We start from the raw sequence: 42339 nt of genomic DNA, 5'->3' as shown, positions 1-42339 counted from the left end.
CCGCCCCGGAAACCGCCGAGCCGCGTCCGCCGGTGTCGCCTGCCGGGCCGCGTCCGCCGGTGTCGCGTGCCGGGGCGTTTCCGTTGCCCGTCGTTCCGCCGGTGCGACTGGCCGACGGCGTACCGCACCGCGCCTCGCCGTTCGCCGGCTACCCGCCGGTGGCGATCACCACCGGGCAGCTCGCGGCGATCCTCGCCGCCGCTTCTGACGGGTACCCGGGCGACCTGCCCGGTGCCGACGCCGGGCCGGCGACGGTCGAGCTCTGCGCGGTGGTGTTGCGGGTCGACGGCCTGTCCCGGGGCGGCTACCGGTACGACCGGCACCGGCACCGGCTGGTCCCGCTCGGCGGTGAGCCGACGGTGGCGGCGATCGTCGGCGGCCCCCTGCTGCCCAACACCCGCCTCGCGTTGCGCGGGGCGGCGGCCGTCCTGATCCCGGTCGGCGATCCGCTGTCCCCGGTGCGGCGGTACGGAGCCGACTGGTACCGCCTCCAACAGGCCGAGGTCGGCCTCGTCGTCCACCGCGCCACCCTGGCCGCGGCGGTACTGGGGCTGGCCTCCCGGATCCATTCGGAAGGAACCAACGGCGGCACCGACGCCGCCCTGGGACTCGACCCGACGCGTCGGCAGAGCCTGGGCTTCCTGGCTGTGGGCGCCCGCGCCCGGAAGCTCACGCGGCGGGTTCCCGACCTTCCGGCCCTCGAACAACCGCAAGGAGGTGGCCATGTCGCCCTGACCGCCGCGCCGTCCCCGACGGCACACGACCAACCGTCCCGATTCGAAAGGTGACCCAGATGTCTCGTCCAGAGCTCGACCTCGACCTCGATGGCCTCGAGGTCGACACCATCAGCATCCTGTCCGCCGACTCCCTGATGGCCGAGGGCCACGGCACCGTGGAAACCGGTGCCTCCTGCGCCACCTCGTGCACCAGTTGTGCCTACTGCTCCTGCTACACCACCGGCACCAGCTGCTTCGCGCCCGAGTCCCCCGGGGACGAGGACGCGCGGGGCGTCGCGTAGCGACAACCGTTTGACCCGGGGCGTCCGGGAACACCCGGACGCCCCGGCCACCTTGGGCCGCAGGGCGGACACCGTCCCGGCCCCGCCCCCGACGGCCCGCAAGGAGCGTAGCGACATGTCGTACCGCATCTCCCCGAGCTTCGGAGTCCGGGTGACCGGCCTGCCGGCCACGGTCCTGGACGACCTGCGCTTCACCGCCACCTGGGAACTCGTCGACCGGATCGGTACGGTGACACGTTGGCTGTCGGAGGAGGGCGCCCAACTGGCCGACCGGATGTACGAGGTGATCGGCACCGGCGCCACCCCGGAACACAAACCGCTGCTGGTGGCGTTGCGTCGGGCGCTCTTCACCGGCCGGCGGCCCGGGGCGCGGGCCGGCTCCGCCGAGGTGCTGGCGGCGCTCCCCGGTGACCTGGCCGGACGGGTCACCGACTGGCAACTGCGGCTGGACGACGTGGCCGCGATGCGGGCCGAGCTGTCCCGGGTCCTCGCCGCCGAGACGGCGCAGCGGGTGACGGCGCTGCGGACGGCGGTACGCGCCGAGGTGTTCCGCAGGGGCCTGGCGCAGGGCAGCCGGGTGCTCTCCACCCAGTTGGAGGTGTGGCTGGCCGCCGCCGAGGTCGCCGCCCCGCCCCGCCAGGTACTGCTCCGGCTGGCGAAGTACCTGGCCCGTGCCGCCGTCAAACCCAGCCCGTACGCCACGTTCGCCCACAGTGGATTCGGCCGGTGGACGGAGTCCGGGCCGGCGGTGGTGCCCTCGGAGCGGCTCGACTTCCAGGTGCTGATCGAGCTGGACCGGCGCGTCATCGAGTACCTCTGGACGGTGCTGTCCCGCCGGCCCGACGTACGCGGCCGGGCCGCCGTACGGGTGAATCCGAGCGCGACCGACGACGGCAGCCGGATCTGGTTCTGCGGCGCCGGCCTGGACGAGCCGCTCGCCAACCTGGCCGCCACCGATTCGCTGCGCCGGCTGCTGGCGGCGGTCCGGGCCGAGCCCGAGCTGACCATGGGAACCCTGCTCGCCCGGCTGCCGTCCGGGCAGGGCGGTGCGGTCGAGGCGCTGGTCCGGGCGGGCCTGCTGGAGCTGCCGGCGCCCTTCGCCGACCAGTCCACCGACCCGCTCGGCGACCTGGCGGACTGGCTGGCCCGGCCGGGCGACGACGGCACCGGCGACGACGGCACCGGCGACGCCGGGCCGGTCGCGGGAAGTGTCGTCGCCGCGGTACGCGGGCTGCGTGCCGTGGTCCGGCCCGACCGGGGCGTCCTCGGCGCCGACGATCACGGAACCCGGCTCGCCGAGATCCGGCGGAACGTCACCGACACCTTCCTCGCCCTCGACGGCGTCGATCCGAGGCTGCCCGACCTGAACCTCTGTCTCGACAGCGCACTGCTGACCCACCCCCCGGTACAGGCCGGAGCCGGGCAGTGGCGGCCGGCCCTCGACGACCTGGACCTGGTCCGGCGGTTCCTCGCCATCTTCGACCTGGACCTGCCGGTCAAGCTCGCCGCTACCACGTACTTCCTGTCCCGCTACGGCGCGGAGGCGGCGGTGCCGGTGCTGGAGTTCTACCGGCAGGTACACACCGACGGGGTGGCCGGCGACGAGCGGGACGTACTGCTCACCCTGCTGCGTGACCGGCTGGCGCCGCATCTCGGCACGCTGCGCCGCAGTCCGCTGAGCCGGCTGCGCGAACTCGCGGCGCACCGGGCCCAGGCGTGGGAGGCGATCACCGGCCCACCGGACGGGCCGGGCGGGGTCAGCCGGGCCGACCCGGAGCTGGTGGCGAAGTTGATCGACACCTGGCCCCGGTCCGTCGTCGCCCCCGGCTCGGTCTGCGTCTATCTGCAACCCACGGACACCCCGGACGGCCTCGGCGTGGTGATCAACACCGCCACCGCGGGGTACGGGCGCGGCCTGACCCGGCTCTGGCGGCTGATGGACCTCGTCGGCGCCGAGGTGCCGCCCGTCGCCGACCTTCGCGCGCCGGCCGGCGACCAGGTGCTGGCGGAATGCCGGGCGGCGCTGCACAGCAGCGTGAACCTGCGTCCGGCAACCGGCGACGTGGAACTGGAGTACCCGTACGCCACCGGCGGCGGCGAACTGCCCGCGCTGCCGCTGACGGACCTGCGGGTCCGGTACGACCACGAGCGGGACCGGCTGGTCCTGACCGGGCCGGACAGTCGGGCGGTACTGCCGGTGCATCTCGGGTTGCTCGCCGAGTACTACCTGCCGTCGGCACTGCGGTTCCTGGTCCGGGTCTTCGGTGAGCCGGGCACCGCGATGGCGCCGGGCTGGGTGTTCCGGGGCAGCCGGGTGCCGCCGGCCGTGGAATCCCATCCCCGGATGGACATCGGCCGGGTCACCCTCGCCCGCGCCTGCTGGCGACTGCGGTCCGGTGAGTTCCCGATCCCCGCGAAGGGCGAGAGCGACCCGGCCTATCTGCCCCGGCTGGCCGACTGGCTCGCCGGGCACGGAATTCCGCGCAGGTTCTTCGCCCGGGTGGTCAACCCGCAGCGGGAGCCGTTGGTCGACGGCCTGCTCGGCAAGGCCCGGAAGCCGTTCTACGTGGACGTCACGAACGCCTTCCTGCTGACCGGGTTCACCAGGACGATCGCCACCGACCCGGACGCGCTGATGGTGCTGGAGGAGGTGCTGCCCGACCCGGCGGACGCACCGACGTACGGCCGGCACGGCGTACGGGTCACCGAGTACGTCGTGCAGGTCTCGGCGACGGCCAGAGACGGCGGTACGGGCGGGGGCGATGGTGTCGACGCCCGCTGACCGGGGGTGGGTGAGTGCCCATCTGTTCCACCAGGGCGATCTCGACGCCCTTGTCACGGGCGCCGTCGCGCCGGTGGTCGCCGAGGCGACGGATGCCGGACTGACCACCGGCCACTTCTTCCTACGCTACTGGGAGGGCGGGCTGCACATCCGGTTCCGCCTCCGACCGGCCCGACCGGAGTACGCCGAGCCGCTGCGGGAACGGATCCGCGAGCGTGCCGGCGAACACCTCCGGCGCCACCCCTCCACTCCCAGGATCAGCGCGGAGGCGTACCGGGAGTTCGCCGCGGGGCTCGCCCGGGGGGAGCGGCTGGACCGGTACGAGTCGGAGCTGCGCCCCAACGACTCGGTGCAGTTCGTCGCGTACCGGCCGGAGCACCACGCCTACGGCGACGACGAGGCGATGACGGCGGTGGAGCGGCACTTCACCGAGTCCAGCGACCTCGCGCTGCGGGTGCTGGCGGCGGGCGTACCGGCGGACCGCCGGGCAGCCGTCGCGCTCGCCGCCACCATGTCGACACTGGCGGTCTGCGAACCGGACCTGCCCGGGGCGGCGGCCCGGGTCGCGGAGACCCTGCATCGGGAGCCGGCGGGCACCGGGCCGCTCTGGGCGGCCAGTCAGGCGGCCTTCGTCCGGGACCGGGCCGGGCTGCGACGCCAGGCCCGGAGCTGCTGGGCCGAGGCGGCGACGGAGGCCCCGCCGGCCACCCGTGGTACGGCGGCCACCCGGGGGGCGCTGGCGACCTGGAACCGTTCCATCCGGACCCTGCACGACAGCCTGACCACGTTGTGGGCGTCGGGTCGGCACGCCCCGCCCGACCCGGGTTCCCCGATGGGACCGCTGGCCGCCGTGGCCCGCTCCGAGCGGCGCACCCTGGCCCTGATCCTGCTGCGCTGCGCCCATCTGCTGAACAACCGACTGGGACTGGGACTGGAGACCGAGGCCCAGGTCGGTCTGATCGTCGCGCGTACCCTGGCCTCGCTGTCCGAAACGGAGCGTTGAGATGCGTCGGTGGCACACGGTCCACATCGCCTACCACGATGCCGACAAGGACGGGCTGCTGCTCGACGCCGTCCGGCCGGTGCTGGCCGGGTTGGGTGCCGACGCCGCCGAGTCGTACGTCGTCCGGCACTGGCGGCGCGGCCCGCATCTGCGGCTCAACGTCCGTACCGACGAGGAGACCTGGCGGTCGCGGGTGTGGCCCGCAATCGAGACCACGGTCGGCGCCTACCTGCGGTCGCATCCGTCCCGCACCGTGCTGGACCAGGATGCGGCGCTGGAGCGGCACCGGGTGCTCGCCCTCCAGGAGCACGAACGCGGCCCACTCACCCCCTGGTATCCGAACAACTCCATCGTGGCCGAGGAATTCGACTCGCGCCGGCACGTGCTGGGCAGTGACGAGGCGGTCGAACTGCTGACCGACTTCTACCGGGACGCCACCGGGGCACTGTTCGACATGCTCGGGCACGTGCGAGCCGGCCGGGACCGGCGCGACGGCGTGGCGATGCACCTCATGCTGGTCGCGGCGCACACCGCGCCCGGCCCGTTGACCAGTGGGTTCGTCGCGTTCCGCGCACACGCCGAGGGCTTCCTCGGGGTCTGCGCGCACACCGGGGCCGCACACGTCCGTCCCGCCTTCGACGCGGCGTACCGCAGCCGGGCGGGCGAACTGGCCGACCGGGTCAGCGCGGTGGTCCGGGCACTGGACGATCCGGACGCCCCGTCGGTGCCGTTCGTCCGGGAGTGGGCCGCGCTGCTGGACCGGTACGCTCCGCGTTTCACGTCGTTGATCTCGGATGACGGGCTGGTGGGTCCACCGCCGCCGCCCCGCAGTTCGCCCGGCGTCGCGCACAGTGAACTGCACCAACTCATGCTCGGCAACGAGTCGTACCGGGAACGGGTCTTCTCCCGGCCCGAGTTCCTGCACTACCGGGTGGCGCTGAACTACACCTACCTGCACCTGACCCGGCTCGGGCTGGTGCCGATCGAGCGGTTCCGGGCCGGGCACCTGCTGGCCAACGCGGTCGAGGCGGTGTACGGCGTCTCGGCGGTGGACCTCGTCCGGCGCATCGTCACCCCGGCGCCGTAGCCCCGCCGGCGGATCAGGTCAGGGTCGCCCGGACGACCTCGCCGGGTTCCGGGCCCGCCTCGGCCACCACGCTGCCGTCCGGGCTCCAGATCCGCGACCGGCCGGCGGTCTCGGTGAACCCTCCGCCGGTCGGGCCCGCGAAGCTGGCGATCGCCACCCAGATCCCGTGGTCGGCGACGATCCGGCGGGCCCGCTCGTCCTGGATCCCCGAATCCGCGGCCGAGTCCGTCATCCCGGCCAGGTAGGCGTCGATGCCGAGCGCGGCGGTGTCGGCGGCGTGCCGGGGCACACCGGTGTCCTTGCAGACGGCGAGACCGAGCCGCCAGCCGTCCACGTCGAGCGCGACCGGCGTCGTGCCGGGGACGAACCACTCGGGTTCGGCACCGCCCAGCCAGATCTTCCGGTACGCGACGCGCGCTCCGGCGGCGTCGACGGCCAGTACTGCGATGTTCGACCGGCCGGTGTCATCCGGCACCGGGGCCCCGACCAGCGCGACCGAGTCCGATTCGGCGCAGGCCGCCACGAGCGGACCGAGCCGGCGATCCTCGGCGGTGATCGCCGGAGCGTCCAACTCGTACCCGGTCAGCGACAGTTCGGGAAAGACCACCACCCGGGCACCGGCCGACCGGACCGTCGCGGCGTGGGTCAACGCGTTCGCGGCGACGTCGTACGGTACGCAGGATGGCTGGGCGACGGCGACGGTCAGCGGCTGACGCATGCTCGGCGGCTCCCGGTGCTCGGCGGTCGGTCCGCTGCTCAGTATGAACAGTTGACGAGGTTGCACTCCGGGTTGAGCCGGACGTCGAAGCGGGCCTCGACGCCATCGCGGATGTGCGCGGCGAATTTCATCACGTCGGCCGCCGTGGCGCCACCCCGGTTGGTCAGCGCCAGCGTGTGCCGGCTGGACAGGGCGACGGTCCCGTTGCCCCAGTCCGTGCCGTAGCCGCGACGGAAACCGGAGTGCTCGATCAGCCACGCCGCGTGCAGCTTGGTCCCCTTGACGTCCGGCTGGCTGGGGCACTCCCGGGCCCGCTCGGGCACCTCTTCGAGCACCGGGTTGATGAAGAACGAGCCGACGCTCCAGGTGTCGTGGTCGTCGGGGTCCAGCACCATCCGCTTCTCCCGACGCAGTGCGATCACCGTCTCGCGTACGTCCGCCGGGGCCGCCGTGCCACCGACCTCGATGCCCAGCCGCTGCGCGACCGCCGGAAAATTGACCGGATTCGACTGACCGCTCCGGCGCAGCCGCATCGTCACGTCGAGAACGACCCAGCGGTCGCTGTGCTTGAAGACCGACTGCCGGTGGCTGCCGAACCCGCACTGCTCGGGAAGCCAGCGTTCCACCTGGCCGGTTTCCCGGTCGTAGACCGAGAGCGACTCCAGTACGTCGGAGGTCAGCGTGCCGTACGCCCCGACGTTCTGTACCGGTGTGCCCCCCGCCGAGCCCGGAATCCCGGACAGGGTCTCTATCCCGGCGAGTCCCTCCGCCACGGCGGTCTGGACCACCGTGTCCCATTCGACACCGGCGGCGACGGTGAGCCGGTCGCCGACGATCTCGAACTCGGTCGACGCCATCTTGACCACCGTGCCCGGCCAGCCCACGTCGCCGACCACGAGGTTGGAGCCGCCGCCCATCACCAGCAGCGGCTCTTCCGCGCTGTCGGTGCTCCTCAGCAGCTCAACGGCGTCCGGGGTGGTGGTGGCGACGTGCAGCGCCCCGACCGGCCCGCCGATCCGCATGGTGGTCAGGTCAGCAAACGTGATGGTCACGGCTGGGAAGCTTACCGAGCGGGCCGGGCGCGGTGCCGGGCATCGGGGGGACGGCGACGGAACCGGAAGAATCCTCGGCATGGATTTCGCCTTCGCGACCGAGCCGGCGCCGGGCCGACCCAACGAGGACCATCTCGTCGTGTCGGCCGGGTTCGCGATCCTGCTCGACGGGGTCACCGAACTTCCGGGGTCGGACACGGGCTGCCGGCACGGTCCGGGGTGGCTCGTCCGGATGCTCGGCGCGCACCTCGCGGCGGCCCTGTCGGCCGACCGGACGACCGGGCTCGACCAGGTGCTGGCCGGCGCCATCGAGGCGGTCGGACGGCTGCACGCCCACACCTGTGACCTGACGAACCCGAACAGCCCGTCGTCGACCGTGGCGATCGTGCGCGAACGCGGCCAGCGGCTCGACTATCTCGTGTTGTGCGACTCGTCGGTGGTGTTCGAGGACGCCCGGGGCATCGTCGTGGTCAGCGACGACCGTACCGGGGGACTGCCCGGCTACGACCGCGACACCGTCGCCCGGCTCCGTAACCGGCCGGGCGGCTTCTGGGTGGCGTCGACCGAGCCGGCCGCGGCGGCCGAGGCGATCACCGGCAGCGTCGACCGGAACGGGCTGTTCCGGCTGTTGCTGTGCACCGACGGAGTGTCCCGGCTGGTCGACATCTTCGGGCTGGGCTGGGCCGAGGTGTTCCGGCTGGCCGAGGCGGGCGGGCCCCGTGCGGTGATCGAGGCGGTCCGGGCCCGTGAGGTCGAGCACCCCGGGCAGCTCGCCAGCTCCGGGCGTACGGTCAAGCGCCACGACGACGCGACTCTCGCCGTACTCCTCCGGTAGCCGGGCGGACCGGGGGTCGTCAGGCCACGGACCTCTCCCCGGCGAGCGTCTCGGCGGCGTCGACCAGCAGCCGGCGCGCGGACCGGATCGCCGACAGGGTCTCCTGGAGCAGGTACTCGGCGGTCTGCGGCCGGTCGTGCCACTCCGCTCCGTACCCGACGGTGTCGAGGTCGACCCCGAACGGCAGGTAGAGCTGCCGGAGCCCGTCGAACGCCTGGAACGGTACGAACACCTGCGTCGTCACCACGAGTACCCGCTCCCCGAGGCGCGGCCGTGCGCACCGGGCCCACAGCCGCAGGGTGTCGGCCGTGTCCGGTCGCAACGGCGGGCGTCCGGTGTTCGCGGAGAGCACCGAGCCGATCGCCTGCCCGTCGGCGCCGACGAGCGCGGCCCGGCGTTCGTGGGTGAAGGCCGGTGGCGTCTGATTCGCGCGCGGCAGGTTCCGGGCGGGCCAGTTCGGGCACGCGTTGTCGGCCGAGGGACAGCCGCACAGGAAGGTCAGCTCGGCCGGCTCCAGCCCGAACTCCGCCCGGACCGCCCCGACCATCAGGTCGAACTCGTCGCTGGCACCTGGCGCGTACCGCTCGGCGGCCGGGCGCTCGGGTGGCTCGTCGATGAGGGGGCGGGGACTGCCGAGGAAGCTGACCTCGCCGAGGGCGACCCCGGACGCCTGTAGCTGCGCCGCGTACCGGGCACGCAGCAGCGGCGACCGGTAGCCGCCGCCGAGCACGAGGGTCTTCCCGTACTCGCGCGATCGTGGCGGATGCGGGCTCACCAGGCCGAGCGCGTCGGTCAGCCGCAGGACAACGGCTCGGGTCTCCGGGCTGAAGTCCGCGTGTACCGCCTGCGAGCGCTCCCGGTAGCTGGACCCGTCCCGGGTACGGAAGTTGAAGTGCGTGGCGGCCGTCTGCTCGATCGCGAGGGTCCGGCGGAGGACGTCCGTCTGCTCCTCGGACAGACCCTTGACGGCGGGGTCGGCCTGCCGCAGGAGCGAGCCGAGCCATTCCGGCAGGTCCTCGTCCAGATGGAGCCAGTCGCTCCGGTCGGCGTGTCCGTCGAAGATGTCGAGCAGTTCCGTCATCGGTTCGCTGAACAACCAGCTCTCGACCAAGGCGAATGCGTGTGTCGCCCGATCGACCTCCTGCGCTGCCGCTGGAGCTTGAGGTATGGCCGCGTCCGCCGTCACGCCCAGCACAGTACCGGGCGGCAGTTGATCTCCTCAACGATTCGCCGATGCCGTACCGGCAGGTCGTAGGATCGACAGATCTTGGACCGCCGACCGATACTCTGCCGGTGACGACACCACGGTTCGGAGGTCCCGCCGAACTCGCCGCCGCGCTGGACAGCGTCGGATACCTCCCGGACACCGGGCTTGCGGCCGCCGCCTTTCTGGCACTGCGCCTGCGTCGTCCACTCTTCCTCGAAGGCGATCCCGGAGTGGGCAAGACCGCGTTCGCGCAGGCGATGGCGGACGTACTGGACGCGGAGCTGATCCGCCTGCAGTGTTATGGCGGCATCGACGCCAGCCAGGCCCTGTACGACTGGAACTTTCCCCGCCAGATTCTCGAATTGCGCGCTGCCCGCGAGGCGGCCGGCGGAACGCCCGACGTCACGTCTCTCTACACCCGGGAGTTCCTCGTCCGGCGCCCGATCCTGAAGGCCGTCGAGACCAGTCCCTCCGTCCTTCTCGTCGACGAGATAGATCGCGCCGACGACGAATTCGAGGCGTTGCTGCTGGAGGTGTTCGAGAACAATTCGGTGAGCATTCCCGAACTCGGCACCATCGGCGGCGCCGTTCCGCCGCTGGTGGTCCTGACGTCGAACCGGACCCGCGAGGTCCATGACGCGCTCAAGCGGCGGTGCCTGTACCACTGGATCGACCATCCGGATCTTCCGCGCGAGGTCGAGATCCTGCGCCGCCGGGTCGACGGGCTGCCGGACGAGCTGGCGGGACAGGTCGCCGCGGCGATGCGACGCCTCCGCTCCGCGAACCTGGTCAAGCCGCCCGGTGTGGCCGAGGCGATCGACCTGGCCCGCGCGGCAGTGGAACTCGGCGAGCGTTCGCTGACCGACACGCTGGCCGACGCCGCGCTCGGTACGGTCGCGAAGCACCACGACGACCGCGCCGAGGTACGCCGGCTGCTGGCGCCGGCACCGCTCGTGGCATCCGGATCCTCAGCCGGCCCGGACCTGCCGGACCGCGTCGACCTGCCGGACCGCGTCGACCTGCCTGATCTGCCCAACCGCGTCGACCTGCCGGACCGCGTCGACCTGCCGGACCGTCCCCGATCATGACGGGCGCGAAGCCGAGCGGGCCGTGGACGACCGGCGCGGACCTGGCGTCTGAGCTCGCCGGGTTCGCGGCCGAGTTGCGGTTCGCGGGGGTCGCCGTCGATCCGGCCCGGATCGCCGTGGCGGCAGCCGCGCTCACCGAGTTCCCGGCGACCGGGCCGGACGCGATCTACTGGGGAACGAGGCTGACGCTCTGCTCCCGGAAGGCCGACCTGCCGCTGTTCGACGCCGCGTTCGCGGCCCGGTTCGGCCGCCCGGCAGCGGCGCCGGACTCCGGGGTGCCGGACCCGGGGGCGCCGGCCGCGCCGGTAGTGGCGAGCGCGATCACCGTGGCGGAGACCGCCGGCGGGTTCGCGGGAGGACCGGCGGACGAACCCGGCGGCGCCGCGTCCGGCGTGGACCCGCAACGGGTACCGGGGGTCGGGGCGGCCGGTGTGGCCGGTGTGGAACGGCTCGGTTCCCGGGACCTGAGGACGCTGACCGAGACGGAACGCGCCGAGGTCCTCGCCCTGATCGCCCTGCTCGGCGCGACGCACCGATCCCGTCGGTCGATGCGCCGGGTTCCGGGTGGGCGGAACCGGATCGACGTCGGCCGTACGGCCGCGGCGATGGTCCGGGGCGGCGGAGAGCCGGTACGCCTCCACCGTCGACGCCGCACCGAGCAGCCCCGACGGCTCCTCCTCCTGCTCGACGTCAGCGGGTCGATGCGGCTGTACCGCGACGCCCTGCTCCGGTTCGCGCACGCGGCCGTCCGGGCCGATCCCGCTGCGACGGAGGTGTTCACCCTGGGCACCCGGTGTACACGGATCACGTCGGCGCTGCGGGCCCGGAACCCCGACCTGGCCCTCCGTACGGCGGCCCGGCTCGGCGCCGACTGGGGTGGCGGCACCCGCCTCGGCCCCACCCTGCGGGAGTTCCTGCGCGGCTGGGGCGGCACCGGCACGGTCAGGTCCGCGATCGTGGTCATCGCGTCCGACGGTTGCGAGTTCGGCGCTCCCGCGCTGCTGGCCCGCCAGGTGGCGCGGCTCTCCCGGCTCGCACATCTACTGGTCTGGGTCAATCCGCAGCAGGGTTGGCCGGGATTCGAGCCGTCGGCACCCGGACTCGTCGACAGCCTGCCGTACGTCGACCGGCCGCTGCCGGGGCACAGCCTCGACGCGCTCCGGAAGCTGGCGGAGGTGATCTCCCGGTGACCGGGCCGGGGAGCAGTTCGACGACCGGGCCGGGGAGCGGCCCGCCGACCGGTGCCGGCGGGCCGTCCGTACCCGTTCGCCGGGTGCTGGCGCGCGACGCGCTGCTCCTGCTGGCCGCGGACGCCGACCTGGCCGTCGGCATCGTCCGGCAGCGGGAGAGCCTCGCCCGGAAGGCCAGGGACGAGCCGAACCTCTTCGCGGTCGCGCTGCGGCACCACCTGGTCGCGGCGCGGAGCGCCGACTCCTGGGCGGTCCGGGCACAGGCCTGGGCGTACGCGGGGACGATCGTGCACTTCTGCGGCCTCGTCGGCATTCCGATCGACACCGCCCACACCCCGGCGGACCTGTACGGGCGGGCCCTGACGGAGTTGGCGGAGGACACCGACCGGCTCTACCGGGACCTGACGCTCGGGGTGGGCAGCAGATATCTCGCGGCCCGCAGCCTCCGGTTGCATGGCGAGTACGCCGAGGCGCTCCGCCTGGTCGTCTGCCCGGCCACCTTCTTCCACGGGACCGGGGCGGAGCCGCACCGGGGGCACTTCCTCTACGAGCACGGCGCGTCGCTGATCTCGATGGGGCAGGCGATGCAGGTCCGGGACACCCTCGGTGAGCTGGAGGAGGAGTACTGGAACTCCACCCGGGCCGCCGGCTACTCGACCCGGCACCGATACGACCTCGTTCTCGGGCTGGCCGCCTGGGAGCAGGGCGACCACGCCGAGGCGGTCCGGGGGATGCGCGTCGCGCTGGACCGGGTCGGCGGGCCGGTGCCGGTGCCCAGCCAGTCCGGCGGCCCGGCGCCGGATCCCGACGAGGACCGGGGCGTGCTGGAGCTGTCGGCGGCGCTGGCCCTCGCCGAGTGCCTGGCGACCGGCGAGCGGACCGGCGAGGCCGTCGGGCAGGCGGTGGAGCTGGGCCGCCGGGCCCTCGACGCAGCCGAACGGGTCCGGGGGCGCTGGCGGGTGGTCGCCCGGTCCCGGGCGCCGCTGGCGGTCGCCTTCCGGCGGGTCTACGGCGACATCGCCCTGCTGGCCGCCGCGCTGCCGGGTACGGACGCGGCCGAACTCGGACTCCGGGTCGCGCTCTCCGCCAAGCAGACCGGGTTCGCCAGCCGGATGCGCGCGGGCCGGCTGCTGTTGAGTCCACACGTCAGTGGCCTGGTGGACGAGATCGTCCGGGCCGAGGACCAGCCGGCGGAGCCCCTGGTCGGCGACGAGGCGTCCCGGCAGCGGGAGTTGACGGACCTGCACTGGCAGCTCGAGGAGGCGGTGTCGCCGATGCTGGCCGACACGGTGCTGCCGGCGCCGGCGGACCTGGCGCAGCTGGTCGACGTCATCGGCACCCGGTACGCCCTGGACTACGTCGCGCTTCCGGACACGCTCGGCGACGGCACCAACTGGTTCCGCGCGTTGGTCGAGCCACGGCGGTCGGTCGGTTTCGAGCGGTTCACGCCCGGAGCGGCGTACACGGCGTTCTTCCACGGCACGGACGACGCGGAGAAGTGGCTCGGCCGGCTCGCCGACGCCGACGGCGAAGCCGGGCCGGACTGGTACGGCCTGGCCCGCGAACTGCTGCCGGCCCGGTTGCTGGCGGTGTTGGGGGCACACACCCGCGAGGATCCGATCGAGTTGCTGATCTCCGCGCATTCCGCGCTGAGCCTGCTGCCGTGGGCGGCGGTGCGGATCGACGACGCGGGTACCCGGCTGGTCGAACGGGCGGTGACCGCCCAGTGCCCGGTGCTGACCTGCCTGTCGTACGAGGAGCCGCCGCCGGTGACCGGACCGGCGCTGGTCCGGCTCGTGTCCCGGGCCGAGGGAGGCGTCAACATCCGGCAGGAGCGGATGGCCTGGGATCTGGACAACGAGGCGGAGGTCCTGCCGCTGCACCGCTGCGACGTCGGCCCCGACTCGGCCCCGGTCGGGCTCGACGGTCCGCTCGTCGACGCGTTGGCGGACGAGTCGGCCGGTTGGCGGTTCGTGCACATCGCCGCGCACGGCGACGGCGAGGGACTGGGCCAGTGCCTGCGGCTGCCGGAGCCGCTGGCCGCCGGGGCGGCGCTCGGCCTGCGCTGGCCGCCGTCGGTGCTGATGGCCTCCTGCCACGTCGGGCAGTTGGTGAACCCCGCGCACGCCGAGCCGCTGAGCTTCGTCATGGCGCTGCTCACCGGCGGCTCCCGGTGCGTCGTCGCCGGGATCGACGAGATACCGGACCGGCTCACCGGAGCCGCGGCGAGCCGGATCGTGGACGAGATCAGGGACGGTGCCGTCCGGCTCGACGTGGCGCTCCGGCGAGCCCAGTTGGACGCCGTGCGGCATCGGGGCCCGGAACTGGGCTGGGCGCTGCTGAGCGCGTACGTCCGCTGATCAGGGCCGGTCGACGGGTGCCCGGCGGCGGTCGCCGGTGGGTCGGGGCGGCGGGTCCGTACCGGCCGGTCGGTCGAGCTGGCGGGACCGCAGCCGGGCCAGGGCGCACGCGACGAGACCGGCGACGAGGCTGAGCAGCCAGGTCGGCAGCTTGTCGAGCGGATGGCCGTCGATGGCGTACGACACGACCTCGCCGGCGAGCCAGCCCAGACTCGTACCCAGCACGAACGTCGCGAGATAGTCGACGGTACGCAGCGGCATGTCCCGGGAGATGTTGCTCGACCAGCGCATGGCGGCGGTCGGCAGGGCGAGCGCGAGGCTGCCGAGCACCGCGATGAGGGGTGCCTGCAACAGGGCCGGCATGTCGACCTTGGTCTCGAACGCCTGCACGCCGGCCAGGATCATCACGATCGCTCCGACGACCGAGGTCTGGACGAGCAGTAGCTGCTGCTGGAACGCACCGAGGCCGCGCTGGACGGCGGTGGCGGTCAACGCGGAGACCCGGTCGGCCCGCTCCCGCGAGATGTCCAGGTACGCGATGTCGTCCCCGAGCCGTTCGGACAACACCTTCGCCATCGCCTGGTCGGCGGCGAGCGGTCCCCGGGCGGACGGCAGGGCCGGAACCGCCGCGGTCATGTTCGCCTTCGCGACTCCGACGGTCCAGGCGACCTTGCGCAGCCGCGCGAGTGTGGTGATCAGCCCGGTGGCGTCGGTCTGGAGCTGGGTCAGTGCGTCGTCCGCCCGGACCAGGTCGGCCGGGGCCGTCGACGCGGACCGGTGCAGCGCCAGGAGCCGGTCGACGGCGTCGTCGATGTCGAGGCACAGTTGCCGGATCCGGGGGAAGTCCGCGTTGTGCACGGCCATCTCGTAGCGCAGCTTCTCGCTGTCCAGCAGGTAGTAGACGAGCGGGCCGAGCACCCGGCCGCCACTGGTCCAGGCGAACGCGTCCAGCTCGTCCTCTGCGGACTCCGGGCCGATCAGGACCAGCCGTCGCTCGTCGGGGTGGCGTGCCGGTGGCTCCCAGAGGAGGAAGTCCTGTGCGGTCCTCGACCAGTTTCGGATCCAGGCCGAGGCGCCGCCCGGGTCCGGTAGGGCGTCGCCGACCGCCGCCGCGACCCGTCCGACCGTCTCCTCGTCCAGTGGCGAGTCGACATAGGCCACGTAGATCCGCACCGTGCCCAGGTCACCGCCGGCCCCGGTGCCCGGTTCGGCACCGGTCCGCCGTCCCGGCCCGGTGGCCGTCGCATGTTGCCACCGAGCGTCGAGGTCGGCCCAGGTGGACGTCTGGAGGTTGGGCGCCAGCAGGACGGTGAGGCACATCGAGTCGCTGGCGGCGGAGAGCACCGCCTCGTAGACCCGATCGTCTTCGTGGCGGCCCCGACGGGTGGCGAGCACGTCGAACCCCCGGGCGGACGTACCAGGCGGAACCCGGATCGTCGCGACGTCGGCATCCGGCGGTCCGACCTGCTTGTCGAGGAAACTCCGGTGCCACAGTTCCCGGAGCCGGCCGGGTACGCCCGGACCGTCGTCGCCGCTCTGGTCGAGTCTGGCGAACTCGTGGATCAGGAGCGCCGGCCTGAGAAGCATCCGTTACCGCTTCGGCTCGACGCGGGGCTTCGTGGCGGTACGCGCGTGGTCGGCGATCACCGGGACCAGCTCGGCCAGCCGGGCCCGGAACGGCTCCGGCGCGTCGACGTCGCGGGGATCGTCGATCCGGGCCCTGACCCGGCGGGCACCGCTGGCCCCGAGCCGCTGGAGCAGTTCGCCGATCCGGCTCTGGTCCCGCTCGCCGAGCGCCTCGACCAGCTCCTCCAGGTGGCTCATGAAGGGCGCCCACTGCTCCGGTGGGAGCCGCAGCTCACCGGGTTCGCCGAGGTCGTCCTGCAGCGCGGCCAGATCCCGGTCCAGACGGTTCCGCACGTTCGATCCCTTCCGGACGGACCCGCTTCCGTGCGGTGGTACCCCGGGCGGGGTCGGAAGCGGAGTTGTCCATGTTGTCGCCTTGGCGTCGCCAACCTATGGCGGAGGGCGTTCATCGTCCAGGCTCTGGAGGTCCGCATCCGAAGTAGGGTCGCGCGAACTCCGGCACCGGACCGTCCATCGGCCGGGGCCGTCCGAGCCGTGACGCACGCCGTTCGGATGATGACATTTCCGATCATCGGCCGGTACTAGTCGAAGCGGTCGTGCCGCCGGCGTCTTTCCGGGTCGCCGTCTGTCGAGGGGATGCGTCGAGATGATGAGTGCCGAGCAGCTGCGCGGGCTTCCCCGGGCCGTACGGACGGGCGCCACCCCGGTCGACGACCGGTTGCTGCGGCGGATCGAGGCGGACGTGCGGGCGTACCGGGAATTTCTCGACGACCCCCGGCCGCAACTGCCGCCGGAGAAGCTCGCGGAGCTGCTGCCGTTGATGGGTTGGCTCCTCTACGAGGTGTCGCTGATGTCGCTCTGGGAGGTGACTGCCGGGTTCGAGTCGTTGACCGGCGCGGCGCGGAGTTCGGCGCGGACCGCCGCCGACCTGATCGCCAGGGCCGCCGACGCGGCGCGGTCGTTGCCGTGGCCGGAGTTCGCGCCCCGGGCGCTCGGAGCGATCCGGGCCCAGGCGCTGGCGGAGTCGAAGCGGGACACCGAGAACGGGTACGACGAGGCCTGGATCCTGCACCAGGAGGCGCGGACGAAGCACGCCAGCTTCACCGACAGCCACGCCGGCAGCCCGGACCGGGACCGGTACCTGCTGGACCTCGACGAGGTGCTGTTGCAGATCGCTCTCGCCGAGGCCGGGACCGCGTGCCGGACCGCGGAACGGGTTGTCGGCCGGTGGATGGAGGGGATCGAGGAGGATGATCCGCCGTGGACCGAGGACGACAGTCCCCGGTGGACGCAGCGGATGTTCAGCCAGCTGACCGACGGCGCCGCGATCGGCGGCCGGGCGCTCGACGTCGCCGATCGGATCGAGCAGCGGTGGGGGTTCGTCCACCAGGTGGACGAGCGGCGGCTCGCGCTCGCCACGGCGTACCAGAATCCGGGGATCATGACGGCCCGGGCGATCCTGCTGGTGCTGTCGATGTCTCCGGAGATGGAGGCGCTCGGCCGCAAGCCCGGCAACCACGAGACCTGGCCGGAGCTGCGTGCCGACCTGCTGGCCCGCTTCGAGGAGACGTACCGGCGGATCGAACTGCCGGTGCTCGACGTCAGCGGTGAACCGGTGCCGCTGCTGGCCGCACACCAGGGAAAGATCATCCAGCTTCGGCTGCACCTCGCGCTGCTGGTTCCCGGGTACCGGCTGCCGTCGGCGCTGGCCTTCGATCCCTGCGTCGAGCGGGCCGAGCTCGACGACGACGCGGTGGAGGCGCTGTCCGGTTGGCTGGCGCATGTCGGCGACGGCCGGTCGGGATGGGACGCGAACGTGATCGGCTGTGCGACGAAGCCGAGTTTCGTCGCGTCCGTCGAAGCCTGCCGGGAGGCGGCCGGTCGGGCGGACGGCTATCGCGAGTGGCGGCGGCGCTGGTACGTCCTCGACCGGTACGCGGGGGAGCCCGGCCGCCGCCAGCGCGTCGAACGGGTTCTCGACGTGTAGCCGTACCGTCCGGCCACGGCCACGGCGGCGCGGAGGCGACCAGCGGGTCCGTAGGCCGGTCAGGGAACCGGCGACCGGTCGACGGCGTCGAAGGGACCATGCGAAGGACGGCGACAGCGGCTCTGGGGGCTGTGATTCTCCTGGGTGGCTGTACGGGGTCGGGCGCCGAACGGAAGCCCCTCGGCCCGCATCGGGTGGCCACCCTGCCAGCGACCGTGCAGTACTCGGTCACTGTCGGCCTCTACCACTGCGGGGTGGATCCCCTCGTTCTCGACGGAAGGACCTGGGAGGTGCCGAAGCCGCCGTTCGACGCCACGAACAAGCCCGACACCTGGACCGGGCGCGGTACGGCCATCGAGGTGCCGCCAGAGAATCTGACGTACACCGATGAGTCCGGGACGGTGCTGCACTTCCTTCCCGACGACGGCATTCCCCCTCCCGTCTGCGCTTGATGGCGTCGACCGGAGCCAGATATGTTTGCAGGCTGAGCCAACCGGTGCCATGATGGCACCATGGACCTGAGGCCGTACGTCGAGAACCTGCGCAACGAGTTCGCCCTGGCTGCGGAGGGGGCCGATCCCGACGGCAGGGCGCTGGCCGAGCGGCTCGTCACACAGTTGGAGGCGGCAACCCGGCTCACGCTGCTCAACGCCCTGTCGGACGCGGCCGACGAGATCACCCGAGAACTCGCCCCAGGCTCGGTTCACGTACGGCTACGTGGGCGGGAGCCCGCCTTCGTGGTGACCCCCGCCAGTCCACCCGTCGACGACGCGGACGCGGATGTCGGCCCGATCGCGCCGCCGGCCCCGCTGCTGGCCCCGGAGGGTGACGACGGCGGCACCTCGCGGATCAATCTCCGTCTCCCCGACCACCTGAAGGCCAGCGTCGAGGAGGCCGCCGGGCGGGCCGGACTGTCGGTCAACGCCTGGCTCGTGCGAGCCGCCGCCAGTGCCGTGGGGGCCGCCGACACCGATCGCCGTCCGACGCGGCGTGCCGAAGTGAGATCCGGACAGCACTTCACCGGCTGGGCACGTTAGAAGACGTACCCCCGTCGCTTCCCGCCATCCATCCGCAGCAACGCCCCCGACCACAATCCGGGAGACCACCATGCCTGTTTTCGATACACCAGAGCCGATCTCCGTCCTGGTCGACCTTCCCGTCGGTGACGCGTGGATCACCGCGACCGACCGCGCCGACACCATGGTCGAGGTGCGGCCCCGCAACGAGTCGAGCAAGTCCGACGTGCACGCCGCGGAGCAGACCACCGTCGAATACGTCGCCGGCCGGCTGATGATCAGGGCGCCGAAGAGTTGGCGACGCTACGGCTTCTTCGGCACCGGTCCCGCGCTCGACGTCGTGATCGAGTTGCCGAGCGGGTCGAGTGTGCAGGCCGAGGCGTCGTGGGCGTCGTTCCGGGCCGAGGGCCGACTCGGCGAATGCCGGTTCAACACCGGGGGTACGGTCCGGCTCGACCAGACCGGGCCACTGGAGATCGACAGCAGCCACGGTGAGGTGGTGGTGGAACGCGTCGCCGGCCCGGCCCGGGTCACGGCCTCCTCGGGCAAGGTACGCATCGGCGAGGTTGACGGGACCATCGAGATCAAGAATTCCTCCGGCGACTGCTGGGTCGGGCAGAGCGGCGGGGACGTCCAGGTCAAGACCGCGTACGGCGACGTCACCATCGACCGGGCGCTGGCCTCGGTGACGGCGCGCACCGCTTACGGCACCGTCCGGATCGGCGAGGCGGTACGCGGAACGATCGGCCTGCAGACGTCGTACGGCGGCATCGAGGTCGGCATCCGGCGCGGTACCGCCGCGTGGCTCGACGTCAGCTCCCGAAACGGTCGGGTGCACAACGCGCTCGACACGACCGAGAGCCCGGAGGAGAACGAGGAGACCGTCGAGGTACGGGCGAGCACCTCCTGGGGCGACATCATGATCCGCCGAGCCTGACCGACGTCGAACCCGTCCGAGGCGGGTAACGGCAGTACGTCGAGCGATCCCGCCACAGCTCAGGGCAGCAGATGGACCCGGATCCGTCTGGCGGTTATCGCCGCGGCCTCCAGCACGGCCAGCCGCGGCTCGGCGGACTCCAGCAGACGTGGATGGCGCAGTAGCGCCAGTGCGGACAGGCGCCGGTCGGTCAGCACCGCGTCGATCATCGACCGGTCGCCGCCGCAGACCAGCGCGTTGACCGCGTCATCGGGGGCGGCCGGCACACCGGGCGCGTACGGCAGCAGGACCCGGGCGGCGATGTTGGCGGCCCGTTGGGTGGCAGCCTCGGCCTGGTTGGCGCGTCGACGGGCGAAGCGCTGCTGCGACGAGCCACCGGCCGCGGTGCGACCCTGCACGTAGAAGCGCTCGACCTTCGAGACGGTGATGGTCGTGCCGTCCGCGACACCGGCGGCGACCGCGCCCTTACGCGCCAGCAGCACGGCGATCCGGGGCGGTCGGACGACGCGGGCCAGCAGCGTGTCGACATCCGGTACGTCGCCGAGCCCGGGTGGCGGATGCAGCGTGGCGGTATCGCCGTTGCTCAGGCCGGTCAACACGAGGCCCTGCTCGGTGGCGCCTTCGTGCCGGCCGTAGAAGCCGTCGATCCAACCACGGATCCGCTCGGGCGAGATTTCCACCCAGCGCCCGCCACCGGCGGCGGGCCGCGCCCTCACCACCGGAACCCCACCCGTCGAGTACGCCCCTGCTGCGCCACGACCTCGCTCTGGGTGGGCTTCACGACTTCGCTCTGGGTGGGCTTCACGACATCTGCCTCCGTGAACGGGTCCGTGAGCTCACATCGTATGCGTAACGGGTTGCGCTGTACCTACTGGTATGTACAGACTGATGGCATGAACTCGCGAGAACTGCTGGTCGAGACGATGAGCGAGCTCATGTGGGAGCGCGGCTACGCCGACACGAGCCCGCGTGACGTGCGCGAACGGTCCGGGGTGGGTCAGGGCAGCATGTACCACCACTTCCCGACCAAGCGGGACCTCGCGCTCGCCGCCCTTGAGCGCAACGTCGCCGATCTGCTGCCGGCCGCGTCCGAACTCGACGGTGCGGGCGACCCGATGGCCCGGATCGAGGCCTACCTGGCGCGTCCCCGCGACGCCCTCAAGGGCTGCAAGGTCGGCCGGATGACCCAGGACCCGCAGGTCCGCGAGGACCCGGTGCTGCTCGCCCCGGTGGCGCGTGCGTTCGCCCAGGTCCACGGCAGCTGGGCGAGGGTGCTTCGCGAGGCGGTCGCCGCGGGTGAGCTGCGGGACGACCTCGACCCCGAGCGTCTCGCCCACACCCTGATGGCCGTCCTGCAGGGCGGCTACGTGCTCGCGATCGCGCAGCAGGACCCGGGCCCGTTCGACGACGCCCGCGCCGGTGCCCTCGACCTGCTCCGGGCGGCGGCACCGTCCACGCCGATCGACAAACTCGACAAGCTCGACAAGAGGAAGTGAAGTCATGACGGTACGTATCGGCATCAACGGGTTCGGGCGGATCGGGCGCAGCTACCTGCGCGCCGCCCTGGCGAACGACGCCGACGTCGAGGTGGTCGCGGTCAACGACCTCACCGACGCCCGCACGCTGGCCACCCTGCTCGAGTGGGACTCCATCTACGGCCACCTCGACGGCGTCGCCTCCGGAGGCGACGCGATCACGGTCCGGGGCACGGAAATCAAGGTCTTCGCTCAGCCCGACCCGGCCGCCATCGCCTGGGGTGACGTCGGCGCCGACATCGTCATCGAGTCCACCGGCCACTTCACGGACGGAGTCACGGCCGCGGCCCATCTCAAGGGCGGCGCGAGGAAGGTCATCATCTCGGCGCCGGCCAAGGGGGACGTCCCGACGTTCGTTCTCGGAGTGAACGACGACGGGCTCGATCCGGACAGCCACGATGTCTTCTCCAACGGCTCGTGCACCACGAACTCGCTCGCGCCGCTGGCGAAGGTGCTGAACGACTCGTTCGGCATCGAGTCCGGCCTGATGACGACGGTCCACGCCTACACGGGCGACCAGCGGCTGCACGACGCCCCGCACTCCGACCTGCGCCGGGCCCGCGCGGCCGCCGTCTCGACCATCCCGACGTCGTCGGGCGCGGCGAAGGCGATCGGCAAGGTCATTCCCGAACTCGACGGGCGCCTCACCGGCGCAGCGCTGCGGGTCCCCGTCCCGGTGGGCTCGATCACCGACCTCACCGTGGTCCTGCGGCGCAGCGCCGGAGTCGACGACGTCAACGCGGCGTTCCGCGAGGCGGCCGGTTCCCAGCGACTGCGGCACTACCTGCAGTACTCCGAGGCGCCGCTGGTCTCGGCGGACATCGTCGGCAACCCCTACTCGTCGATCTTCGACGCGCCGCTGACCGAAGCCGTCGGCAACCAGGTCAAGGTGCTCGGCTGGTACGACAACGAGTGGGGATTCTCCAACCGCCTCGTCGAGTTCTCCGAGCGGGTCGCCGCAGCCGTCTGACGCAGAGGCTGGCGCCGGTCGGCGGTCGAGAACGGTATTCGCGGAGGAATCAGGTTAATCGGGCACGCATTCTCGAGTCAGAGGATGGCGCTCGACGGCGGGTACCGCCGACGCGGGCGGGCGTTGGCCACGACCAACCGGCCCGGAACCTCGGCACGTGTTCGGCACAGGCACCCGCCGGCGGGTGGTTACAGCCGGCCGGACGGAGAACGCCCCCGACCGGGTCTTACCTGGTCTGGGGCGTTTCTATGCTGGTCCGCGATGGTGCCCCCGGCAGGATTCGAACCTGCGCCCCCGCCTCCGGAGGGCGGTGCTCTATCCCCTGAGCTACGGGGGCTCAGCGACCACGAAAGAGTAGCAAACAAGGGTGCGCGGGACCGAATCGGTATCCGTCGTGTCGGCGTACCGGCGGCCTGGACCCGGGGCGGGCGGAGTCGGCGATCGGCCCGGCTCCGTTACCGGCCGCAGCTGGGCAGCGGGTGCAGCACGATGTGCGGGGGTAGCTTCCGGGGCCACTCGGCCCGGGTCCAGGAGCCGTCGACCACGATCTGTACGGCGCGGCAGTCCGGGCCGCTGAGCCGGAGCAGGAAGTCCCGGGGAAGTGCCGGGTCGACGTTCGGGGTGGCGACGATGAACCGCACCCGGCCGCGTACGGAGACGGCCGACAGGACGTCCGCGGCGGGGACCACCCCGTGCAGTCGGGTCCGGCCGATCCAGCACAGCTCCGCCCGGTGCTCCTGCGCGGAGCGGACGATTGCCGGGTACTGCCGTTCCAGCCAGTCGACCACGGCGTCGACGCAGAGGCCGCAGGCCCGGTCGGTGGGTTCACGTGGGCCGAGACCCCAGGCTCGCAGGTAAGCGCTGACGTCGCCGTCCTCGAGTCGCATGCCGTACCGGCGCTGCGCCAGGACGGCGACGCTCTGCCGGGTCCAGAGGTCGTCGTCCAGTCCGAGCTGGTCCGGATAGCAGCCGCGAATCGTCTCGATCAGGTCGAGTTCCTGGTCCCGGCTGAGGATGACTGCCTCGCCCGACCGTTGTCCGCGACGTACGGCCGCCACCGCACCGTCGCCGCCGATGGTGTGTCGACGGCACCAACTGGTGACCGACCGACGTCCGTCCCGAAGAGCAACCGCCATGTCTAGGACAACGACGACAGTTCGTGACTGGTCACGTTATGTGTGGAGAAAGCTCGGCAAACCGGGCAAGTAGGCTAAGTCGCTCTTAACGGAAGTACCTCGCGTGGGTCATCGCGGGGGCGCGGGAACCGGAACGGCGGCCGTCCGGGCTGGACGGCCGCCGGAAGAGCGGTACAGGGGAGGGCGTGGCTACCGGGCCCCGAACTTGCCGAGCAGAGACTGGATCAACTCGATCTCCTTCTTCTGCCCGGCGACCATCGAGTTGGCCAGCGCGGTCACCTGCGCGTCGTCGGAAAGATCGAGTATGCCCTCGGCCATGTGGATCCCGCCGAGGTGGTGGTCGCGCATCAGTCGCAGGAAGAGGACGTCGAAGTCGCGACCGGTGGCGGCGCGCAGCTCGGCCCGCTGGGCGTCGGTGGCCATCCCGGGCATCAGCCCGTTCTTCACCGCACCGGCGGCGTCCGGCATCCAGGCCATTCGCGGCTTGCTGCCGGTCGGGCCGAGGTTCCAGGTCTTCAGCCAGGCCTGCATCGTGCCGATCTGGGCCTGCTGGGTGAGCGCGATGTCGGCGGCCAGGGTCCGTACGTCCGGATCGGTGGACTTCTCGTGGGCCAGGATCGACATCTCCACGGCCTGGGCGTGGTGCGACGACATGTCCCGGGCGAACCCGGCCTCCGGGGAACCGTCACCGGGCCGGAGCAGGCCCGGGGCGAGCAGCCCACTGGCGAAGCCGAGCAGCAGCCCCAGCAGGATGGCGAGCGCCAGCGCGACCGTGCCGGTGGTACGCCGACCCGGACCACGCTCGATGTTCCCGTCCTCCGGGGCGCCGGCGGTCGCCAGCGCCCCCGACCCGATGGTCAAATCGATCAGCCGCCCGCCGGGGCCTGCGGCTGGTCGCCCTGCACGTTGTCCCGGGGAGTCGTACCGGTGGCCGTGATGCCGCCGGAGCAGGGTGCGCCGGGCTCCATGGAGGCGTTCTGCCGGAGCGCTGCGACGAAGTCGTCGATCCGGCCGTCGCTCGCGCTGTCGAGCTTGAGCTGGTAGCCCCAGGCCTGCAGCGAGATCGGCCGGTCCAGGTTCTCGATCGGGCTCATCAGCATGAATTCGTTGCCACGGACCTTGCTGGCCAGCTGCTCCACCTGCTCGGCGGGCAGATCCGACTTGTACGTGATCCAGATCGCCCCGTGCTCCAGGCTGTGCACCGCGTGCTCGTTCGCGATCGGCGCGTCGTAGACGTCACCCACGCAGTTCTGCCAGGCGTTGTTGTGACTGCTGCCGACCGGAGGGCTGATCTTGTATGTCAGGGGGCCCGCCTCGTGCGACTGCTTGCCGGGGAACGGCTCCACCAACGACGGGTCGGTCTTCCGGTAATTGGTGATGCCGTCGATGGCGGCGGCCTTGTCTTCCCAGCTCTTGCCGTTCTGGATCACCGCGTAGGCGCCGTATCCGATGATCGCGGCGGTGACCACACCAACGGCCACGAAGAGGCCGATCGAACCCCACGAGCGGCCCTGGCTGACCCGTACCGGAGCGACCGGCCGGCGCTGCTGCGGCTTCTTGCCACCGCCACCGCCGCCGGACCGGTTGGCTGGAACCCGGCCGGCCGAGGAGGTCTTGGCAGCCGTCCCCGCGGGCTTGGCCCCGGCCGCCTTGCCGTCCTCGGTGGGCTTGGCCCCGGCCGCCTTGCCGCCCTCGGCGGGCTTGCCGCCGGCCGGCGACTTCTTGCCGGTGCTGACCACGGACGGACGGCGCTGTTCGCCGCCCGAGGTGCTGATGCTCATGGTCCCTCGTCAGGTCGGTCGGTCAGGGGATGGCGGGCCGTAAAGGCGCAGGGTCGCCACCGAGTGACCGAGTCTACCCCCGTAACATGGTTCGGTGACTCCCGCCAATCTCGCCGAGGCCGTCCTCGCTGCCGCCCACGCCGTCTTCGCCCGGCGTGGTCTCGATCCCTCCGTACTGCCGGAGTCGGTGGCGCTGGAGCGACCGCGCAATCCCGAGCACGGCGACTACGCGTCCACGATCGCCCTCCAGTTGAGCAAGCGGGTCGGCGTGCCGCCCCGGGACCTGGCCGCAGCCCTCGCCGAGGAACTGGGCCGGACACCCGGGGTCAAATCGGTGGAGATCGCCGGGCCGGGCTTCCTCAACCTCCGCCTCGACCCGGCCGCCGCCGGGCAGCTCGCCCGCGAGGTGGTCCAGGCCGGTCAGGCGTACGGGAGCAGCGACCGGCTCACCGGGCAGCGGGTCAACCTGGAGTTCGTCTCGGCGAACCCGACCGGCCCGATCCACCTCGGGCACACCCGGTGGGCGGCGGTCGGCGACTCGCTGCGCCGGATTCTCGCCAAGGCCGGCGCCGAGGTCACCAGCGAGCACTACGTCAACGACGCCGGTGTCCAGATCGAGCGCTTCGGCCGGTCGCTGTACGCGGCGGCCCGGGGCGAGCCGACCCCGGAGGACGGCTACCCGGGCGAGTACGTCACGGAGATCGCCACCCGGGTCGTCGCCGAGCGGCCCGACGTGTTCGACCTGCCGGCCGACGAGGCCATGATCGTCTTCCAGGACCGTGGTTACCACCTCATGCTGGACGAGATGCGGGCCAGCCTGGAGCGGTTCGGCGTGCATTTCGACGTCTGGTTCTCCGAGCGCACCCTGCACAGCAGCGGCGCGGTGGAGCACGCGCTCGGCCGGCTCCGCGAGCAGGGCCACGTGTACGACGCCGACGGCGCCATCTGGCTGCGCACCACCGACTTCGGTGACGACAAGGACCGGGTGCTGATCCGGAGCAACGGCGAGTTGACCTACTTCGCCGCCGACTCGGCGTACTACATCAACAAGCGGGAGCGCGGCTTCGACAAGTGCGTCTACCTGCTCGGCGCCGACCACCACGGCTACGTGAACCGGCTCCGGGCGATCGCCGCCTGCGCCGGGGACGACCCGGACTTCAACATCGAGATCCTGATCGGCCAACTGGTCAACCTGGTCCGCAACGGCGTGCCGGTACGGCTGTCCAAGCGGGCCGGCAACATCATCACGCTCGACGACATCGTGGACGCGGTCGGCGTGGACGCGGCCCGTTACTCGCTGGCGCGCTCCTCGACGGACTCGCCGCTGACCCTGGACATCGACGAGATCACCAAGAACTCGAACGACAACCCGGTGCACTACGTGCGGTACGCGCACGCCCGGATCGCCTCGCTGCTGCGCTACGCGGTCGACCTCGGGGTGACCCGGGGGGACGACTTCGACCCGGGGCTGCTCAGCCACGCCAAGGAGAACGAGCTGATCAAGACGCTCGGCGAGTTCCCCGGTGTGGTCGCGACGGCGGCCGAGCTGCGCGAGCCGCACCGGATCGCCCGCTACCTGGAGGAGCTGGCCGGCACGTACCACCGGTTCTACGACGCGTGCCGGGTCCTGCCGGTGGGCGACGAGCCGGCGACCGACCTGACCCGGGCCCGGCTGTGGCTGGTCGAGGCGTCCCGGATCGTCCTGGCCAACGGCCTGGCCCTGCTCGGCGTCTCCGCACCGGAGCGGATGTGACAGGTGCGTACGTGACCGGGACGGTACCGCCGGCTGGAATCGCCGGGAAGAGCGAGCTACCGCGCCTGGGCGCGGCGAAGGAGAAGTGATGCGGGCTCACGAAGCGGGGGCGCTGCACGGCGACCTCGGGGTCCGAGGACCGGCGTGGCTGCGTACCCCGGAGGACGTCAACGCCCTCGTGCCGCACCTGTGGCCGCGCAACGTCACCCGGGACGCCGACGGTGCGCTCGTGGTCGCCGGCCTCGGCATCCGCGAACTGGCGGCGGAGTTCGGCACCCCGGCGTACGTCCTGGACGAGGACGACCTGCGGGACCGGTGCCGCCAGTTCCGGGCGGCGTTCCCGGACGAGGACGTCTACTACGCCGGAAAGGCGTTCACCTGCCGGGCGGTGGTTCGGGTGATCGCCGAGGAGGGCCTGCACCTCGACGTCTGCTCCGGCGGGGAACTGGCGGTGGCGTTGTCCGCCGGTATGCCGGCCGAACGGATCGGGTTCCACGGCAACAACAAGTCCCCGGCCGAACTCGCCAGGGCCCTCGACGCCGGGGTCGGCCGGATCGTCGTCGACTCCTTCCAGGAGATCGACCGGCTCACCGCGCTGGCCCGGGAACGCGACGTACGGCCGCGGGTGATGATCCGGGTCACCGTCGGCGTCGAGGCGCACACCCACGAGTTCATCGCGACCGCGCACGAGGACCAGAAGTTCGGCTTCTCGCTCGCCGGAGGCGCGGCGGCGACCGCCGCTTTCAAGATCCTCGACGAGGACGTGCTGGAACTGCGCGGACTGCACTCGCACATCGGTTCGCAGATCTTCGACACCAGCGGGTTCGAGGTGTCCGCCCGGCGGGTGCTGGCGCTCCAGGCGCAGATTCGGGACGCGCGCGGGGTCGAGTTGCCGGAACTGGACCTGGGCGGCGGGTTCGGCATCGCCTACACGACCCAGGACGACCCGGCGGCACCGCACGAACTGGCGAAGCGGCTGAACAAGATCGTCGATGACGAGTGTGCCGCGCTGCAACTGGCCGGTCCGAGGCTGTCGATCGAGCCGGGCCGGGCGATCATCGGCCCGGCCGTGTTCACCCTCTACGAGGTCGGCACGGTCAAGGACGTGGACGGGATCCGCACCTATGTCAGCGTCGACGGCGGGATGAGCGACAACATCCGGACCGCGCTGTACGGCGCGTCGTACTCGGCGACCATCGCGTCCCGGGCGTCCGTGGCCGAGTCGATTCTCGCCCGGGTGGTGGGAAAGCATTGCGAAGCCGGGGACGTGGTGGTGAAGGATGAATTTCTGCCCGCCGACGTGCAGCCCGGAGATCTTCTCGCCGTGCCCGGAACGGGCGCCTACTGCCGGAGCATGGCCAGCAACTACAACCATGTCCCACGACCACCCGTCGTGGCGGTCCGGAACGGCCGTGCGCGGGTGATCGTCCGGCGGGAGACCGAAGACGACCTGCTGGCATTGGATGTGGGATGAGTAGTGCGCGGGTGATCCGGCCGGTCCGACTGGCCCTGCTGGGCTGTGGCACCGTCGGCACCGAGGTGGTACGGCTGTTGCACGAGCAGGCCGCCGACCTGACCGCCCGGGTCGGTGCACCGCTGGAACTGGCCGGCATCGCCGTACGCCGGCTCGCCCGCGAGCGGGGACCGCTGCCCGCCGACCCGTCGCTGTTCACCACCGACGCGCTCGGCCTGGTCAAGCGGGACGACGTCGACCTGGTGATCGAGGTGGTCGGCGGGATCGAACCGGCCCGGACCTGGCTGGTCGAGGCGATGCGGGCCGGCAAGGGCGTGGTGACCGCCAACAAGGCCCTGCTGGCCGAGGACGGCGGCACGCTGCACGACGCCGCCGCCGAAGGCGGTGCCAACCTCTACTACGAGGCGGCGGTGGCCGGGGCGATCCCGCTGCTCCGCTCGCTGCGCGAGTCCCTGCACGGCGACACGATCAGCCGGGTCACCGGCATCGTCAACGGCACCACGAACTTCATCCTCTCCGCGATGGACGCCACCGGCGCCGGCTTCACGGAGGCGCTGGACGAGGCGACCGAGCTGGGTTACGCGGAAGCGGATCCGACCGCCGACGTCGAGGGCTTCGACGCCGCCGCCAAGGCCGCGATCCTGGCCTCGCTCGCCTTCCACACCCGGGTGACCGCCGCCGACGTCCACCGGGAGGGCATCACCGAGGTCACCGCGGCCGACATGGCCAGCGCCAAGGCGATGGGCTGCACCATCAAGCTGCTCTGCATCGCGTCCCGGGGCCCGGACTCCACCGGAACGGAGTCGGTCAGCGTCCGGGTGCATCCGGCGATGATCCCGGTCAGCCATCCGCTGGCCAGCGTCGGCGACGCCTTCAACGCGGTCTTCGTCGAGGCCGCTGCCGCAGGTCAGCTCATGTTCTACGGTCGGGGTGCCGGCGGTGCGCCGACCGCGAGCGCGGTGCTCGGCGACGTGGTCGCGGCGGCCCGCAACCATCTGGCGGGGGTCCGTACCCCGAGCGAGTCGTCGTACGCGGCGTTGCCGATCCGGCCGATGGGGGAGGCGGTCACCCGCTACCACATCAGCCTCGACGTTGCCGACCGACCGGGCGTACTGGCGGCGGTCGCCGGGGTGTTCGCCCGGCACGACGTGTCGATCGCGACCGTACGGCAGGCGTCCGCGCCGTCCGGTCCGGCCGATGGTTCCGGTCCGGTGGGCCGGGGTGGCGACGCGATCCTGGTGATCGTGACGCATGCCGCACCGGACGCCGCGCTCGCCGCGACGGTCGAGGAACTGCGCAGGCTGGAGATCGTCCGCTCGATCGCCAGCGTGCTCCGCGTCGAGGGCGGCAGCCGCTAGCGGCCGCCCGGTGCCGGTCCGCCGCTGATCACCTGGTGGGCCGGTCGTCCCGATAGGTGGTTAGCGGGTGGTGCGGGTGCGGTCGATCGGCGACCCTGGGGCACCGTGGAGCTGACCCGCCGCTGCCGACCAGACCGGGCGGGCACCGCAGGTGCGAGGAGAGAGATATGTGGCGGGGCTTGATCGAGGCGTACCGGAACCGGCTGCCGGTCAGCGAGGCCACGCCGGTGATCACCCTCAACGAGGGGAACACTCCGCTGCTGCCGGCCCCGGTGCTCTCCGCGCGACTCGGTTGTGACGTCTATCTCAAGGTGGAGGGCGCCAACCCCACCGGCTCGTTCAAGGACCGGGGCATGACGCTGGCGGTCTCCAAGGCGGTCGAGGCCGGCAACAAGGCGATCATCTGTGCGTCCACCGGCAACACCAGCGCCTCGGCGGCGGCGTACGCGGCCCGGGCCGGACTCACCTGCGCCGTACTCGTTCCGCAGGGCAAGATCGCACTGGGCAAGATGGCCCAGGCGCTGGTCCACGGCGCCCGACTGCTGCAGATCAACGGCAACTTCGACGACTGCCTGGCACTCGCCGCCAAGCTGGCCCAGGACTATCCGGTGACGCTTGTCAACTCGGTCAACATCAACCGGCTGCACGGCCAGAAGACGGCGGCGTTCGAGATCGTCGCGGCGCTCGGCGACGCCCCCGACATCCACTGCCTGCCGGTCGGCAACGCCGGCAACATCACCGCGTACTGGATGGGCTACCAGGAGGAGACCGACGAGGGCAACGCCACCCGCCGCCCGAAGATGTACGGCTTCCAGGCCTCCGGCGCCGCGCCCATCGTCACCGGTACGGCGGTCCGCGAACCGTCGACCATCGCCACCGCGATCCGGATCGGGAACCCGGCAAGTTGGACGCAGGCGCTGGATGCCCGGGACTCCTCCGGCGGACTGATCGAGGCGGTGACCGACCGGGAGATCCTGTCCGCGTACCGGCTGCTCGCCCGCGAGGTGGGCGTCTTCGTCGAGCTGGCCAGCGCGGCCAGTGTCGCCGGCCTGTTGCAGCAGGCCGCAGCCGGCATGGTGCCCAGCGGATCGACCGTGGTCTGCACGGTGACGGGGCACGGCCTCAAGGACCCGGAGTGGGCCATCTCGACCGCGCCCTCGCCGATCACCATCCAGAACGACGTGCCCACCGCCGCCCGCGCCCTCGACCTCGCCTGATCCGGGCCGGCAGCCGGCTCCGGCGGGCCGGACCGGTCAGGACTGCGGGTCGATGATCCGGACCCGGCTGAGCCAGCCGAGGCTCAGCGGGCCGCCGTAGGTCAGGCCGTGCGCGGTGCCGCTCACGGCGGCGTTCGCCGAGGTGGTCACGTGCACCCGGCCGTCCTCGTCGGTCCGCCGGGAGCGGGTGGGCTCGCTGCTGCCCGTCCACGTCACGTCGATGGTCGTCACGCCGCTGGCGTACTCGTCCTCGGTGCAGGACACCTCCTCCTCGTTGGCGTACGTGCAGGTGCGGCGGGTCTCCTGGTAGGGCAGCCGGGTGGAGAAGCTGCCCTGGTCGAACGAGAACGAGAAGCGGCGTACCGGGACGGCGTCCGAGTTCCGGAAGACGAAGTCGCAGGTACGGCCGCTCTCGGTGTCCCGGCACTGGTTGTCGGCCCAGTCGACGTCGATGGTGGTGCGGCCGGCCGCGCTGGTCACGTCGAGGTCCATGCCCGCGTTGCTGTCCTGGCTCTCGAACAGGATATGGACGTACTTGGTGACGGTGTCCGCCGAGGCGGGAGCCGAGGGGAGCAGGGCCGTCGCGGTCAGGGCGGCGCCGGCGACGATCAGGGCGGAACGGAATCGGGTCACGTTGCTCCTTTGTAGAGTGCTGGAGCGGTCACCATAAGCCAACCGTCCGACCTTCTCCGCCGCGTCGTCCGGTACCCGTACCCGCTCCTGTCGACCGACCGCCCAGCGGGGCGGTACGGCGAGCTGAGAGCCTGCTGAGCAGGGGTTGCCCGCCGACCCGGCCGACCCGCAGGCTGCGCCCAGCGCCCCGATTTCGGACCGGAGATGCGGGTCAGGCAGACTTCCTCCTGCCGCGCCGACGTGAGAACTCGCGCGATCACAAATCTCGCGCCAACTCGATACACAGGAGTGAGCCGCTGATGTCGTTCCTCGCCAGACTCAGTCTCGCCAACCGAGGGCTCGTCGCGCTCATCGCGATCGTGATCACGGCATTCGGCGCGTACGCCGTGCCGTCGCTGAAGCAGCAGCTTCTGCCCTCGTTGGAGTTTCCGGCGGCGTTCATCATCGCGCCGTATCCGGGCGCCGGGCCGGAGGTTGTCGAGGAGCAGGTCGCCGAGCCGATCGAGAACAGCATCCAGGGCATCGCCGGGCTGGACAAGGTCACCTCGACCTCCCAGGAGGGCAGCGCCACCCTCCAGGTCGAGTACGAGTTCGGCACCGACCTCGACGACGCGGTCAACAAGATGCAGACCGCGCTGAACCGGATCCAGCTTCCGGAGGGCGTCGAGCCGCAGGTGATCGCCGGCAGCACCGACGACCTGCCCGCGGTGGTGCTGGCGGCGGCCGGCGGCGGCGACGAGCGGGCCCTCGCGGACCGGCTCGCCGACACCGTCGTACCCGAACTGGAGTCCATCGACGGGGTCCGCACGGTCGAGGTGACCGGCGCGCGCGACCAGCAGGTGGTGATCACTCCCAACCCGGCCAAGCTCGTCGCGGCCGGCGTCTCACCGACCGCGATCGGCACCGCGCTCCAGGCCAACGGCGTGACGATCCCGGCCGGTGCGGTCACCGAGAACGACCAGACCCGCACGGTCCAGATCGGTGGCCGGATCTCCTCGGCCGAGGAACTCGCCGGCATCTATCTCCCGCCGGGCCGGCCGGGCGGCACGGCGGTCCGGCTCGGCGACATCGCGACCGTCGAGCAGCAACTCGCCGCGCCGACCTCGTTCACCCGGACCAACGGCAGCGACAGCCTCGGCATCATGGTCACCGCCTCACCGGACGGCAACGCGGTGGGCATCTCGCACGAGATCCGGGACCGGCTGGCCGACCTCTCGACCGCCTCCGGCGCCACCCTGAGCGTGGTCTTCGACCAGGCGCCATTCGTCGAGAAGTCCATCGAGAGCCTGACCACCGAGGGTCTGCTCGGCCTGGTCATGGCGGTACTTGTGATCCTGGTGTTCCTGCTCTCGGTCCGGTCCACCCTCGTCACGGCGGTCTCCATCCCGCTCTCCGTGCTGGTGGCGCTGATCGCGCTCTGGATCGGGAAGTACTCGCTCAACCTGCTCACCCTCGGCGCGCTGACCATCGCGGTGGGCCGGGTGGTCGACGACTCGATCGTGGTCCTGGAGAACATCAAGCGACATCTCGGGTACGGCGAGGAGAAACGCGGCGCCATCATCGGCGCCGTCCGGGAGGTCGCCGGTGCGGTCACCGCGTCCACCCTCACCACCGTCGCCGTCTTCACCCCGATCGTGCTGGTCGGCGGGTTCGTCGGGCAGCTCTTCGCGCCGTTCGCGATCACCGTGACGGTGGCACTGCTCGCCTCGCTGCTGGTGTCGCTGACCATCATCCCGGTGCTGGCCTACTGGTTCCTCCGGCCGGCGAACGGTGGCGCGAGCGCGGAGGCGCTACGGCGGGCGGCGGAGGAGAAGGAGTTGCGCAGCCCACTCCAGCGCGGCTACCTGCCGGTGATCCGGTTCGCGACGCGGCGGCGCTGGCTGACCGTCGCCCTCGGCCTGGTCGTGCTCTTCGGCACCTTCGGGCTCGGCACCCGGCTGGAGACCAACTTCCTCGACGACTCCGGGCAGGACACCCTCAACATCAGCCAGGAACTGCCGGTCGGCAGCAGCCTGGGTGCGACCGACGCGGCCGCGAAGCAGGTCGAGACGGTGCTGGAGCGTACCGACGGAGTCGACTCGTACCAGGTGACGGTGGGTGGCGGTGCCAACCCGTTCGGCGGGGGCGGCAGCGTCAACAGCGCGAACTTCTCCGTCGCGCTCGGCGAGGACGCCGACGCCACGGCACTGAAGGAGACGCTGCGGACGGAGTTCGACAAACTCAGCGGCGCCGGCGAGGTCAGTTTCGGGGAGGCCGGCGGGCCGGGTGGCGGATCCGTCAACCAGCTCCAGGTGATCGTGCGGGCCGCCGATGTCGACGTGCTGGCCCGGGCGACCGAGCAGGTACGCCAGGCCATGTCGGACACCCCGAAGGTGACGGACGTGCAGAGCAGCCTGGCGGAGAGCGCGCCCCGGATCGACATCAAGGTCGACCGGGCCGCCGCCGCCCGGTTCGGGCTCTCCGACGCCGCCGTCGGTCAGCTCGTCGCGCAGCAGTTCCGGGGCAGCCCGCTCGGCAAGATCACGCTCGGCGGGAAGCAGCAGGACGTGGTGCTGCGTACGGGGCAGCCGCCGGCCGGCATCGAAGCGTTGCGGGCCCTGCCGGTGGGGCCGACCGGTGCGGTCAGGTTGGACGACATCGCCGACGTGACCGAGGTACAGGGTCCGCTGGCGGTGACCCGGATCGACGGAGAGCGCAGCGCCACCGTCACCGGTACGTCGACCGGGTCGAACCTCGGCGCGACCACCGCCGCCCTCCAGAAGCGCCTCGACGCGATCGAGGTGCCGGGGGCGACGTTCGCGGTGGGCGGGGTCAGCGCCGACCAGGCGGAGGCCTTCGCCGACCTGGGACTCGCGGTGCTCGCCGCGATCGCGATCGTCTTCGTGATCATGGTGGCCACCTTCCGTAGCCTGATCCAGCCGCTGATCCTGCTCGTCTCCATCCCGTTCGCCGCCACCGGTGCGATCGGGCTGCTGCTGGCCACCGGCACGCCGCTGGGCGTACCGGCCCTGATCGGTGTGTTGATGCTGGTCGGCATCGTGGTGACCAACGCGATCGTGTTGATGGACCTGGTCAATCAGTACCGGGCCCAGGGGATGGGTGTGACCGAGGCGGTGGTCGAGGGCAGCCGGCGCCGGCTGCGGCCGATCCTGATGACCGCCATCGCGACCATCTTCGCGCTGCTGCCGATGGCACTCGGCTTGACCGGCGAGGGCGGGTTCATCTCGCAGCCGCTGGCGGTGGTGGTGATCGGCGGTCTGATCAGCTCGACGCTGCTCACCCTGGTGCTGGTGCCGACGCTCTACACGATGGTCGAGAACGCCAAGGAGCGGATGCGCCGCCGGCGCGGCGGGTCTGCCGACGGAGCCGGCTCGGACGAGCCGGGCGGGGACGGCGCCGGGTCTGGTGCGGGTACGCCGGTACCGGCCGGCGTGGCGGGTGCGCACGCCGTACCGGCCGGGCCGACGGGACCCCTGGGCGGGCGTCCGACGCCGTCCGGAGCGTTGATCGACGGTACCGACCAGTTCGAGGTGCTGCGGCTGCCGAAGAGCCGCCGGTCTCCGCTGCCGCCGACGGAGGACTGAGCGGGCCGACGGAGAACTGGGCGGATCGGGTCGGGCCGGAGTACCGGCCCGGCCCGACGTCATCCCCAGCAGGGGTCCGGACACCGGCGGGGTAAGGTCCCGGTACGTGTCGACACCCCTTTCCGTCCTTACCCACAACCGTGACTTCCGCCGTCTGCTCGGCGCGGAACTCGTGGTGTTCGGGGCCGACTGGTTCGTCATGGTGCCGCTGCTGGTGCTGCTTCCGAAGCTGACCGGCAGCGGTGTGTGGGGAGCACTGGTGCTCGCCGTCGACAACGGAATCCTCGCCCTGCTGCTGCCGTACGCCGGGACCGTCGCCGACCGGCTGGACCGTAAGAAGATCCTGATCGCGTCGAACCTGACCGCGCTGGCCGCGATCGTCCTGCTGCTCGGCGTACGGAGTTCCGGCACCGCCTGGTTGGCGCTGCTCGCGATCGGGGCGGTGGCGATCGCGAAGGCCTTCTACTCGCCGGCCGCACAGGCCGCCCTGCCGAACGTGGTCGACCCGGACGACCTGCCCGCCGCGAACGCGGTCGCCGGCTCGGCGTGGGGCACGATGAGCATCGTCGGGGCGTCCCTCGGCGGGGTGCTGACCGCCGCGGTGGGGCCGTACGCCTGTTTCTGGGTGGCGTCGATCGGCCTCGCGGGCGCCTCCGGCCTGACCTGGCTGATCCACCGGCCGTTGCAGGCACCGCGCGACCCCGACGGGCCGGAGCCGCGTCCGTGGACGGCGATCCGGGAGGCGTTGCAGTACATCGGCGGGCGTCCCCGGGTACTGGCGCTGGTGACCGTCAAGAGCGCGGTTGGCCTCGGCAACGGCGTACTGACCGTGTTCCCGCTGCTCGCCGGCCTGTACGGGATCGGCGCGCTGGGCACCGGCCTGCTCTTCGCGGTACGCGGAGCCGGTGTGCTGATCGGGCCGCTGCTGATGCGCCGGGTGCTGCACCACCGGTCCTGGCTGCTGCCCGGCCTCGCGCTGTCGATGTCGACGTACGGGTTGGGTTATCTCGGTGTGTCGCTCACGCACTGGTTTCCGCTGGTCCTGGTGCTGGTCTTCGTCGCGCACTTCGCCGGGGGCAGCAACTGGGTGATGTCGAACTACGCGTTGCAGGGCGAGGTGCCGGACCGGTTGCGGGGTCGGGTCTTCGCCACCGACATGATGCTGGCGACCGTGGCCATCGCGGTCAGCCAACTGGCGGTGGCCGGGGTGGTGGACCACGTCGACCAGCGGGTGGTGCTGGCCGGCTGCGGGCTGACCACCCTGGTCTACGCCGTCGGCTGGTGGGTGGCGACCCGGCGGCTCGACCTGTCCGGCGAGGAGGGCCCGGAGGCGAATCCGCAGCCGGCGGGCCAGCCGGGCTGAAAAACCCGGCGACGCCGATATTCCGGGGCTGACCGGGGTACTCAGGGCCATCGACGTCGTGCCGGATCCCCGAGTTGCCGGCCGCCTGGCCAGGTGGCGCGGCGGTCGGCTGCTGCATCCGCGCGGACTCTCCTTCACCGGTCAGGTCGAGCTGTGGGGGCCGCTGGCGGTCCGGATGGCGGGCGGTGCGGGCCGCTGTGCCGGGACCGTACGGCTCTCCCGTGGCACACCCACCCCGGACGGCTGGCCGGACGTGCTGGGTCTCGCCGTCCGGCTGCACGGCCGTGCCGGCCCGTTCGACCTGTTGCTCTCCACGAGCAGTCAGCGGCGGGTGCTGCGACACGTGCCGATTCCCAGGTACGACTTCGCCGGCCCGTACGGCAGCCTGGTGGGGTACCGGATCGACAACCGCCGGGTGTACGTCGCCGCGCGCTCGAGCCGGCCGCTCGGCCGCACCCTGGACGAGGTGGCCTCGGTCGCCGACCGGGACGCGGCCTGTCTGGACCTCTTCGCCGTCGGCGGAACCGGCCCGTGGCGCCGGTTCGGGCGGGTCGTCTTCGGCGCGCGGCTGCCCGCCGAGGTGGACGCGGCGCTGGCCTTCGACCCGGACGGCTGCCGTGGCTCGGCGTTGCGTCCGACCGGCCTGATCCAGCGGCTGCGCGGAGCCGGTTACGCGTTCTCACAGCGGAGTCGGGGCGCCGCTGCCGACCAGACCCGGCTGCCCTGACGTCACGACACCGCTCCTCCTTCGCTGGCGGGTCCGTAGGCGAGTCTTCCTCCGGTCTTTCTCCGCTGGTGAGCATCCGCTATCGTTGTGATATCACATCGCTAGCAGGGAGATGTCATGGAACGACGGGCCTTCCGGATCTCCGGGTTCATTCCGATCGGAGTTCTGCTGCTCCTGGCCGCCGCCGGGATCGCGAGCGTCCTGCCGGTTCTCGACGAAGCCGGTGTCCATCCCCGGATCGGCGTGGTCAGCGTCGGATACGCCGTACTCGCCATGCTGGCGGCCACCGGGTTCACCGTGGTCAACCCGAACGAGGCTCAGGTCGTGCAGTTCTTCGGCCGCTACGTGGGCAGCATCCGGGATTCCGGGTTGCACTGGACCTGGCCGCTCACCGCCCGGTCCCGGGTCACGCTGCGGGTGCGCAACTTCGAGACCGCCCGGCTCAAGGTCTCCGACGCCGACGGCAACCCCGTGGAGATCGCGGCGGTCGTCGTGTGGCAGGTGGTCGACTCGGCCAAGGCCGAATTCGCCGTCGACGACCACGTCGAGTACGTTGCCGTGCAGTCCGAGGCGGCCGTCCGGCACCTGGCCACCAGTTACCCGTACGAGGCACACGACTCCGGCCGGGCGAGCCTGCGGGACAGCGCGGTCGTCAGCGAGGAGCTGACCTCCGAGCTGCGCGAACGGGTTCAGTTGGCCGGCGTCGAGGTGCTCGAATCACGCACCACCCACCTGGCGTACGCGCCCGAGATCGCCCAGGCGATGCTGGCCCGTCAACAGGCGAGCGCGATCGTCGGAGCCCGATTCAAGATCGTCGAAGGGGCGGTGGGTATGGTCTCGAACGCGCTGGAGCGGCTGCGCGACGAGCACGTGGTGGAACTGGACGAGGAACGGAAGGCCCAGATGGTGGCGAACCTGCTCGTCGTACTCTGCGGCGACCGGGCCGTCCAGCCGGTGGTGAACGCCGGATCCCTCTACAGCTAGGGCCTGCACACCGATGGCCGAACGCAAGAAACTCCTGCTCCGGATCGATCCGCAGGTCTACGACGCGATCGCCAGATGGGCGGCGGACGATCTCCGCAGCGTCAACGCGCAGATCGAGTACGCGCTGCGGCTGGCCCTGCGTTCGGCCGGCAGGCCACCGAGGTCGGCCCGGGACGGCGATGCGGAATCCGGTGCGACCGGTACGGGGGAGGCGCCGGAGTCCGCGCCGGACGGGGACCTAGCATGAGCCGGATGCGGCCCTCCTTCGTATCCGAGCCGGTCCGGGTCCGGGTGCCGGCGACCAGCGCCAACCTCGGCCCCGGCTTCGACACGCTCGGCCTGGCCCTGGCGCTCTACGACGACGTCGGCGCTCGGATCACCTCGGACGGTTGCCGGGTCGAGGTCACCGGAGAAGGCGCGGGAGAGTTGCCGGACGGCGAGGAGCATCTGGTCGTCCGGGCCATCCGGGCCGGCTTCGACGCGCTCGGCGGCCAACCGTCCGGGCTGGCCGTCGAATGCGTCAACCGGATCCCACAGGCTCGTGGCCTCGGCTCCTCGTCGGCGGCGATCGTCGCCGGGGTCCTGCTGGCCCGGGCCCTGGTCATCGACGGTGACCGGGACCTCGACGACGACGCGGTGCTGCGACTGGCGGCCGAGTTGGAGGGGCATCCGGACAACGTCGCGCCCTGCCTGCTCGGCGGGTTCACCATCGCCTGGTCGGAGTCGGGTGACCCGGCCCGGGCGGTGACGCTGCCGGTCGCCCCGGACGTCCAACCCACCGTCTTCGTGCCGCGGGAGCGGGGGCTGACCGCGGTGGCGAGGGCGGCGCTGCCGGCGACGGTGCCGCACGGCGACGCGGCCCGCAACGCCGGCCGGGCGGCTCTGCTGGTGCACGCCCTGACCGCCGACCCGACCCTGCTTCTCGCGGCGACCGAGGATCGGTTGCACCAGAATTACCGCGCGGGTGGAATGCCCAATAGTGCGGCGCTTCTGGCTGAGTTGCGTGCGACCGGTGTGGCCGCTGTGATCAGTGGGGCGGGCCCGTCGGTCCTGGCGCTGACCAGCCCCGACGAGGAATTCAGCCCGGGAATGGGCTGGACCTCGCAAAGGTTGCCGATAGACGTAGCCGGGGCACGGGTCTATGGGGGTAGACTGGGACACGCCGAGCGGGACCCTGTTGCCGCAGGTCGGAAGAGTTGATTACGCTCTAGACCTAGCACAGCCGCAAAGCAATGCGACTCCTGCGGGTCGGTGCACCCCCGAAGCTTTCGGCGGTCAGCCCGTCTCACCCTTGCCTAGGTTCACGCCGCACCGCAGTTTCCACAGGTCGCCGCAGGCGGCGAGACCTGCTCACCGACGTTGGTGAGTCGGGAAACCAACCGGCTGCTGTGTTACAGACTCCCGCGACGCGTCATGCGAGGCGGGTGCACCGAGGCCGCCCGGCCGGTTCGTTCTTCAGGCCACGGGCAGCCCCGGCCTTAACGAGGGAAGGAATCCATTGAGCGACACCACCGACGTGACGTCGGATGTTTCCAACGTCGCTGGCGAAGCCACCGCAGGTTCTACCCGCCGTCGGCGGACCGGAACCGGGCTGTCGGCGATGCTGCTGCCAGAGTTGCAGAGCCTGGCCGCGTCGCTCGGCATCTCCGGTACGGCCCGGATGCGCAAGGGCGAGCTGATTGCCGCGATCTCGGAACGGCAGTCCGGCACCACCGGTGCTGCCAGTGCCGCCAGTGGCGGTGCGCCACGCCCCCGCGCCGAGGTCTCGGCGGCGGCCGCACCGGCTCGCGAAGAGGTCCGGGCCGAGGTGCGCGAGAGCGACCGACCGGACGGTGAGCGTCGGGCCGCCGCAGAGCAGGCACCGGCCACCGCCGCCGCTGGCGGCGAAGGGCGGGCGCGCACGTCCCGGCGGTCCAGCCGGGCCGCTGCCGCCACCGTCGAGGTGGAGACCGAGGCACCTCAGGTCGAGCGGATCGAGCGTCCCGAGCGGACCGAGCGCCCGGAGCGCGGCGAGCGGGCCGAGCGTGGTGACCGGGCCGAGCGTGGTGACCGGGCCGAGCGTGGTGACCGGGCCGAGCGCGGCGAGCGGGCCGAGCGTGGCGAGCGGGCCGAGCGTGGCGAGCGCGGTGACCGTGGTGAGCGGGCCGAGAGCGCCGAGCGAACCGAGGGTGGCGAGCGCGGTGAGCGGGCCGACCGTGGCGACTCCCGCAACGGCCGGGACCGTAACGACCGGGGCGAGCGCGGCAATGACCGGGGCGAGCGCGGCGAATCGCGCGGCGACCGGGGCCAGCGTTCGGTGGACCGGGACAACGACGGCGACGACGACGACAGCAGTGGACGGCGCAGCCGGCGCAGCCGGTTCCGGGACCGGCGTCGGGGTCGCAACGACCGTCCGGACAACGGCGAGAGTGGCGGCGGCGGCAGCAGCCGCGAGCCGCAGGTCAACGAGGACGACGTGCTCGTTCCGGTGGCCGGCATCATCGACGTGCTCGACAACTACGCGTTCGTCCGGACCACCGGCTATCTGGCCGGCCCCAACGACGTCTACGTGTCGATGTCCCAGGTCAAGAAGTACGGCCTGCGTCGCGGTGATGCCGTCACCGGTGCGGTCCGGGCCTCCCGGGACGGCGAGGCGCGGCGGGACAAGTACAACCCGCTCGTCCGGCTCGACACCATCAACGGAATGGACCCGGAGGAGGCGAAGCGGCGGCCCGAGTTCTACAAGCTCACCCCGCTCTACCCGCAGGAGCGACTGCGGTTGGAGACCGAGCCGCACATCCTCACCACCCGGGTGATGGACCTGGTGACGCCGATCGGCAAGGGCCAGCGGGCGCTCATCATGTCTCCGCCGAAGGCGGGTAAGACGATGGTGCTCCAGGCGATCGCCAACGCGATCACGACCAACAACCCCGAGTGCCACCTGATGGTCGTACTGGTCGACGAGCGGCCCGAAGAGGTCACCGACATGCAGCGCTCGGTCAAGGGCGAGGTCGTCGCGGCCACCTTCGACCGTCCGCCGCAGGACCACACCACCGTCGCGGAGCTGGCGATCGAGCGGGCCAAGCGCCTGGTCGAGCTGGGCCACGACGTGGTCGTACTGCTCGACTCGGTGACCCGGCTCGGTCGGTCGTACAACCTGGCCGCACCGGCCAGTGGTCGGATCATGTCCGGCGGTATCGACTCCACCGCGCTCTACCCGCCGAAGCGTTTCCTCGGCGCGGCGCGGAACATCGAGAACGGCGGCTCGCTGACCATCCTCGCCACCGCGCTGGTGGAGACCGGGTCCGTGATGGACACGGTGATCTTCGAGGAGTTCAAGGGCACCGGCAACGCGGAGTTGAAGCTGGACCGGAAGATCGCCGACAAGCGGACCTTCCCGGCCATCGACATCCACCTCTCCAGCACGCGTAAGGAAGAGATCCTGCTCGCGCCGGAAGAGCTGGCCATCATCCACAAGTTGCGCAAGGTGCTGCACTCGTTGGACTCGCAGGCCGCACTTGACCTGCTGCTGGACCGGCTCAAGCAGTCCCGGACCAACATCGAGTTCCTGATGCAGATCGCGAAGTCCACCCCCGGGGAGTGACCCGGAGCGCCGCGGCGGCGCGATTCGAGTGAACCCACGAGGGGCCCGGCCGGTATCGGCCGGGCCCCTCGGTCGCCGTGCCGGGCCGAGCCGGGCAGGTCCGCCGAGCCAGGCCCGCCGATCAGCGGACGAGCAGGTCGATCAACCCCGTGTGGCTCTCGTCGCCGTGTCGGCGAGTCGGCGCGCCATCAGATCGTCCTCGGTGGTGGGCCGGAGGGGTAGCCGCAGACAGGGCGTTGGAATTTTCCTTCGGTTCAGGTGCCAGGTATTGAAACTTCTATACGTCGTCGGGTTGACTGGCCGACATGGTGACCCGCCGCCGATCCGCCCGCCTCGCCGGTCTGCTGCTCCTGGTGCCGTCGCTGACCGTCGTC

35 protein-coding genes, 1 tRNA gene and 1 pseudogene are annotated in these 42339 nt (G+C 71.8%); 26 read left to right on the top strand and 11 right to left on the bottom strand.

All coding sequences use genetic code 11. The features are described 5' to 3' along the window. The 5 genes and pseudogenes from I0C86_RS32845 to I0C86_RS32825 form a co-directional block, all read left to right on the top strand. Positions 1-788 (top strand): annotated as a pseudogene (locus I0C86_RS32845) (hypothetical protein); the annotation flags it as partial. A gap of 5 nt (positions 789-793) precedes the next feature. Beyond that, a complete protein-coding gene (locus I0C86_RS32840) occupies positions 794-1018 on the top strand; it encodes a hypothetical protein (protein ID WP_196205189.1) in 225 nt (74 codons plus the stop codon). 115 nt (positions 1019-1133) lie between these two features. Beyond that, positions 1134-3800, top strand: coding sequence for a lantibiotic dehydratase (locus I0C86_RS32835; protein ID WP_196205188.1), 2667 nt, complete (start codon positions 1134-1136; stop codon positions 3798-3800). Between the two features lie 10 nt (positions 3801-3810). After that, the gene (locus tag I0C86_RS32830) at positions 3811-4803 is read left to right on the top strand and encodes a lantibiotic dehydratase C-terminal domain-containing protein (protein ID WP_196205187.1); all 993 of its coding nucleotides are present in this window, start codon (positions 3811-3813) and stop codon (positions 4801-4803) included. Between the two features lies 1 nt (position 4804). After that, complete coding sequence (locus I0C86_RS32825) at positions 4805-5890, top strand: thiopeptide maturation pyridine synthase (RefSeq protein WP_196205186.1); 1086 nt, start codon at positions 4805-4807, stop codon at positions 5888-5890. Between the two features lie 13 nt (positions 5891-5903). Here the strand turns inward: I0C86_RS32825 and I0C86_RS32820 are convergent, their stop codons facing one another. Further along, a complete protein-coding gene (locus tag I0C86_RS32820; protein WP_196205185.1) occupies positions 5904-6608 on the bottom strand; it encodes a carbon-nitrogen hydrolase family protein in 705 nt (234 codons plus the stop codon). 38 nt (positions 6609-6646) lie between these two features. Next, a complete protein-coding gene (locus tag I0C86_RS32815; protein ID WP_323373980.1) occupies positions 6647-7660 on the bottom strand; it encodes a UDP-N-acetylmuramate dehydrogenase in 1014 nt (337 codons plus the stop codon). Between the two features lie 79 nt (positions 7661-7739). Between I0C86_RS32815 and I0C86_RS32810 the strand changes: the two genes are divergently transcribed. Continuing rightward, positions 7740-8495 carry a protein phosphatase 2C domain-containing protein gene (locus I0C86_RS32810; protein ID WP_196205183.1) on the top strand — a complete coding sequence of 252 codons (756 nt, stop codon included), beginning with the start codon at positions 7740-7742 and terminating at the stop codon, positions 8493-8495. Between the two features lie 19 nt (positions 8496-8514). Here I0C86_RS32810 and I0C86_RS32805 read toward each other — a convergent pair whose 3' ends face one another. Continuing rightward, positions 8515-9591, bottom strand: coding sequence for a hypothetical protein (locus tag I0C86_RS32805; protein ID WP_230395175.1), 1077 nt, complete (start codon positions 9589-9591; stop codon positions 8515-8517). Positions 9592-9788: 197 nt separating this feature from the next. Between I0C86_RS32805 and I0C86_RS32800 the strand changes: the two genes are divergently transcribed. Genes I0C86_RS32800 through I0C86_RS45220 form a run of 3 tightly spaced genes read left to right on the top strand, consistent with a single transcriptional unit; the run spans position 9789 to position 14340 of the window. Further along, positions 9789-10790: an AAA family ATPase gene (locus tag I0C86_RS32800; RefSeq protein ID WP_323373979.1), complete on the top strand. Its 1002-nt coding sequence runs from the start codon at positions 9789-9791 to the stop codon at positions 10788-10790. Next, on the top strand, positions 10787-11980 hold the full coding sequence (locus tag I0C86_RS32795) for a vWA domain-containing protein (protein WP_196205180.1): 1194 nt from the start codon (positions 10787-10789) through the stop codon (positions 11978-11980). The genes I0C86_RS32800 and I0C86_RS32795 overlap by 4 nt, the downstream gene beginning before the upstream one ends. Continuing rightward, positions 11977-14340 carry a CHAT domain-containing protein gene (locus tag I0C86_RS45220; protein ID WP_196205179.1) on the top strand — a complete coding sequence of 788 codons (2364 nt, stop codon included), beginning with the start codon at positions 11977-11979 and terminating at the stop codon, positions 14338-14340. Before I0C86_RS32795 ends, I0C86_RS45220 begins: the two co-directional genes overlap by 4 nt. Here I0C86_RS45220 and I0C86_RS32785 read toward each other — a convergent pair whose 3' ends face one another. Then, positions 14341-15927, bottom strand: coding sequence for a CATRA conflict system CASPASE/TPR repeat-associated protein (locus I0C86_RS32785; protein WP_196205178.1), 1587 nt, complete (start codon positions 15925-15927; stop codon positions 14341-14343). Positions 15928-15930: 3 nt separating this feature from the next. Next, positions 15931-16260, bottom strand: coding sequence for a CATRA system-associated protein (locus I0C86_RS32780; protein WP_196205177.1), 330 nt, complete (start codon positions 16258-16260; stop codon positions 15931-15933). 313 nt (positions 16261-16573) lie between these two features. On the opposite strand from I0C86_RS32780, the gene I0C86_RS32775 reads away from it, so the two are divergent. The 4 genes from I0C86_RS32775 (at position 16574) to I0C86_RS32760 (ending at position 19867) form a co-directional block, all read left to right on the top strand. After that, positions 16574-17914: a hypothetical protein gene (locus tag I0C86_RS32775; RefSeq protein WP_196205176.1), complete on the top strand. Its 1341-nt coding sequence runs from the start codon at positions 16574-16576 to the stop codon at positions 17912-17914. 194 nt (positions 17915-18108) lie between these two features. Next, positions 18109-18366 carry a hypothetical protein gene (locus I0C86_RS32770; RefSeq protein WP_196205175.1) on the top strand — a complete coding sequence of 86 codons (258 nt, stop codon included), beginning with the start codon at positions 18109-18111 and terminating at the stop codon, positions 18364-18366. A 60-nt stretch (positions 18367-18426) separates the two neighbouring features. Continuing rightward, positions 18427-18951, top strand: a complete 525-nt coding sequence (locus tag I0C86_RS32765) for a hypothetical protein (protein ID WP_196205174.1) — start codon at positions 18427-18429, stop codon at positions 18949-18951. A 70-nt stretch (positions 18952-19021) separates the two neighbouring features. Next, entirely contained in the window at positions 19022-19867 is an 846-nt protein-coding gene (locus I0C86_RS32760) for a DUF4097 family beta strand repeat-containing protein (RefSeq protein ID WP_196205173.1), read from the top strand. Positions 19868-19926: 59 nt separating this feature from the next. Here the strand turns inward: I0C86_RS32760 and I0C86_RS32755 are convergent, their stop codons facing one another. Then, the gene (locus I0C86_RS32755) at positions 19927-20586 is read right to left on the bottom strand and encodes an acVLRF1 family peptidyl-tRNA hydrolase (RefSeq protein WP_196205172.1); all 660 of its coding nucleotides are present in this window, start codon (positions 20584-20586) and stop codon (positions 19927-19929) included. 174 nt (positions 20587-20760) lie between these two features. Between I0C86_RS32755 and I0C86_RS32750 the strand changes: the two genes are divergently transcribed. Both I0C86_RS32750 and gap read left to right on the top strand, forming a co-directional pair. Next, positions 20761-21363: a TetR/AcrR family transcriptional regulator gene (locus I0C86_RS32750; protein WP_196205171.1), complete on the top strand. Its 603-nt coding sequence runs from the start codon at positions 20761-20763 to the stop codon at positions 21361-21363. Positions 21364-21367: 4 nt separating this feature from the next. Beyond that, positions 21368-22372, top strand: coding sequence for a type I glyceraldehyde-3-phosphate dehydrogenase (gene gap / locus I0C86_RS32745; protein ID WP_196205170.1), 1005 nt, complete (start codon positions 21368-21370; stop codon positions 22370-22372). A 262-nt stretch (positions 22373-22634) separates the two neighbouring features. Here the strand turns inward: gap and I0C86_RS32740 are convergent. The 4 genes from I0C86_RS32740 to I0C86_RS32725 form a co-directional block, all read right to left on the bottom strand. Then, positions 22635-22709: transfer RNA gene (locus I0C86_RS32740), tRNA-Arg, on the bottom strand. Positions 22710-22827: 118 nt separating this feature from the next. Then, complete coding sequence (locus tag I0C86_RS32735; RefSeq protein ID WP_196205169.1) at positions 22828-23508, bottom strand: winged helix-turn-helix domain-containing protein; 681 nt, start codon at positions 23506-23508, stop codon at positions 22828-22830. A gap of 189 nt (positions 23509-23697) precedes the next feature. Beyond that, positions 23698-24363 (bottom strand): DUF305 domain-containing protein, encoded by a 666-nt coding sequence (locus tag I0C86_RS32730; RefSeq protein ID WP_407676378.1) that lies wholly within the window; start codon positions 24361-24363, stop codon positions 23698-23700. Between the two features lie 11 nt (positions 24364-24374). Continuing rightward, the gene (locus I0C86_RS32725) at positions 24375-25289 is read right to left on the bottom strand and encodes a DUF3105 domain-containing protein (RefSeq protein WP_196205168.1); all 915 of its coding nucleotides are present in this window, start codon (positions 25287-25289) and stop codon (positions 24375-24377) included. A 94-nt stretch (positions 25290-25383) separates the two neighbouring features. On the opposite strand from I0C86_RS32725, the gene argS reads away from it, so the two are divergent. From argS to thrC, 4 genes are all read left to right on the top strand, one after another. Next, positions 25384-27042, top strand: a complete 1659-nt coding sequence (gene argS, locus I0C86_RS32720) for an arginine--tRNA ligase (RefSeq protein ID WP_196205167.1) — start codon at positions 25384-25386, stop codon at positions 27040-27042. Between the two features lie 88 nt (positions 27043-27130). Continuing rightward, positions 27131-28516, top strand: a complete 1386-nt coding sequence (gene lysA / locus I0C86_RS32715) for a diaminopimelate decarboxylase (protein WP_196205166.1) — start codon at positions 27131-27133, stop codon at positions 28514-28516. Next, complete coding sequence (locus tag I0C86_RS32710; protein WP_196205165.1) at positions 28513-29874, top strand: homoserine dehydrogenase; 1362 nt, start codon at positions 28513-28515, stop codon at positions 29872-29874. The genes lysA and I0C86_RS32710 overlap by 4 nt, the downstream gene beginning before the upstream one ends. Positions 29875-30041: 167 nt before the next feature. Then, a complete protein-coding gene (gene thrC, locus I0C86_RS32705) occupies positions 30042-31091 on the top strand; it encodes a threonine synthase (RefSeq protein WP_196205164.1) in 1050 nt (349 codons plus the stop codon). A gap of 36 nt (positions 31092-31127) precedes the next feature. Here thrC and I0C86_RS32700 read toward each other — a convergent pair whose 3' ends face one another. Next, positions 31128-31724 (bottom strand): hypothetical protein, encoded by a 597-nt coding sequence (locus I0C86_RS32700; RefSeq protein WP_196205163.1) that lies wholly within the window; start codon positions 31722-31724, stop codon positions 31128-31130. Between the two features lie 299 nt (positions 31725-32023). Here I0C86_RS32700 and I0C86_RS32695 point away from each other — a divergent pair, with 299 nt between their 5' ends. The 7 genes from I0C86_RS32695 (at position 32024) to rho (ending at position 41965) form a co-directional block, all read left to right on the top strand. Further along, entirely contained in the window at positions 32024-35308 is a 3285-nt protein-coding gene (locus I0C86_RS32695; RefSeq protein WP_196205162.1) for an efflux RND transporter permease subunit, read from the top strand. A 106-nt stretch (positions 35309-35414) separates the two neighbouring features. Then, positions 35415-36671, top strand: coding sequence for an MFS transporter (locus I0C86_RS32690; RefSeq protein WP_196205161.1), 1257 nt, complete (start codon positions 35415-35417; stop codon positions 36669-36671). A gap of 58 nt (positions 36672-36729) precedes the next feature. Further along, the gene (locus tag I0C86_RS32685) at positions 36730-37398 is read left to right on the top strand and encodes a phosphodiesterase (RefSeq protein ID WP_196205160.1); all 669 of its coding nucleotides are present in this window, start codon (positions 36730-36732) and stop codon (positions 37396-37398) included. 117 nt (positions 37399-37515) lie between these two features. Continuing rightward, the gene (locus I0C86_RS32680) at positions 37516-38382 is read left to right on the top strand and encodes an SPFH domain-containing protein (RefSeq protein WP_196205159.1); all 867 of its coding nucleotides are present in this window, start codon (positions 37516-37518) and stop codon (positions 38380-38382) included. A gap of 13 nt (positions 38383-38395) precedes the next feature. Next, positions 38396-38629, top strand: coding sequence for a hypothetical protein (locus I0C86_RS32675; RefSeq protein ID WP_196205192.1), 234 nt, complete (start codon positions 38396-38398; stop codon positions 38627-38629). 5 nt (positions 38630-38634) lie between these two features. Then, positions 38635-39582 carry a homoserine kinase gene (gene thrB / locus I0C86_RS32670; protein ID WP_196205158.1) on the top strand — a complete coding sequence of 316 codons (948 nt, stop codon included), beginning with the start codon at positions 38635-38637 and terminating at the stop codon, positions 39580-39582. A gap of 298 nt (positions 39583-39880) precedes the next feature. After that, a complete protein-coding gene (gene rho / locus I0C86_RS32665; protein WP_196205157.1) occupies positions 39881-41965 on the top strand; it encodes a transcription termination factor Rho in 2085 nt (694 codons plus the stop codon). The last annotated feature ends 374 nt before the right edge of the window (positions 41966-42339 follow it).

Origin of the sequence: Plantactinospora alkalitolerans (assembly GCF_015690345.1) — a bacterium.
Classification (GTDB): domain Bacteria; phylum Actinomycetota; class Actinomycetes; order Mycobacteriales; family Micromonosporaceae; genus Plantactinospora; species Plantactinospora alkalitolerans.
Note: the sequence above shows the minus strand (reverse complement) of the source record. Positions and strands in the feature narration are given on the sequence as shown.

Bases quoted from the DNA above. Each gene is read 5' to 3' on its own strand.
- I0C86_RS32760 (WP_196205173.1), top strand. From the start codon at position 19,022: ATGCCTGTTTTCGATACACCAGAGCCGATCTCCGTCCTGGTCGACCTT.
- I0C86_RS32840 (WP_196205189.1), top strand. From the start codon at position 794: ATGTCTCGTCCAGAGCTCGACCTCGACCTCGATGGCCTCGAGGTCGAC.
- I0C86_RS32820 (WP_196205185.1), bottom strand. From the start codon at position 6,608: ATGCGTCAGCCGCTGACCGTCGCCGTCGCCCAGCCATCCTGCGTACCG.
- I0C86_RS32765 (WP_196205174.1), top strand. From the start codon at position 18,427: ATGGACCTGAGGCCGTACGTCGAGAACCTGCGCAACGAGTTCGCCCTG.
- I0C86_RS32810 (WP_196205183.1), top strand. From the start codon at position 7,740: ATGGATTTCGCCTTCGCGACCGAGCCGGCGCCGGGCCGACCCAACGAG.
- I0C86_RS32735 (WP_196205169.1), bottom strand. From the start codon at position 23,508: ATGGCGGTTGCTCTTCGGGACGGACGTCGGTCGGTCACCAGTTGGTGC.
- I0C86_RS32775 (WP_196205176.1), top strand. From the start codon at position 16,574: ATGATGAGTGCCGAGCAGCTGCGCGGGCTTCCCCGGGCCGTACGGACG.
- I0C86_RS32680 (WP_196205159.1), top strand. From the start codon at position 37,516: ATGGAACGACGGGCCTTCCGGATCTCCGGGTTCATTCCGATCGGAGTT.
- I0C86_RS32795 (WP_196205180.1), top strand. From the start codon at position 10,787: ATGACGGGCGCGAAGCCGAGCGGGCCGTGGACGACCGGCGCGGACCTG.
- lysA (WP_196205166.1), top strand. From the start codon at position 27,131: ATGCGGGCTCACGAAGCGGGGGCGCTGCACGGCGACCTCGGGGTCCGA.
- I0C86_RS32785 (WP_196205178.1), bottom strand. From the start codon at position 15,927: ATGCTTCTCAGGCCGGCGCTCCTGATCCACGAGTTCGCCAGACTCGAC.
- I0C86_RS32750 (WP_196205171.1), top strand. From the start codon at position 20,761: ATGAACTCGCGAGAACTGCTGGTCGAGACGATGAGCGAGCTCATGTGG.
- I0C86_RS32825 (WP_196205186.1), top strand. From the start codon at position 4,805: ATGCGTCGGTGGCACACGGTCCACATCGCCTACCACGATGCCGACAAG.
- thrB (WP_196205158.1), top strand. From the start codon at position 38,635: ATGCGGCCCTCCTTCGTATCCGAGCCGGTCCGGGTCCGGGTGCCGGCG.
- I0C86_RS32710 (WP_196205165.1), top strand. From the start codon at position 28,513: ATGAGTAGTGCGCGGGTGATCCGGCCGGTCCGACTGGCCCTGCTGGGC.
- I0C86_RS32675 (WP_196205192.1), top strand. From the start codon at position 38,396: ATGGCCGAACGCAAGAAACTCCTGCTCCGGATCGATCCGCAGGTCTAC.
- I0C86_RS32835 (WP_196205188.1), top strand. From the start codon at position 1,134: ATGTCGTACCGCATCTCCCCGAGCTTCGGAGTCCGGGTGACCGGCCTG.
- gap (WP_196205170.1), top strand. From the start codon at position 21,368: ATGACGGTACGTATCGGCATCAACGGGTTCGGGCGGATCGGGCGCAGC.
- thrC (WP_196205164.1), top strand. From the start codon at position 30,042: ATGTGGCGGGGCTTGATCGAGGCGTACCGGAACCGGCTGCCGGTCAGC.
- I0C86_RS32725 (WP_196205168.1), bottom strand. From the start codon at position 25,289: ATGAGCATCAGCACCTCGGGCGGCGAACAGCGCCGTCCGTCCGTGGTC.
- I0C86_RS32695 (WP_196205162.1), top strand. From the start codon at position 32,024: ATGTCGTTCCTCGCCAGACTCAGTCTCGCCAACCGAGGGCTCGTCGCG.